The sequence below is a fragment of the Clostridium cavendishii DSM 21758 genome (assembly GCF_900141845.1).
In the GTDB taxonomy this organism is placed as follows: Bacteria; Bacillota; Clostridia; order Clostridiales; family Clostridiaceae; genus Clostridium_AG; species Clostridium_AG cavendishii.
This window is the reverse complement of the sequence record NZ_FQZB01000004.1, coordinates 343,095-400,765: the sequence shown is the minus strand read 5'-3', so window position 1 is coordinate 400,765 and position 57,671 is coordinate 343,095. Positions and strand designations below refer to the sequence as shown.

Below are 57,671 nucleotides of genomic sequence, written 5' to 3'. Positions count from 1 at the left end.
CATTAAATCATATAATAGTGGATTTACAAGAATTAAAACCAGTATCATCTCCTAGGGAAGCAATGAAAGAGGATGCGCCAAAAATTCATCCAGATGGAAATATTTTGGTTCATGAACATTTGGTAAGAGGAAACGCTGATGAAGCTATAAAAAATTCAAAATATGTTGTCACAAATAAGTATAAAGTTCCATTTACTGAACATGCTTATTTAGAACCTGAATCCGCAGTTGCTGTTCCAGATGGAGATGATGGATTGATTGTTTATACTGGAACACAAAGTGTTTATGATGATTTTAGAGAAATAAGTTCATTATTAAATTTGAAAGAAGATAAATTAAGAATTATTTCAAAATATGTAGGTGGAGGTTTTGGCGGTAAAGAAGATATGAGCTGTCAGCATCATACGGCATTGCTTGCATATCTTACTAAAAGACCAGTAAAAATGACTTTAAGAAGACAAGAAAGTATTGTTGTTAGTACTAAAAGACATGCCATGGAAATGGAATTTACAACAGCATGTGATGAAAATGGAAAGCTTACTGCAATGAAAGCTGAAATAATTGCAGACTCAGGAGCTTATGCATCACTTGGAGGACCAGTTCTTCAGAGAGCATGTACTCATGCAGCAGGACCATATAACTATCAAAATATGGTTATTGATGGCATTTCAGTTTATACAAACAATACTCCAGGAGGAGCATTTAGAGGATTTGGAGTAACACAATCAGCTTTTGCAACAGAGTGTAATTTGAATAAACTTGCAGAAATGGTGGGAATAGATCCTTTTGAAATTAGAATGATAAATGCAATAAGACCAGGACAAGTTTTACCCAATGGGCAAATTGCAGATGAAGGTACTGCATTAGTTGAAACTTTAGAAGCTGTTAAAGATGTTTATTATGCTAACAAATATGCAGGAATAGCTTGTGTATTTAAAAATGCAGGGGTTGGAGTTGGAATACCTGATACTGGAAGATGTAAGGTTAAGATAATAGATGGAAAGGTACATATTAGGACATCAGCAGCTTGTATTGGACAAGGGCTAGCAACAGTAGTTGTTCAAATTGTTTCAGAAGTCTTAAAAATATCACCATCAAAAATAGTTTATGAAAAGCCAGATACCAGAATAACTCCGGATTCTGGAACAACAACAGCTTCAAGACAAACTGTATTTACAGGAGAGGCAACAAGAATTGCAGCCTTAAAATTAAAAGAAGCATTAAAAGATAAATCAATAGAAGATCTAGAAGGTGTAGAATTTTTAGGAGAATATCTTGGAGTAACGGATAAAATGGGTAGTGACAAAGAAAATCCTGTAAGTCATGTTGCGTATGGTTTTGCAACACAAGTTGTTATTTTAGATGAAAAAGGTAAGGTTGAAAAAGTAGTGGCAGCCCATGATGTAGGAAGAGCTATTAATCCTAAAAATGTACAAGGACAAATTGAAGGTGGAGTTGTTATGGGATTAGGTTATGGATTAACAGAAAATTACGTAATAGAAGATTCTACACCAAAATCTAAATTCGGAACATTAGGTCTTTTAAGAGCTACTCAAGTACCAGAAATTGAATCTATGATAATAGAAAAAAATACACAAGAATTATCATTTGGAGCAAAAGGTGTTGGCGAAATAACTTGTATACCAACAGCACCAGCAGCGCAAGGCGCTTATTATAAGCTTGATGGGAAGTTTAGAACTGAACTTCCATTAAGGAATACATTTTATAAAAAATAAAATATGAAGAGGAGAAAATTAGAGATGGAAAAAATAATTAATACACAAAAGGCACCAGCAGCAATAGGACCATATTCACAAGGAGTAATAGTTGGAGAATTAGTATATACTTCAGGTCAATTACCATTAAATCCTGAAACAAAAGTTTTAGAAACAGAAATCAAGGCAGCAACTAAACAAAGTTTAGAAAATTGTAAAGCAATATTAGAAGAAGTTGGAGTAAGTATGGATAAAGTATTTAAAACAACTGTATTTGTAAAAGACTTAAATGATTTTGCAGCAGTAAATGAAGTTTACGGAACATATTTTAAGTGTAACCCACCAGCAAGAAGTTGTGTACAAGTAGCTAAATTACCAATGGATGCAGTTGTTGAAATAGAAGTTATTGCAACATTTAAATAAAACATACTAAAAAATAAATATTTGATATGAAGCAATAAATTTTAGTTTATTGTTTCATATCATTATAAAGAGGTTTGGTTTGGAAATAAAGAATGTATTTGTAACAGGAAGAAAAAAGTGTGGAAAGAGCACATTAATAAATAACATTTTAAATGAGTTAAATATAACATATTCAGGATATAGAACTTTACCATATTATATAAATAATGTGCAACAAGGCTTTTATATACATGGATATATTGAAAACGAAAATATATGTAAGCCGATTTCAGTTAAGATACAAGATTATAAAATGGTTCCTATAATAGAAACGTTTGAATTTATAGGAGTAGATATACTGAAAAAAAGCATAGAAGCTTCAAATTCTAAACTTATACTTTTAGATGAAATTGGTTTTTTAGAAAAAGAAGCTTATAAATTTAAAAAAGAAATAATTAGATGTTTAGATAATAATAAATTTGTCCTTGGTGTTCTTAGGAAAATGAATGATGAATTTTTAAACTACATAAAAGGAAGAGAAGATACCTTAGTTATAGATATAGAAAATATAGATTATAAAGATAGAAAAGAAATGTTAAAGAATATAGTTAACATACTAAAAAAGGAGGAAATTAACACATGAAAAGATTGAGAAGGATTTTGTCAGTTATATTAGTAGGTATACTTATAACAACTATTTTTATTGGATGTGGAAAAAATGACAAAACAGCAGATAATACTAATAAAACTATTACAGTCGAAGATCAATTAGGCAGAAAAGTAGAAATTAAAGGTGATGTAAATAAAATTATTTCAAGTTATCCGATTTCAACTTCTTTGCTAATAGCTTTAGGGGTTAAGGACAAGGTTGTAGGGGTTGAGATGAAATCTAATGATAGGGAACTTTATAAGAAGGCAGCAAAAGAATTCACTACTCTTCCAGGAGTTGGTTCAGCAAAAAGTATAAACGTAGAGGAATGTGCAAAATTAAAACCAGATTTAATAATAATTCCTACTAAACTTAAAGAATTTATTCCTAAATTTGAAAAGCTTAATATTAAGGTTATAGCTATAGAGCCAGAAACACTAGATTCATTTTTAGAATGTGTAAAACTTATAGGAAAGGCTGTTAATTCAGAAGCAAAAGCTAATGAAATAGTCAAATACTATGAGGATAATTTAGAAAAGGTAGAAAAGTTAAATAAGGATATTACAAATAAGCCTAATGTGTATTTGGCAGGAAGTAGTAGCGTTTTAAGAACATGTACATCAAAAATGTATCAAGATTATATGATAAAAGCATCAGGTGGAAATAATGTAACTTCGAATCTTAATGATGGGTATTGGGCAGATATATCAGCTGAACAATTGATTTCCTATAATCCAGATATTATCTATATAGTACAGTATGCTAAATATAGTGTAGAAGACATACTTAAAGATTCGAGATTAAAAGATGTAAAGGCAATTAAAAATAAAAAAGTTTTTATGATTCCATCAGTTATAGAACCTTGGGATTATCCTACGCCATCTTCAATTTTAGGGATTCTTTGGATGACAAATAATATTAATTCAGAAAAATATACAAAAGATGAATTTGAAAAGGCATCAAAAGATTTTTATAAGAAATTTTTTGACTTAGAAGTAAGTAATAAGGAAATCGGAATATGAAATTAAGATATGCTACAGTAATAAGTAGTTCTATTTTGGTGATGCTAGCAGTTATATCTTTATTAATTGGTAGATATAATATTAAGCCAATAGAAATAATAAATACTATTTTTTCTGGAAAAACTGATTCATTAGAATTTAATTTGCTTTGGAATATAAGATTTCCAAGGATAATACTAGTTTTAATAAGTGGTGCAGCATTAGCATTATCTGGTATGGTTTTTCAAAGTATATTTCAGAATCCTATAGTATCGCCAGATGTGCTTGGAGTAAGTTCTGGAGCTTCACTAGGAGCTGCTATTGCAATAGTTTTCTTTTCTTTTTCACCAATAACAATTCAAATAATGTCATTTGTTTTTGGTATAGGTGCTGTGGTTTTTTCATTAATTTTATCTAAAAAGATGAGAAGTAATAGGGTACTAGCTCTTGTTATAGCAGGTATTGTAACTGGAGCTGTATCCTCCTCCTTTTTAATGATTATAAAGTATTTGGCAGATCCATACAAAGAATTACCGTCAATAGATTTCTGGCTTATGGGCGGATTTCATAATAGTTCGTGGAACAATGTACTTTATGTATCAATATTAACAGCTATATCAACAATAATATTATTTTTATTAAGATGGAAATTAAAGGTTCTTACAATGGGTGATGAACAAGCAAAGCTATTAGGAATAAATATTAAAATTGTTAGAGTAATAGCTATATTTGCAGCAACTCTTTTAGTATCAGCAGTTGTTTCTGTTGCTGGAATTATAAGCTGGATAGGATTGCTAGCTCCTCATATAGTTAAATTCTATGCTAAGGATGATATATCAAAAGTAATGGGACTAACTATGATTATTGGAGCAATTATAATGGTTTTAGCAGATACAGTGGCGAGAAGTGTAACATCAACAGAAATTCCAATAAGTATATTAACCTCCTTAGTAGGTGCACCATTTTTAGTATATATTATTAATCGAAAGGAAAATCTTGTTAGATGAAAGGTGATCTAGAAATAAGAAATTTAAATGTTAATTATTTAGATAAAATAGTATTAAAAAATATTAATCTCTTTCTTAATAAAGGAGAAGTAACTATTCTTTTAGGTTTAAATGGATCAGGGAAGACAACACTTATAAAATCTATGATTGGACTTGTGAAAACTATAAGTGGGGAAGTGATTTATGATAATAAAAATATACTAGAAATCTCCAATAAAGAAAGAGGTAAGTTGGTATCATATATTCCCCAAAATCTGCACACAACCCAAAATTATAGTGTGGAGGATGTTATTGTTATGGGAGTTACACCTTATCTTGGAGTATTTGATATGCCAAGTAAGGAACATTATAAATTGGTTAATGAAGTGCTTAATAAGCTTAATATAGAGCATCTAAAGAATAAATATATAAGTGAACTAAGCGGAGGAGAGAGAAGATTAGTTTACTTAGCACGAGTATTTGTTCAAAATTCTAATATTATACTTTTAGATGAACCAAATACATTTTTAGATTATGTAAAACAACATGATTTTTTTACATTCATTAGTAACTTGATTAGAGAAAATAATTTAATAAATTTAATTACAGTACATGATATTAATTTAGCGTTAAGATACGCAGATAAAATAGTAATATTAAATGATAATGAAATAGTAGATTTTATTGATTGTAAAATTGAAGGATATGAGAAAAAATTCGTAGTTATAATGGAAAAAATATATAATAGAAAGTTTGAGATTTCATATACAAAGTTTGGTCCATTTATAGTGTGCTAGGACTTATATATTATAGCAATTTAGAAACTAGGTGAAGGTGAGAATATGAAAATCTTTATGTTTAATAATGAAGAAATAAGGAAAACCAAATTATTAATAGAGGCACTAAAAATAGATGTTAATACAAAGATGATAATCTCATTTGTAGGAGGCGGAGGTAAAACAAGCTTAATATATGAATTAGGTAATGAATTAAGTAAATTAGGAAAAAAGGTTATTGTAACTACTACTACACATATGTTTATGCCTAAAAGTAATGTAGTACTTTCAGGAAAAAAGAAAGATATTATAGATTTATTACATAGTGAAAATATGATTACAGTTGGAATGTTATATGATGAAAAGGATATAAATTCTAAAACAATTAAGGTGAATAATGAAAAAACAGTACATTGCACTGAAGAAGAAGAATTGAAAAAATTAAGTGAATTACCAAAAGAAACGTTTATAAGTCTTATAGAATTAGCTGATTTCATACTAGTTGAAGCTGATGGAGCAAAAAGATTGCCATTAAAGGTACCAGCTGAACATGAACCAGTAATATTAGAAGGAAGTAACCTAGTTGTAGGGGTATGTGGTATTGATTCAGTAGGAAAAAGCATTAATGAGACATGCCATAGAGCAAATTTAGTTTCAAAATTTTTAGATACAAATGGTCAACATATTATTAATGAAGGGGATATTGCAAAGATATTATTAAGTGAAAATGGACAAAAAAAGAACGTAAAGTGTGATTATAAGGTAATTGTAAATAAAGTAGATAATACAAAAAAGTTTAAAATAGGTAAAAATATTTTTTGCGAATTTTCTAAATTAGGAGTAAATGAATTAATATTAACAACGTTTAGAGATAATATATAAGGTTTAAAAGTAGATATAAATGTTGAAATTTAAAATTCACATTTATATTAATGTACTTGTTAAACGCAGGATAGTATTAAATTTAATTTCTAGAAAGCATAGTGCAATTTATATATTAAAAATTTAAATAGGGTGGGATTGAGAATGGTATTAATAAAAGGTGCTGGAGATTTGGCTACAGGCGTCGCTCATAGGTTGAAAAGATGTGGATTTACTATAGTTATGACAGAAATCTCAAAACCAACTACAGTGAGGAGAACAGTGGCTTTTTCACAAGCTGTTTATGATAAGGAAATAGAAGTTGAAGGAATTAAAGCAGTATTAGCTTCTAAAAAAGAGGATATCAGTAGAATTATTAATGAGGGAAATATCCCCATTATAGTAGATGAAAAAGCTGAAATTGTAAGGGAGATTAAACCGGATATAGTAATAGATGCTATAATAGCGAAGCAAAATTTGGGTACTCATATTGATGAGGCAAGAATTGTAATTGCACTTGGTCCAGGATTTACAGCAGGTATTGATTGTCATTGTGTTATTGAAACAAAAAGAGGACATTATTTAGGAAAGACAATATATAGTGGAGGTGCTATACCTAATACTGGTATACCTGGTGATATTGGAGGACATACTACAGAACGAATAATTAGGGCTACAAAAGATGGAAAAATATTACCTATATCTAGAATAGGGGATTATGTACAGAAAGGTGATATTGTAGCTTATGTTGATGAAACACCAATTTTTGCAGAAATAAATGGTATAGTGCGAGGAATGCTCCAAAAAGATATTTATGTATTTAAAGGAATGAAAAGTGGAGATATTGATCCAAGATGTGAAAGAGATAATTGTTTCACAATTTCAGATAAAGCTAGGTCTATTGGAGGTGGTGTTTTAGAAGCGATTTTATATTTAAATAATAGATAAGTTTTAATAAAGCTTATTTATCAAATTAAAGTTGTTTTAAAATAATTAAACAAAATAATAATTTTGTTAGGAGGGCTAATAAGTGAATAAGATAATTGATGCAAAAGGAAAGAACTGTCCTATACCTGTGATAATGGCAAAGAAAGAAATTGATAGTGAAAATAATAATTTTCTGATTGAAGTTGATAATAAAATTGCTGTACAAAATCTTAAAAAGCTAGCTAATAGTCAAGGTTTTACGATAGATTTAAAAGAAGATAACAGTGTATTTAAAGTTCATTTTTCAAAGAATTGTGAGGATGAAACTAACGAATGTGAAGCATGTAATGAAATATTAGATGGATTAGAAGAGGATAAAAAAAATTTAGGAACATGGTCAATATTTATTGGAAAAGATACCATAGGTTCAGGAAATGAAAAACTTGGAAAGATGCTTATGAAAATGTATTTTTACACGATTTTAGAATCTGATGAACTACCAAAATCAGTTTTATTTATGAATGATGGAGTAAAAGTTCCTACATTAAATGACCAGGCAGTAGAGCATTTAAAAGATTTGCAGGAAAAAGGTGTGGAAATATTAATATGTGGAACATGTCTTAATTTTTATGGACTTGAAGAAGAGTTGAATGTGGGGAAAGTAAGTAATATGTATGATATAGCAGATGCTATGAAAGAAGCAACAAAAGTTATTACGCTATAAAAAATAGATATATTATATTTGAAGTTAGTATAAGGCATATTCAAATAATAGACTAATCTACTCGTCTATTTCGTGTCATATGCCTAAAAAAACATTTAAGGAGGATATGTTAATGCTAAAAGACATAAGACTTACTAGTTTAACTAAGACTTCAGGATGTGCTGCAAAAATAGCTCCAGGTGTTCTCCATAATGCCTTAAATAGTTTACCTAAATTTGAGGATTTTAATTTGCTTGTTGGATTTGATACTAATGATGATGCATGTGTATATAAAATTAACGATAATACAGTAATAATTCAAACAGTAGATTTTTTTCCACCTATGGTAGACGATCCATATACTTTTGGTCAGATTGCAGCAGCAAATGCTCTTAGTGATATTTATGCTATGGGAGGGAATCCTAAGTTAGCTATGAATTTACTTTGTTTTCCTTCTTGTTTAGATACATCTATTATGCATGATATACTTGCTGGTGGATATGACAAAGTTAAGGAGGCTGGTGCAGTAATTGCTGGTGGACATACTATAGCAGATCCAATTCCTAAATATGGACTGTCTGTAAGTGGATTTGCACATCCAAATGAAATCCTTTCAAATAGTAATGCAAAAACTGGAGATATACTTGTACTTACAAAACCATTGGGTACTGGAATAATGAATACTGCAGCCAAAGCGGAATTATTAAGTGAAGCCAAAATAAAAGAAGTTATATCTGTTATGACTACATTAAATAAATATGCTAAAGAATGTGTTAGTGGGCTTGAAGTTCATTCATGTACTGATATAACAGGTTTTAGTTTAATTGGACATAGCTATGAAATGGCAAGCGGTAGTAACAAAACAATAGAGATTTTTAGTGATTCTGTACCTGTTATAGATGGGGCTATGGAATATGCTAAAATGGGGATTATACCTGAAGGAATGTATAATAATCTTGATTATTTAAAAGATAAATTTACTTTAAAGTCAAATATACCACAGGAGCTTCAAGATGTGTTAATAGACCCTCAAACATCAGGTGGGTTATTACTTTCAATTCCAGAAAAAAATGTTAAAGAGTTTCTGACAAGAATAGAAGACTTTACTTCATATGCAAAAATTATTGGACAGGTTCTTGATAAAGGTGAAAAACCTATAATAATTAAGTGATTATGAATGATTAGCTTATACAAAAAATATTAATTAATAATTCAAGTGATTATGTAGGTGTAATTGATATATCTACTATTTGATATAAAAGAATTAAATAAAAAATAATGAAAGGAATTGTACAAGCGTAAGCAATATTAAGGAAGTTCCTACTCATTGTATTCGTATGAGTGAGTTCGAATTGACCAAATTAAAATTTGAAGTCTTACTTAAAGAAATAATAGATTATATTAGTTTATTTCATGAATTTAGGAGACTATGTACAATATTAAGAATTTAAAGTAATGAAGATAAATTTAATTTTACTAGCATCAGGAAATAGTAATAGATTTAAAAGTAATAAATTATTAGCCAAAGTTAATAGTAAACCAATGTATATGAATGTGGTAGAAAAGGTATTAGCGCTGAATTTCAACAAAATAATTTTAGTTACTCAATATGAAGAAATTAGATTATCCCTATGTAGGCAAAATATTGAAGTTGTTATGAATGCCAATAGTGAACTTGGAATATCTCATTCTATTAAGCTTGGAATGCAAACTGACAAGGAAGCAGATGCCTATATGTTTATGGTATGTGACCAACCATTTATATCATTAATGAGTATAGAAACTCTAATTAATAGATTTGAAAAAAGTAATAAAGGGATGGCTTGTGTTGAACATAAAGGTAATCTTGGGAATCCCACTATATTTTCGAAAAAATATAGAGATGAATTAATGAACTTAGAAGGTGATATTGGTGGAAAGGCCGTTATGAGAAAGCATCTTTATGACTTAGAAAGGGTTTCTATTTCTAATGAAGTAGAGATGATGGACATTGATACTAGAGAAGAATTGGATAATTTATCTCATGTATATATGTTCTAATTAATATTCTACATAAAAAACAAATTTATTAAGAAATAATAACAACTAAACATTTTTAGTTAAAAATAGCTAATTAGAATCATATATACTATTTAATTTGATTCTATAAGTTCCATAAAAGACTTAATAATATGAAACTCCTACTCATTTACATTCGTATGAGTAAGTTTAAATAACTAAATTAAAATTTAGATTTTCACTTATGATAAATTATGAGTGAAAGTAAATTTAATTTTTTGAATAATCTTTATTGAAACTTATATATATAATAACAAAAGTATAAGATGAATTTAAGTTCATTTATATAAAGGTATAAAAAATAGATATACGGAGGTGAGGTAATATGAAAAGGAATTTTTATAGGAATCTTTTTGATATATTAAATTTAAATGGTGAGGCATTTGTAGTAACTGTTATCAAAGGAGCATATAACGGAAGTAGCGTAATAGGACAAAAGTTATTAAAAAGCAAAGAAAAAATATTTATAGAAAATGAAAATATTAAAGATTTTTGGGATAGAAATTTAAGTAATGTTGATTTTACTAAAGGTACATATATATTAGCGTTAGAAAATGAAATAGAATTATTTATAGAACATATTATAGGACAACTTGACTTGGTTATATGTGGAGGTGGACACATTGCATTGCCTTTATGTAAAATGGCCAAGATGATAGGATTTAATATTACTATAATTGACGATAGAGAAGGTTTTGTTAATAAAAATAGGTTTCCTATGGCTGATAATATTCTATGCAAAAATTTTGATGAAGCATTTAGGGAAATAAAATTTAATAGAAATATATATTTTGTTTTAGTTACAAAAGGTCATAAAGATGATAAAAAGTGTTTAGAAATAATACTTAAAAATGATTTTCATTATGTTGGAATGCTTGGAAGTAAGGGAAAGATAGCTTATGTAATAAATAGTATGTTAGAAAATGGATATACCAAGGAAGATGTCGATAAAGTACATACACCAATTGGTCTTGAGATAGGTGCTAACACTCCAGCAGAAATAGCTATAAGTATTTTAGGTGAGATTATTAAAGTTAAAAATGAAAGTCCTATTATTAACATAGAAAATGATATTTTTGATGGAATATTAGAAAGAGATGAGCCTAAGATTTTAGCAACAATAATAGAAAAGCACGGTTCAGGTCCTAGGGGGGTTGGAACTAAGATGCTTATAAATAAAAATAAAAGTTTTATTGGAACTGTTGGTGGTGGGAAAGTAGAAAATGCAGTATATGAAAAGGCATTAGAACTTATTGAAAGCAAAAAATCTATTTTAAAACAATATGATTTATCAAACTCTGTATCTGCAAAACTTGGCATGGCTTGTGGAGGATCTATAAAAGTTTTATTTGAGTTTATTGAATAAACTCAAAAATAGTAATGGGAGTGTTAAGCATAGTTCCTATTACTATTTTTTATATTAAGCTTTAGTTTTATATATTTTTACCTTTATTAAACTTATTTAAATCTATAATAATTTTATTATATAATAAAAATAAAATGCAAAAGTATATTTACATTAAATGTAATAAAAGGTAAAATAAAGATATGATTATTGTATAGTAAAAGGGGTGAATTCCTTGCATGATATACTTAAAGACAAAAAGAAATTAACGGTTGCAATAATAATTATAATAATTATATTTTTAATATTTTTTATAATCAATAAAATTATGGTTAAAAAACTTGATAACCAAATCGTACCCAAGCCAGTGAGTTGTGAAGAAGGTGAGGGGAAATTTATACTTACGAAAAATACTTCAATTTATGTAAAAGGAAATACTGAAGAAGAAACGGAAGAAATATATAAAATAGCAGAGTTTTTAAAGGGAAAACTAAAGCCTTCAACAGGATTTGATTTTAATATTATTAAATCGGATAAAGTTTTGGAAGGAAATATATATTTAACTACTATTGGAGGAGAAAAGGATCAAGGAAATGAAGGGTATCAAATATCTACTACAAGTAAAAATGTTAACTTAATAGCGTATAAGGCAGAAGGGATTGCAAGAGGAGTTCAGAGTTTGAGACAGTTATTTCCGGCAGAGATAGAAAAAAATTATCTAGTTACTAATATAGAATGGACGCTTCCTGTTTCAGTGATAAAGGATAAACCAGAATATAGTTATAGAGGTTTAATGATTGATGTAGCAAGACACTTTATTTCATTAGAAGATATAAAGCGTCAAATAGATCTAGCTGCTGAATATAAAATAAATAAACTTCATTTACATCTTACTGATGATCAAGGATGGCGTTTGGAAATAAAAAAATGGCCAGAGTTAACAACCATAGGAGGAAGTACTCAAGTAGGTGGGGGAGAAGGAGGATATTATACACAAGAAGAATTTAAAGGTTTAGTTAAATATGCAGCTGAAAGATATGTAGAAATAATTCCTGAAATTGAGATGCCTGGACATACTAATGCAGCCTTAGCGTCGTATGATTTTCTAAATGAAGATGGTAAAAGCAAAGAAGTATATACTGGAATTGATGTAGGTTTCAGCACTTTTAAGTGTCACGATGAAAAGACATATGAATTTATTGATGATGTAATAAAAGAGGTTTCGGATATATCACCTTCAAAATATATTCATATTGGGGGTGATGAACCTAAAAATGCGTTGGAAGATGATTATTATTACTTTGTAGGTAGAGTAAATAAAATAGTTGAGAAGTACGGAAAAACAGCAATTGGCTGGGACCCATGTGACAAATCTTCTGATATAAGTAAAGATTTTGTGTTACAAAATTGGTCTAACAAAAATATTGTAGCTAAAGATAAAGGAATGAAAATGATAGTTTCAGTTGCTAAGAAATGTTATTTAGATATGAAATATGATACTTCAACTCCATATGGTTTGATTTGGGCAGGATATATTCCAGTAGATAAGGCTTATAAATGGGATCCTACTGATTATGCTCCTAAAGATTTAATTTGGGGAATAGAAGCTCCTTTGTGGACAGAAACAATTACTAATTCTAAATTTATGGATTATATGATATATCCAAGGTTATTAGGGCATGCTGAAATAGGATGGACTACAAAAGAAAAAAGAAATTGGAATGAATATAAATACAGATTAAAAGTTCAATACGAAAGAATGAAGAATAAAGGTATAAATTATTATAATTAATTATATTTATGATAATTCTAAAGGAATATAAACCTATAAAAATATGACTCCTTTCAAGCTACAAAAGAGGCTGCTTGAAAGGAGATTTTTTATTGTTTTTGCTATGAATGAAGCATATTCTTGATTACTTCATTATATATAGAAAATACTATATTGCTTACGAAAGTGGATAGTTCTTCGGGAGTTTCTTTCATATCTGTTTTAACCCACTTTTCAACAATACCAATCTGAGCCGAAGAGGCAATAGCAGCTAGAAATTTAAAATGTATATTATTAGTAGAAGCATATTTAGGTGATAAATTCTCAAATAATTTATTTTCAATAAAATTTTTAAGTTTCATTTGAAAATTTAAATCTCCATTAGGGCCTAATAGAATTTTCATAAAATTAGCATTCTCTTTTATATATCTATACATAGAAGTGAAAAAGGATAATAAGACTTTTTTATTAGATGGTAGTATAAAATTTTCAGGAAGTTCTTTTAAAATATTATCAATGATCTCAGCAAGTTCATTTAAAATAGAATTTTCTTTTTGTTCTAATAAATCGTATTTATCTTTATAATGAAGATAAAAGGTTCCTCTATTAATATCTAGTTTTTCTGTTAAGTCCTTAATGCTTATTTTATTAAAATCTTTTTCAGCCATTAAAGTTACCAAAGTTTCTTCTAATAGCCTTTTAGTTTTTTCGCTTTTTTTATTCATAAAACTTCCTCCAAAGGTATAGAATAATGAACATATAATAGGCAAGTGTTGATTAATGAACACTTGAGTTTAAGATGATTATTGTTAAAGTGTATAAATTTATTATACTGAAGTTAAGAGGAGATAAGCAATATTAATATAAATTAGGAGTAGAAAATCAAAGTATAAATGGTGAAACTTTAAAATGCTCTTTGATAACAAGAACATATAATTAGAAATGGTTCACAAATAAGTGTAATAAGAAATAGGATATTGAGTAGGCATAGAAATAAGAAAAAAAGGGAGGAATAGTATGAAAGTTTTAATTGCACCTATGGCAGCAATGGTAGAAACAAGTGGTCCTTTTTCACGAGTAGTTGCATTATGTTATGAATTAATTGAGAGACAGCATGAAGTTGCATTTTGTGCAGCAGAAGATATTAACTATAGAAAAATAGAAAATATAAAAAACTATTATTCTCCGATTCCATCAATTTTAGGGATGCCAATGGTAATTGGAAAAACAATGTTTAAAATAGGTCAGCTATCTGGAATACAGCACAAAAAAACAGTTAATAGTTTTGAAGAAGTACTTCATTTTCTTGGAGCCATTAATGAGAAACACTTTTATAAAGATGTATCTTATATAAGAAAAGCAATACAAGACTTTAAACCAGATGTAGTATATTCGGAGTTTAGAATTGCTGCAATTGTTGCTGCAAAGTTAGAAAATATTAAAGTTATTACAGGGTTTAGTTATCCTGCGCAAAAGTCTTTTGCATCTAACCCTGAATATAGTAAAGGTGTTAAAAATTTTATACGAGAAAATAAGCTTCCAGAGATCGAATCAGTTCTTGATATATTTAATTGGGCGGATTTAAAGATAGTTGCAAGTTCATATGAATTAGAACCTATAAATGATAAAAATATAGTTTTCACGGGGCCATTTTCTATACCTAATATAAAGAAAACAAATTTCCAGAGAAATAAAATTATAGTATATATGGGGAATGGAACAATTAATCCCAAAATAGTCATAGATAATTTAATAAAATCATTTGAAAAAACTGATTATCAAATATATATTGCAACTTATCAAGTAAAGCCATATAAGAAAAATAACATTACTGTTGATAAGAGATTTGATTTTAGTAAACTAATGCCAGAAGCTATAGCATATATAAATCATGGGGGACAAAATAGCATTATGACAGGGTTGGTATATGGAGTGCCGCAAATTATATATCCAGGTAATGTATTTGAAAGAAAATATAATGCAGCTTCAATAGTTAATTTGGGAGCTGGTATTTTATTAGAAACAAATGATTTTAATACTGAAACAATTATGGAAATAATTAAAGAGTTTAAAGAAAATCATATATATATAAATAATGCTAAAAAAGCATCAGATCAGTTATTAAGTCTTGGAGGAACAAAAAAAGTAGTTCAGGCTATGGAATATATAATCCAACTGAAAAAAAATTAAGGTGTACAAAATTCTAATAAAACTCTTAAGTTTTATTTGAAAATTCAAATCTCCATTAAGTCCTAGTATAACAATAATAAAATCAGAATGTTCTCCTATATATTTATAAATACAAGTAAAAACAGATACTTAGTTTTATCATTTTTTTATTCATAAAACGTCCTCCAAAAGTGTACAATAATGAACAGATAATAGTCAAGTGTTGATTAATAAACACTTGAAGTTAATATGATTATTGTTAAATGTTATAAATTTATTATACTGAGACTAATAGGACGTAAGCAATATTAATAAAATTTAGGAGGAGTAAAATGGGAATAGTGGAAGTTTCAAATGTTACTAAAAAGTATTCTAAGGTAATCATTTTAAATAATATAAGTTTAACGGTTAATGAGGGAGAAATTATAGGGTTAATTGGACCATCGGGTTCTGGTAAAACTACATTGGTAAAATCAATAATGGGAATGGAGAAAATAGAGAATGGAGAGATTTATGTTCTAGGTGAACAAATTCCAAATATTAAAATTTTAAATAGTATGGGGTATATGGCACAATCAGATGCATTATATGAAGAATTAACTGGAAGAGAGAATATAGAGTTTTTTGCTAAGTTATTTAGATTGTCTAAGAAAGAAATAAAAAATAGGGTTGAATATACATCAAAACTTGTTAATCTTGAAGATGATTTATCAAAGAGAGTAAGTAATTATTCAGGTGGTATGAAAAGAAGATTATCTTTAGCAATTGCGTTAGTGCAGGATCCTAAATTACTTATATTAGATGAACCTACTGTTGGGATTGATCCAAAGTTAAGGTTTAGTATTTGGAAAGAATTAAAGACACTGAAAGAACAAGGGAAAACGATAATAATAACAACACATGTTATAGATGAAGCAGAGAAATGTGATAAATTGGTTTTAATAAGAGATGGGGTAATAATAGCAACTGGTAGTGTAGACGAATTGAAAAAGAAATTCAAAGTAAATACTGTAGAAGAAATTTTTATTTTATAATTGGAGGACATAAGTATGATAATAATGGCATTAGTGAAAAGAATAACAATTCAAATTATAAGAGATAAAAGAACGTTAGCACTTATGATGATAGCACCATTGATATTATTAACATTAGTAAACTTTTTATTTACTTCAAATAGTACTAATAAATTTAGGGTAGGTGTATATGAAACTGATAAGGTGTTTAATGAAGTATTAGAAGAAAATGATATTGAAATTATAAAATATAAAGATAAAGAAAATATAAAAGATAAAATAAAGGCTGATTCATTAAAGGCTTTTATAAATACAGATGTTGGCAGAATATCTATAACTTATGAAAATAGTATACCTTCAGATTCAGCTCAAATAAAGGCAAAGGTTCAAGGAGCATTAGCGAAAGTAGAGATGAGTAAATTAAAGGAAGCTGTTCAGAAAATAAATAATAATGTAAAAAAACAAGGCAGTATAGAAATAGAAAATAATTACGTTTATGGGGATGAAAATTTAACTTTTTTTGATACGCTTAGTCCAATCTTAATAGGTTTCTTTGTATTTTTCTTTGTATTTTTAATATCAGGAATATCCTTATTAAAGGAAAGAACTTCAAAAACATTAGAAAAATTATTAGCAACATCTATTAAGAGAAGAGAAATAATTTTAGGATATTTATTAGGCTATGGAATATTTGCTGTTATACAAACAATAATAGTAGTACTATTTTCTATTTATGTATTAAATATAAGAATGGAAGGGAATATTTTATTAGTTATATTAACTAATATCATTATAGCTTTTGTAGCATTGTCTTTAGGAATATTGTTATCTACTTTTGCGAACTCTGAATTTCAAATGATGCAATTCATTCCTATTATAGTTGTTCCTCAAATATTTTTTACGGGATTAATTCCTATAGATACTATGGCTGACTGGCTTCAAAAAGTGGCTCATGTTATGCCTTTATATTATGGTGCTCAAGCATTACAGGGGATAATGATCAAGTCGAATGGAATTAATGATGTAAGCTTTTATTTGGTAATATTACTATTGTTTGCAATAGCTTTATATATACTAAATGTAGTTGGTATGAAGAGATATAGAAAAATATAAAGATTAAAAGATATAAGTAATGAATTCATTATTTATATCTTTTACTTTTTATAGATTATAAAAAGTTTATATTAGTTTTATAAAGAAGCTTAATAAAAAAACGATATATTTACAATTTGTATGAATAATGTTAAAAATCAAATTAACTGTTTAATTAAAATAAAAAATATATAAAAAGTGGATATGCTTAGATTGAATCGCAGTGAAAAAATTTTAAAATTAATAGTGGGAATATTTATAGCTTTAATTATTACACAACCTGGATCAAAGTTAGTTTCTACAAAGGAAATATCTAAAGAAAATGTTAAACTATCTTTACACTTAGCATGGAGTTTTAACTCCATTAAAAAATTTAAATAATTTAAAAGAACTAGATGTATCTGTTAATAAGGTGGTAGATATAAGTCAATTGAAGTATTAATTTTAGATGAGAATAATTTGTAAGATATAGGAAGTATTATACTACGAAATTATTTTCTATCATTCGTTTTAAAAAAGGTAAAGTTAGCTTAACTTTTCCTTGACAGTAAATGTAAAGTTAGTTATACTTATAGTGTAAAGTTTGTTTTACATTTAATTATAATAAAATAAGAAAGAAGGCATAAATATACTCAAAAATGTAAAGTTTACTATACATTAATATTTAAAGGAGGTATTAAATGAAAAATATAATTAAGGATTTAAGAAAACAAAGAAATATAACACAAGAAGAACTTGCCAATATGTGTAAAGTAAGTAGGCAAACAATAATTTCATTAGAGAATGGAAGGTATAATCCTTCTATATTTCTTGCACATAAAATTGCAAGTATATTTAATAGTAGTATTGAAGAAATCTTTATATTTGAGGAGGAGTAATTATGAATTATATGAAAAAAAATTTGTTGGTTAATATAGTTTTTCTTATTTTAGGAGCTGGATTTTTAATTTTTTCATTTTTAGAAAAGGGAAAGAATTCAATAGTTTTTGGTTTGGGATGTTCTTTATTGGCAGTTGGATTACTAAATATAGTTCAGAGTATCATTCTAATGAGAAATCCTAAAAAATGTGATGAAATCGAGCTTTTAAAAAATGAAGAAAGAACAGTATTTTTAAGAGAAAAGAACAATAGTACTGTATATTCAATATTTATTTATATTGAAAGTATAGTAATTATTATTGCTGCATTTCTTGGATATAGAGAGGTTGTTATTGTAGTGTCCTTACTTCTAATCGCTAAATTAGTAGTTTGGATGGTTATTGGGACAATTAATGGTAACCGATATTAATATTAGGTGTATAAAGAATATTTTTTATTTATGAGAAATTAAATATAAATAAGAAAAGCTTAGTGTGCTACCACTAAGCTAATAATATAATAAAAGCAGATAACTTAAGGCGTTATTCTCTTGTTATTTGCTTTTAAAGAAAACTATTTTATACCATTATTTTATTATTTTTAATTAGGTTTGTAAATTGCAATATAGATTAATATATATAATTTGAAGTATTTATAAAAGGAGTATAGTTTAAGTTTTACTATTTATATTAATAATTTCAGTATTTTATTATACAATATAAAAATAAAACTGATATATATTGCAATTTTAAATCTACATTTAATTAAATAAAGTTTTTATAGCTTATTTAAAGGTAATATTAAATTTAATTTGTAGAAATAATATTACAACATATATATAAATTTAAATAAAGGATGATATTGATAATTAAATTCAATAATAATATAATTAAGTTGGGAAAATATATAGATAACTGTGGTATAAAATCATGAGCTTATACTTTATTAAGAACTTTTTGAACTAAATATGGGGAGAATTGAGAATATGAAAAAAGATATTATAGATTCGTATTATGAATATATAGAAGAAGAATTAAATTGTAGAACTTCAGATGAATTATTGGGCAAAAAATATATTATTGGGAATAAATATGGAAAAGGAAATTTTTCAAGACTTAAAATAGAAGAGGGAATAGAACTTACCAAGAGTAAGGTTAATAAAAGTGAGTTATATTTTGATAATAGAGAATATAATGAAAATATTTTAGAGATAGGATATTGTTACAGTGGAGATTCAGAGATAATAACTATGCCACATAATAAGCAATATTTTATGAAAAATGGTTGTGTATTTATTTATAAAGCATTAAATAATGTTGAGCATTTTAAATTTAAATATAATAATTGTAAAACTATATCTATTCATATGAATTTCAATACTATTAAAAATGTAATAAACCCTATATGGGAACAAAAAATTATAGAAGATTGGAATAATAGTATAGATTATATTTTCAAAAATGATATATTGATAATAAAAAAAGCTAACTATAAGATGGAAAAATTAGCGCAAGAGATGGATGAGATTTCAACTGATAATATTATGGGATATATGAGATTAAAACTTAAAACAATAGAATTTTTAGATGCATTTTTTCAAGAATGCTCTAAGAAAAAAGTTTTAAATAATTCTAAATCATATGAAAAAGAGATTGTAATTAAAGCACAAGGCATAATAAATAGAAATATTCAGAAATCTATACATATAAAAACTATAGCAGAGGATTTAAATATAAGTGAATATAAATTACAGGAAGCCTTTAAAAATATTTTAGGAGATACAGTTTATGAATATATAAAGAAAACAAGAATTGAAAAGGCTAAAATATTACTTAAAAATACAGACATGTCAGTCTTAGAGATTGTAAATGAAATAGGGTATGAGAATCCAAGTAAATTCTCTAGTTTATTTAAAAGATATAATAATATAACACCATTAAAATATAGAAAAACAAATAAGGATAAGTAAATAGAAATGCTTTAAAAATAGAAATTTTTAATTTTTGGAGCATTTCTATTTTTTTGGAGTAGAAAATGAAAATGATTATCATTTATAATTGTTGTGAACTTAGAAAGAATTTTTTTATAAAACAAAGATACGAAACTTTTAATTCTACAAAATATAATATTAGTGATTTGCAAAGAATTAGTAAGGAGGAAAGAAGATGGAGCAAAAGTCAAATTTGAAATTTCTTTTAGAGGTTTCTGGGAAAGAAAAATTTAAATTATATATTTCAGCAATTTTCAGTGTAATAAGTTCATTACTTGGGATAATTCCATATATTTTAATGTATAACATAATAATAGAATTATTTAATGATTCAGTGGATTATAATAAAATCAAATCTATGGCTATAGTTGTAGGAATAATTGTTGTTCTTAGGATGGCTATATTTTTATTATCGGGTGTATTTTCTCACATAGCGGCATTTACGATACTTTATGAGCTTAGGATGAAAGCAATAAATCATATTTCAAAACTTAATATGGGATTTTTTACAGGACATACTATAGGGGAGATGAAAAAGACTATAAATGAAGATATAGAAAAATTAGAAAGTTTTATAGCTCACCAAATTCCAGATTTAGCGGCAGCAGTAGTAACTCCTATTGTAGTTTTAGGTTATCTTTTATATTTAAAATGGCAATTAGCTTTAGTCCTATTTATTCCTATAGTGATAGGTGTATTGATTCAAACAGCTATGTTTAAAAATTTAGGTAAAAGGATGGTTAAGTATCATTCTTTAATAGAAAAGTTAAATTCAACTATTATTCAATATATAAATGGAATTAATGTAATGAAAGCATTTAACTTAACAGCTAAATCTTTTAAGAATTATAAAGATATAACTGAAGAGTATACTGACTTTTGGGTTGATGTAACAATGAAGATGTCTCCTGCTTATGCGGTATTTTTAGTACTTATAGATTCAGGACTTTTATTTATGATTCCAGTAGGTGGAGTAATGTTTTTAAATGGTAGCATAAACGTATCTACCTATATAATATTTTTGATTTTGAGTTCAATTTTTCTTAATTCATTTAAGCAATTATTGGAGTTTGGGGAAACTTTTTCAATGCTTTTAGAAGGTGCTGGAAAGGTGAAAAATATTCTTAATAATGAAGTTCAAAAAGATGGCAATAAAATTTTAGAAAAAAATATTAAAGGTGGAATAGAGTTTGAAAATATTAGCTTTAAATATGATAAAAATGAACTTATAAAAAATCTATCTCTTAGTATAAAACCTAAAAATGTAGTAGCATTAGTAGGACCGTCCGGCTCAGGAAAAACTACAATTGGTCAATTAGTGGGAAGGTTTTGGGATGTTGATGATGGACGTATTACTATTGATGGAATGGACATAAAAGATATGAAAATGGAAGAGCTTATGAATACTGTATCATTTGTATTTCAGGATGTTTTTATGCTTCAAGATACTATTTTAGAGAATATAAAAATGGGCACTAATAAAACCATGGAAGAAGTAATGGATGCAAGCAAAAAAGCTCAAATACACGACTTTATAATGAGTTTACCAGAGGGGTATAACACTTCACTTGGAGAAACTGGAATAAAGCTTAGTGGTGGTGAAAAACAAAGAATTTCTATTGCAAGAGCTATATTAAAAAATAGTCCTATAATAATACTTGATGAAGTAACTTCTTATTCTGATGTAGAAAATGAAAGTAAAATACAAGAAGCACTTAGAAATTTGTTAAAAGATAAAACTGCAATAATAATAGCTCATAGATTGTATACTATAAAAAATGCAGATAAGATTGTTGTTTTAAATGAGGGAAAAATAGTAGAGCAAGGAACACATAAATATCTAATGAAAAAGAGAGGATTATATAGACATTTATGGGATATGTATGATTATGAAATTTTAGAGGAGGGAGCTGTATAATATGATAAAAAATATTAAAAAATTGCTAGGCGAAAGAAGTAAAAAACTTAGAAAACCTATAGCATTATTAGTAACTGATACTATATTTAATATGTTTTCTTATGCTATGTTGTATTTTGTATTATTAGATTTAATAAATTATCAGCTTACTTTTTCTAAAATTAAAACTTATACAATAATAATGATAATAGCTTTTATTTTTAGAGCTATATTTAATTCTATAGGTTATACAGGAATACAAGCTAATGGTGCACGAGCTATTGAAAGTATGAGAGTATCATTAGGAGATCATATAAGAAATATAAACTTAGGTTTTTTTAATAAAAATAGTATAGGAAGCTTGTCAAATATAATGACAAATGATTTAAAAGATTTTGAACAAGTAATAACTCATACTACTAGTGATATAATAAAGACAATTTTTCTTACTTTGTATTTATTAGCTATAACATTTTTAATAGATACTCAATTAGCTATTATTCAAGTTTTAGCAGTAATGCTTGCTATGCCTATTATAATTATAGGTGGTAAAAAGGTTACAGCTGCAGGTGAAGATAAAAAAAGAGTCATGAATGAAGTTATATCCAGAATGGTAGAATATCTTAATGGTATACAAGTGTTTAAATCCTATAATTTAGTAGGAGAAAAGTTTGAAAGGTTAGAAAAATCTTTCAAAGATTTTAGAAGAGAAAGTATAAGAACAGAAGTATCAATAGTACCTTTTGTATTAGTATTTCAGATAATTGTTGATTTAAGTTTTCCAATATTATTACTTATAGCTACAACAAAGTTTGGTGGAGGAACTATTGACAAAAGGGAATTTTTAACATTTATTATAATAAATTTAGCACTTACAAATATTTTAAGAGCTTTTGGGTCTCAGTATGGAATGCTTAGATACCTTAAGTTATCAACAGAAAAATTAATTAAAATTCATAATCAATCAGAAATGGGATATAAATATGAAAATGTAGATTTTGATAATTATGATATTAGTTTCGAAGATGTAAGTTTTGAATATGAAAAAGGAGAAACTATTATAAATAATATAAGTTTCAAAGCTAAAGAAGGAACTATGACAGCTTTAGTAGGTCCATCAGGATCAGGGAAAAGTACTATTATAAGTTTGATATCTAGGTTTTGGGATGTAAATAAAGGGAAAATAAAAATAGGCGGAAGAAATATAAAACATATAAATCCAGATTATATATTAAAAAATATAAGTATGGTGTTTCAAGATGTATATCTTTTAAATGATAGTATATATAACAATATAAAATTAGGAAATCAAGAGGCGACGACAGAGCAAATAATAGAAGCAGCAAGGATTGCAAATTGTCATGAATTTATAGAAAAATTAGAAAATAAATATGATACTATAGTTGGAGAAGGGGGCTCTACATTATCAGGTGGAGAGAAACAAAGAATATCAATAGCTAGAGCTATATTAAAGAATGCCCCTATAATTCTTTTAGATGAGGCAACAGCTTCTCTTGATGCAGATAATGAACTAGAAATTAGAAAAGCAATCAAAAAACTTACTTTAAATAAAACAGTAATTGTAATAGCACATAGACTTAATACAATAAAAGATGCAGATCAAATAATAGTGTTAAATAATGGTAAGATAGAAGAGAATGGTACACATAATGAATTAATTAAAAATAAAAAGAGATATTATAATATGTATAATGAGATGGAAAATGCTAAGAAGTGGGCTATATAAGTTAGGATAATAAAATTTTAATATAATAATAGATTAATTTTTAGGTATAAGAATAGGCAAATATGTCTATTCTTAATTTTTGTATTAAATAAAAACTGATCTTTTTGAGTATTTCGGATATATTACCAAAGTAGCTATACATATAATATATAATGTTAAAGGTTTAAAAGGGGGTTGATTTAATGAACAATTTAATTTTTGCATTTGGGGTAACTCTTTTTGCTGGCTTGTGTACAGGTATTGGAAGTTTATTGGCCTTTTTTACAAAAAAGACTAATACTAAATTTTTATCTATAAGTTTAGGATTTTCTGCTGGAGTTATGATTTATGTATCAATGGTTGAGATATTTTTTGAAGCAAAGAATCTTATAGTAGGAGAGTTAGGAGCTATAAGGGGATCTTGGGTAACAGTAATTGGCTTCTTTTTTGGCATATTTTTTATTGCTTTAATTGATACTTTTATCCCGGAGTGTGAAAGTTCACATGAAATATATAAGTTTAAAGATATAAAATCAAATAATAAAAAAATTGATGGAAATCTTTTAAGATTAGGGTTATTTACTGCATTAGCAATCGTTATACATAATTTCCCTGAAGGTATTGTTACATTTCTTACAGCAATGCAAGAGCCCAATATTGCGATACCTATTGTTATTGCAATAGCAATTCACAACATTCCAGAGGGGATAGCAGTATCAGTACCAATTTATTATGCAACTGGAAGTAGAAGAAAGGCATTTAGATATTCCATATTATCTGGACTATCTGAACCTATAGGGGGAGTTGTTGGTTATTTAATATTAAGGCCGTTTATAAATAATTTGATTTTTGGTATGATTTTTGCAGCTGTAGCAGGAATAATGGTGTTTATATCATTAGATGAATTACTTCCTTCTGCACAGAAATATGGTGAACACTATCTTTCTATATATGGATTGGTAGCAGGAATGATTGTAATGGCAATAAGTTTATTATTATTTATTTAAGTTTACACATGATTTTTGGATAAGAATATTTAGATTAAATAAATTTTTTGAATTGAAATTTTTATATTCTAAGAAAGAAAATAATTAATAAATGCAATTTGAAATTTTAATAGATAAATCAAAAGAGTATAAGAAATTATTAATTCAATAATAAATGATAATGACAATCAATATCTAATATGCTATATTATATATAACTTAGTAAATATAATATAGCATAGCATATTTTAATGAGGAGTTTTCTAATATGAGTCAATATGAGTACAAGCTAAATAATAAGAAAAGTAATGGTGTATCTATCTGTCAAGCATTTAATGAGGCATATAATTCAGAGAGTAGAGAGTTTAATTATATTGTTCCAAACGAAATAGGTATTGGTGAGATTAAAAGAATAAATTGTTCTAAAGGTGTTAAAATTATTGATTATAAATTAAATTTTATAGAGCCTATTGAAATATTTGGAGTTTCTAGAACACCCCATATTGATATGATTTTTTGTTTAGGTGATGATATAAATTGGGAAATAGCAGGAACAACTGAAGAGTTTAAACTTTTTTCTGATCAAACTTATATAGGAACAAGTTGTGAAACAAGAAAAAATACTATTTATCCTGCAAAAACAAATCTACATTTAGTTGAGATTAAAATACCCTTATTAAAGGTAAATGATATTATCGAGAGTACTTACATTAGTAATGATTTAAATTATAAATCATTAGAACATAAGATTTATGGTAAATATAAGATAACATCATCAATTCAAGTAATACTTCAGCAAATATTCACATGTCCTTATGAAAACATTATTAAGAACATATTTATAGAAGGAAAGATATTAGAACTTGTAGCTATATATTTAAATGAGGCTATTTATCAAAAAGAAAAGATACCTGGAAAGATAAGTTTGTCAACAGAAGATTTGGAGTCTATCTATAAGGCGAAAACAATATTAGATTGTGATATATCACAAAACATATCTATAAGCTCTATTTCAAAATGTGTATATTTAAATGAATACAAACTTAAAAAGGGGTTTAAAGAGGTTTATGGCGCACCTATACATACTTATGTTATAAATAAAAGATTAGAAACAGCTAAGACCTTACTAGAAAAAGATACATTAACAGTTAGCGAGGTTTCTTTGAAAGTTGGGTATTCAAATATGAGTCATTTTGCAGCTGCATTTAGAAAAAAATATGGTGTGAATCCTAAGGAATATATAAATGACATAAGAGAATAAAAAATTATAAAGTAGATTTATATAAAGCTTATATGAAAAGATGAAGTTTTATATAAATCTTTTTTTGTATATAAAATCACATATTATTATTTTTATGTAATTATGTTTTTTATACTAATTTGAGCGAATACAATACCATTTTTGGCAGAGATGAAAGGTTAAGATATTTTATAATGCTTGTATAAGATTAACTTAAGAAAGAGGTGGATTTTGTGAATGCTAAGAAAAGAGGTATTCCAAGACTTTTAGAAATTGCAGGAGAAAAAAGAGCTTTGCTTATAGGTTCATCTATTTTTTCTGCTATAAGCGCTATATTAATGTTAGTACCATATATTGCAGTGTATTTCATAATTGCAGAACTTTTGAAAAATGCTTCTAATTTAAATGAAATAAATGCTTCATATATGATAAAGTGGGGGATTAGAGCTCTGATAGGATTAATAGGTGGAATTGGTTTTATTTATATTTCCGGAATTATGTCCCATGCTGCGGCATATCGTATTTTATATAGATTACGTGTAAAACTTTCAGAACATATAGGTAAATTACCATTAGGATATTTAAGTAATACTTCCACAGGCGTTATTAAAAAAACATTCGATCAAAATGTAGCTAAAATAGAAACTTTCGTGGCACATCAATTGCCTGATATGGTAAATGTATTAATCACAGCAATAGCTATTTTAATACTTATGATAACATTAAATCCAGTACTTACAATTGCGGCTATGATACCACCTATTTTAGGATTTTATATACAAATGAAAAAGCGTAGCGGAAAAGCTGCTGAAGAGAGTGCTAAGAGTTATTATGATGCACTTGATAAAATTAGTACATCTACAACAGAGTATGTTAGAGGTATTCCAGTTGTAAAAGTATTTGGAAGGACGGTACATTCATTTCATAAATTTTATGATGATATGATTTCTTATAGAGATTATTGTGTAAAATATACAGACAATTTTCAAAACACATATATATCAGCAAAAGTTTTATTAAATTCAACACTTATTATGATTTTACCAGCTAGTATTTTATTGTTTGATAATAAAGGAACAGATTTAAACTTAACAAAGACTATTTTGTTTTTTATAATTCTTGCTCCAGCTATGATATCACCTATGTCGAAGTTTATGGGATTTGCATCAACTCTAGGAGATATTTCAGAAGGAGTATCAAGAATTGATAATATATTTAAGCAAACACCAATTAAAGAAGCAAATAACCCAAAAATTCCAAAATCATATGATATAGAATTTAAAAATGTTACTTTTTCATATAATGTAGAAAATGAATCTACAAGAAAAAATGCACTTACTAATATTAGTTTTAAAGCAGAACAAGGAGAAATTACTGCACTTGTAGGCCCATCAGGATCAGGAAAATCAACTGTTGCAAATCTGATACCTAGATTTTGGGATATTGAAAAAGGGAATATATATATAGGTGGAGTAGATATTCGAAATATTAATACTAAAGATCTTATGAATTTAGTATCCTTTGTTTTTCAGGAAACATTTCTGTTTAATGATACTATCTTTGAAAATATTCGGTTGGGTAGACCATCAGCTACTAAAGAAGAGGTTTATAGAGCTTCGAAAGCTGCTCAATGTCATAATTTTATAAAAGACTTAGAGAATGGTTATAAAACTATTGTAGGAGAATCGGGGTTACATCTTTCAGGAGGAGAAAAACAAAGAATTTGTGTAGCAAGAGCAATTCTTAAAAACACTCCGATTCTTGTTCTGGATGAAGCAACAGCTTTTGCAGATCCAGAGAATGAGTATAATATGCAACTTGCTTTACGTGAGTTAGTAAAAAATAAAACAGTTATTATGATTGCCCATCGTCTTACAACTATTCAAGACTCAAATCAAATTATTGTCATGAATAAAGGAAAAATAGTAGAGAGTGGAAATCATAACGAATTACTTGATAATAATGGATTGTATAAAAAATTATGGGATGCATATACTATGGCTGCAAATTGGGGCATTTCTAAAGGAGGAAAATAAAAGATGAAGATTCTTTATAATATCACAGGGGGTAAACCTAATAAGCTTATAAAACCTATAATATATACAATAATAGCTAATATTGTATATATGTTACCATTTGGATTTGCAGTATTTACAGTAGGTATTTTAGCTGAACCTTTTATTAATCCTAATATAACTCTTAATACAACAAAACTTTGGGCAGTATTTATAGGTCTTATAATTTCAATGATAATTATGTTTTTAATTGAAATTCCAGCTTATAGGCATTCTTATAGAGATGCATATATGACAGCGGCAGAGGGGAGGGCTGAACTTGCAGAGCATTTACGTAAATTACCTATTGGCTATATTACTGGACAAGATTTAGGCAATTTAAGTAATATGATGATGTCTGATTTTACTATGATAGAACACGGAATGTCTCATGTGGTGCCAAGTCTTATTGGTTCATTAGTTATCCCAATCATTGCATTTATAAGTCTTTCATTTATAGATTTACGAATGTCCTTTGCTATGTTTTGTGCAATGCCATTTACATTAATTATTATTGTATTAACATCAAAACTTCAAAAAACATTTGGACAAAAATTAAATGCTGCAAATGTAAATGCATCAAATAGATTACAAGAATATTTAGAAGGTATTCGTATTATAAAATCTTGTAATATGATAGGAGATAAGGCTAATAATTTAGATAATGCTTTCAAAGATTTAATGAAAGAAAGTATAAGAATGGAAGGATTACTACAATCTATTATACTTACTATAACGCCATTATTGAGATCTGGGCTTACAGTAATGATTTATGTAGGAATTTATCTTCTAATAGGAGGGAAAATGTCTATTGTGACCTTTTCTATATTTTTGATAATTGGAACTAGAATATTTGATCCGTTATCAGAAGCTATTACAAACTTTGCAGTATTACGATATGGTGCTCAATCAGGAGAACGTATTATAAAATTTATGAATGAAGAAGTTATGATTGGAGAGGAAACTTCTCCAAAAAATAATGATATTTTATTTGAAAATGTATCCTTTGCATATGATAATAAACAAGTATTAAAAAATATATCTACAAATATTAATGCAAAGACACTTACTGCATTAGTAGGAAAGTCTGGTAGTGGAAAAAGTACAATTTTAAAACTTGCAGCACGTTTTTATGATCCAGTTGAAGGTCGTATACTTATTGGAGGCAAAGATATAAAAAATATAGAACCAGAAGAACTTTTCAAGAAAATATCTATGGTTTTTCAAGATGTATATTTATTTCAGGATACTATTAGAAATAATATAGGTTTTGGACGAGTAGATGCGACTCAGGCCGAAATAGAAGAGGTTTCAAAAAAAGCATGTTGTCATGATTTTATAATGGCATTACCTAAAGGATATGATACTCCAGTTGGAGAAGGTGGATGTACTTTATCTGGAGGTGAGAAACAGAGGATTTCAATTGCAAGAGCAATGCTTAAAAATGCTCCAATTGTTCTATTAGACGAAGCAACAGCATCTCTAGACCCTGAAAATGAAGTTGATGTTCAAAAAGCAATTAATGAACTAGTAAAAGATAGAACAGTTATTGTAATAGCACATAGATTAAAGACTATTCAAAAAGCTGACAACATAATAGTTTTAGATAAAGGTGAAATTGTAGAAGAAGGAAATCATGAAGAATTAATAAGATCTAATGGTGTATATTTTAAATTATGGAATTTACAGCAAAAATATAATGATTTAAAGTTATTATAATTTAAATCATATAATTAATTATAATATAAGGAAAGAATGCTCCAAATAAGAAATATTATATTTTTTATTTGGGGTATTTTTCAGCTTATGGAGTAGAAAATGATAATTATTATCAATTATAATGAAATCAAGGAAGGATAAAGCTTATAAAATTACAATAGAAGGTGAGGTATATTAATGAATAAAAATAGAGAGGAATTACTTCAAAAAGATCCTAAAGAATTGATGATTAAATTATGTACTCCAGCGATTATAGGAATGGTAGTAATAGGATTATATTCTTTTATGGATGGAGTATTTGCAGGACAATTAATTGGTAAAAACGCTATGGCAGCTGTAGCAGTTGCATATCCAATTACATTTTTAAATAGTGCTATAGCAACTTTAATAGGAATTGGATCTTCATCTATTTTATCAAGAGCTATAGGGAAAAATGATCAGGAAACTATAAATAAAATTATGGGGAATTTATTATGTTTGGTACTGATTTTTTCTACTATTATTACAGTTTTAGGCATTGTATTTGCAAGAGAAATTTTAATGATAACTGGTGCAGAAGGAGAGATTTTAGAATTGGCAGTAAGATATCTTCGTGTTATTTTTATTGGTTCAATTTTTGTTAATTTTGCTCAAAGTGCAAATATGGTAATGCGTGGAGAAGGAATTATGAAAAAAGCTATGACTTTCATGATGATAGGGGCTATTCTAAATATAATATTAGATCCTATTTTTATATTAGCTTTTGGAGAATATGGAATTGAAGGGGCAGCAATAGCTACAATAATAGCTCAAATTACACAGGCTATTATTACAATGTTTTATTTTGTGAAAAAAAGTAAAAATGTTAGATTTCATAAAGTAAAGATTGAGAAAACTCTTCTTCCAGAAATATTTTCGGTAGGTTTATCTGCAATGATGATGCAGGTTATGAGCATGATACAACAAACATTAATGTATAGGATGGCATCAAAGTATGGAGGAAGTAATCAATTAATATTAATAGGAGCAGCATTAAGAATTCAAGCTCTTTCATTTATTCCTCTTTGGGGAATGAGTCAAGGGTTACAACCAGTGGTTGGAACAAATTATGGAGCAAAATTATTTACAAGAGTAAAAAAGTGTACTAATACTTTTATAATAGGATCTACTGTTCTGGCATGTTTATTTTGGATACCAATTGAGATTTTCCCTAATCAGGTTTTATCTTTATTAATAACTGATTCGTCAGTAGTCAATGAAGGAATAAGTAATTTTAGAATAATGTATAGTGCATTTCCATTAATGGGTATATTTATTATGGCAGTTACATTTTTTCAATCAATAGGTAATGCTAAAAATGCTGGTATAATAGTTTCCTTGAGACAATTACTATTGTTTGTGCCAGCAGTTATAATACTACCTGCTTTTATAGGAATCAATGGAGTGTGGTTTGTTAATCCTTTAATAGATGTAATGGTGTTTATTGTAATATTTGTATTAATTAAAAAAGAGTATAAGAAAATGGAAGAATTAACTCTAATAAATAAGGCATTATAAAAATTAATAGAATTTATATAATAAAGAATCTTATTTTGTGAAATATCATGAAATAAGATTCTTTTTTACATTATAAGGAATAAAAATAATGATTATTATTTTCAATTAGTATTCACAAAATGCTAATTTAATGATATTATAATATTAAGTTAGGTATACCTAAAAATAAAATTTGGTTAATATAAGGAGTATATTATGACTGAAAATAAAGAAGATTACTTAAAGATTATATACGAGCTTGGAGGAGCATATAAACAGATAAATAATAAAGATATATGTTTAGCTTTAGGGGTTTCAGCGCCTTCTGTTAGTGAAATGATAAAGAAACTCTTAGATGAAGGATATATTGAATATACACCTTATAAAGGAATAAAACTTACTGAGTATGCAGCAGATGAGGCTGTAAAAATAATAAGAAGACATAGGCTTTGGGAAGTGTTCTTATTAGAACATTTAGGGTATAGTTGGGATGAGGTACATGAGGAGGCTGAAAGACTTGAACATGTAACAAGTTCAATACTTGAAGAACGATTAGATAAATACTTAAAGTATCCTAAAATATGTCCGCACGGAAGTCCTATTCCATCTAAAGATATAAGCTCTAAAAGTTATAGAAAATTAGATTCATTATCTGTTGAAGAAAGTACTGTGATAAGAAGAATACTTGATGAAACTGAACTTTTAAAATATGTAGTACACTTAGGTTTAAATATTGGAGATACAGTAAAAATAATAGATTTAGCTCCATATAATGGGCCTATAACACTAAGAAATGGTGATAAGGACATAATTATAGGTAGAGAGGCGGCAAATAAAATTTATGTAGATTAGGAGTGATAAAAATGAAGAGAATAATATCTAGAATAGCTCTTATAATTCTTTGTATAGCAATGTCAATTATCATAAATGCTTGAAATATTGAATATCGTTTTTATAAATGCAAAAAATCCATTCCATAGTATTAAAATATATTGGGAATGGATTAATTTATATTTCTGATTATGTTGAAATTTTACAATTTTTTTTGAATTCTTTTGGAAGTAATCCAGTTTGTTTACGAAATAATTCTGAGAATCTACTAGCATTTTTATAACCTACTATATTAGCTACTTGATTTATAGGCAAATCCGTATTTAGAAATATATGTTCTGCTTGGCTTATTCTTTTATTTTGTATGTATTCTGTAATCGTACATTTAAAAACTGCTTTAAATGTATATTTTAATTTAGTTGTCCCCATACAAGCAATTCTAGAAAGCTCGTCTAAATTTATAGTATAAGAATAATGATCGTTAATATAGGAAGCAACAGTTCTTATACTGTTTATATCATCATCTGATATTTTTTTACGAATCTTTGGGGTATTCATATTTTTTGATTTATCAACTATTAAAGAAATTGCTTCTGCAACCTTACTTTCATAAAATAGTTTAGCTGACATGCCAGTTCCATTATATGTTTTTATTTGTTTTAATAAAGTAACTAATTCAGGAAAATCAGAAGCACCATCAATACTTAAAAAGGCTGAACATGGATCGTTATATTCACCATTATATTTTTTTTGTAAATAATCTTTATAATATTCAGGCATGATTTCAATTCCTATAGACTTAACAGGAATATGTTTATGAAATAAAGCTTGATATAAAGAGTTATTTCCAATAAAACCTTTTATGAAACCACAAGAAATTCTATTATAAGGTTTAAATTCTTCCCCAGAACCTGATTCGTAATAACTAATACTTAAATATTTAGGGATTTTATATTCAAAAAATAAGTCATTAGAAAGAACAAAATCATGAATTGAGATAGAAAATAAATTTTTATAAGCATATACCCAGTAATTTCCATAACCTTTTTCAGGAGGAAGTGAATATGTAAGACCCTCAGTATTAAATTTTGTACATGTTTTATCTAAATAGAAACCATGCTTAATTAAACAAGGTTCATGTAATGTATTTAAAATATTATTCATTCATATACTCCTTATAAAATGTTTTAATATTGAATAAATGAAAATAATTATCAATATCATTATAACTCTAAAATAATTAACATTCAAGGAAATAAATAAAATATTAGATACTATGATTGGACAAATATATGCTTCGATTAGACAAAGATAAGAAATTTTATTGAAAAGACATTTAAATTAATGTAGCATAACATTGGGTTAGCTCATGCTAACTTTAAAGATAAAGGAGGTGAAAAAGTTGAAATATGTAACAGAATTTAAAGCATTAAAACCTGATCCAAGAGCACTTATATTTCAAGTGATTATTATATCTATTTTAAATTTTTTAATAAATCGTCCTATAGAACTATTACTTTTATTTGTTATAATGGACATTTTAATGTTGTGGCATAGAATGTTCAAAACAGCTATTAAATTTACAATTACTTACCTTCTATTATATATATCTAATCTCGTTTTAGTATATTTAAAGATTCCTCTTATAACAATGATGTTTACAACATTAATATTTTTATGTTTTAGATTATTTCCAGTTTATATTGCATGTGTAATACTAATAAGAAAAGTTCATATGGATGAATTATTATTTTCTTTAGAAGCAATGTATATTCCAAAAGCAATGGTTTTACCACTAGCTGTAGTTTATCGTTATATTCCTACTATTAAAGATGAGGTGGCAAAGGTAAGAGAAGGTTTGAAAATGAGAGGATTAAATACTTCTTTTATAGGAGTTTTGTTTCATCCCATGAATGCAGTTGAGAATTTTATAATACCATTATTAATTAGGAGTGGGAAAATATCGGAAGAATTGTCAGCAGCATCGTTATGTAAAGGTCTTGATACAGAGCATACGAGAACATCATATACGGATGTAAAATTCCAAACTGTTGATACTTTTTATTGCCTAATGTGTCTTGTCATTTCGGCTATATTAATAATAATTCATGATAAAAATATTTTTGCTTAAATAGATAGAGGGGGTGTTTCTGTTGGAGAATAATAGCTTAAAAGAAAATAGAGATGATGAAGTCATAGTGAAATTTGAAAATGTAAATTTTACTTATAAAAATAGTGCAAAAAAAAGTTTAGTAGACTTTAATTTAAAGATAAAAAAAGGAGAAATTATTGTACTTACAGGGGAAAGTGGCTGTGGTAAAACTACAGTAAATAGGTGTATAAATGGTTTAGTACCAGAGTTTTATGATGGAAATTTAGAAGGAAGGGTTACCGTATGCGGTATGGACATTACTAAAGTTTCACTTAGAGAAATCTCAAGAGGTGTAGGCTCTGTTTTTCAAGATCCAAGATCACAATTTTTTACATTGCATGTAAAAACAGAAATTCCATTTCCTTGTGAAAATTATGGACTAGATAGAGAAGAAATACAAAATAGAGTAAGAAGTTCAATAGAAGATTTGAAACTTGAATCTATCTTAGATAGATCAATTTTAAATTTATCTAGTGGAGAAAAGCAGAAATTAGCAGTTGCATCTGTATATGCATTAAAACCTAAAATATATGTTTTGGATGAACCATCAGCTAATCTTGATGGAAAAGGAACAAGACAGCTTTTTGAGGTTTTAAAAATACTAAAAGATAGAGGACATACAATAATTATTTCCGAACATAAATTGTATTATCTTAAAGATTTAGTAGATAGAGTAGTTATAATGAAAAAAGGAAAGATAGAGAGAATAGTTGAAGGAAAAACTTTTGTAAAGAAACCAAGTCAATGGTTTGAAAAAATAGGGCTTAGACAAGTTGAATTAGAAACGCTATTAATTCCCGAAGTTTCAAAAAATATTATAGATAAAGAAAATACGCAAGTGCTTAAAGTTGATAATCTTGCTTTTGGTTATAATATAGGGAAAAAATTATGGTCTAATGTATCTTTTGAAGCTAGTGAAGGAGATATTATAGGGATTATAGGGAAAAACGGAGTGGGAAAAAGTTCACTTGCTAGAGTATTAATGGGACTTGAAAAGCAAAGAAATGGAAAGGTATATATATATGAAAAGTGGGCAAGTAAAAAAACGCGTAATAAAAATTCTTTTTATGTAATGCAGGATGTAGACTATCAGTTATTTGCCCCTAGTGTATTAGAAGAAATGCTAATTGGAAAGAAAGTTAATGAAGAAAGAGTAAAAAAAGCAGAGGAATATCTTAAATTATTTAACTTAGACGATTATAAAGAAGTTCATCCAGCGTCTCTTTCGGGTGGGCAAAAACAACGATTAGCAATTGCAATTGCTTGTATGCAAGATAGTAAATTCTTATTTTTAGACGAGCCTACAAGTGGGTTGGATGCAAAGAATATGAAAATAGTTAGCAATATATTAAAAGACCTTGCAAATGAAGGTCGTTGTATTTTTGTAATTACACATGATTATGAGTTTGCATTAAATACATTTAATAGGTTATTGTGGTTTGATGATAAAGGAAATTTTAATAGTCTGCCGTTTCATAAATATTCAAATGAATTACTTTATTCAAAAATTGTATAATAAAAGGAGAAAAGATAATGTCTAATAAAAAAAATAAAAGTGATAATGTAAGAAAGCTTATAACAATAGGGGTATTTAATGCTTTACTTATTGTGGTGTTTTTTGGGTTAGCCTTTACTATAGGATTATTTCCACCAATTTTAGTTGTAATTCCTATAATTATATCGCTTGTTGGTGGAATAATATTTATGCTTATGATTGCAAAGGCTGAAATGCCAGGAATATTTATTATAAGTAGTGCACTTTTAGGATTAACTCTTTTAACTATGGCACCTGGTGGCGTAATGGGAATTTGTATATTTGTTATGGGAATAATAGGAGAAATCATATTTACTATTATGGGAAGAAAAAAATTCATATCAGCAGCTACAGGCTTTGCTTGCTATATGCTTGGATTCGCACTTGGGGAATATATTCCTTTTGTTTTTATGAAGGAAGCATATATTGCTCAAGAATCAGCAAAGGGGTCAGAATCTCTACAAATACTTAAAACATGTCTAGGAATGGTTGATTTTAATACAATGATTTTATTAAGTGTTTTAACAATTATAGCTTCATACTTAGGGAGTTTATGGGGGAAAAAACTTCTTCATAAACATTTTGAAAAAGCAGGAATTGTATAAATATAAAATTGTGATATACTTGAAATTTCTTATTTGTAACTGATATACTATTAGGATATTCTATGTTAGTTTATGGAGGTAAGTATGTACGAATCTGGAGAAAATTATTTAGAGACAATTTTAATACTAAAAAAAGAAATAGGAAGTGTAAGAGCTATTGATATAGCAAAAAAGCTTAATTTCAGTAAACCAAGTGTTAGTCGTGCATTAGGAATTTTAAGAGAAGAAAAATATATAGATATAGATTCTAATGGATATATATTATTTACAGATATAGGTGCAGAAAAAGCAGAAGCCATATATGAACGTCATAAAATACTTACTAAATTTTTAGTGAAAACAGCAAGTATATCTGAAAAAGTAGCAGAGGAAGATGCTTGTAAAATTGAACATATAATAAGTGATGAAACTTTTAAAGGAATTAAAAAATTTATAGAGAAATAATATGTTTTTTTAATACAAAAAGTTCTAAAAGTTATATATAGCTTTTAGAACTTTTTACATATAAGAAAGTAATGTGATTTTATTAATAACAAATAAAAACTTTGCAGTAATTAAATTTATTGGAAATAATAAATTGATAAATCAGATATGATTCGTCCAAATGGAGTATACAGATTAATTAATGTTTGTATAAAATTTATTCAAGTTATAGTATAATATTACAATGATAATAAAAAAATATTATTAATTAATTTATAAATTACAAAGGAGGATTTTAATTTATGGAAAAGAGACAATATGTATGTCCTAAATGTGGAAATCAGCACTATGAATCAGATCAATTTCAAGCAACAGGAGGTAACTTTGCAAAATTATTTGATATACAAAATAAAAAGTTTGTAACAGTTAGTTGCACACAATGTGGTTATACTGAACTGTATAAAGCTCAAACAAGTGCTGGCTGGAACGTATTAGATTTTTTACTTGGTTAGAATAAAGGCATTTATGATTTTAAATAAGATTTTAGTATATTAAAATTTTAAAAACCGGTGAAATGTTAAGCTATATAAACCATTAATATGATTTTATTAAAAAGTATATAATGTAATAAAAAGTATATAATGTAATAAAAAGTATATAATGTAATAAAAAGTATATAATGTAATAAAAAGTGTATAGGTGTTATTATAAATTATTAAAAATAAACAAAAGCTTGTAGGTTTTAAGCATATAACTTAAAATTTACAAGCTTTTTAATTATTTATTTTACGCTTGTGATCTATAGTTTTTAGGGGAATTGCCTGTATTTTTTTTGAAGACTTCACTAAAGTATGATGAATTAGAAAAACCAACAATAGAAGCTATTTCTCTAATTGAATAGTTTGTAGTTGATAATAGATTCTTTGCTTCTTCAATACGTTTATTAATTAAATAGTTTATAGGGGAAATACCAACTTGTTTAGTAAAACTATGAACTAAATGATATTTATTTATATGAGTAAGCTGTACTAATAAATCTAGTGTGATGTTTTGAGAGTAGTGGGAATCAATATAATTTTTTACTTTCATACATTCTAAGCTTAATTTATTAGTAGATTCTTCTTTTACTTTAGGATTGTTATTATCTCCTCTAAGAATAGTTATTATTAACAATATTAATATACTTTTATAAGCAACTTCATAGTTATAATCTTTTTTACTTATTTCATCAATTAAAGAATTTAAATAGCCTAATATAACAGTTTTGTCTACATATTTTATAATCCTATATTGCGGTTTGTTTTTTTCATTTTGGTAACCACTTTTATCTTCTGGAAAGGAAAGTACTAGATTGTCCACTCCTAGGACGATATATTCTAGGGGTTCATTTACGAAAGTTGATTTTTCAGTATGAAGGCAATTGGGATTAATAATTATTAAATCTCCCTCTGATACGTTTACATTATTATCTTCTAGCTGAAAACTACCTTTTCCACTTGTTATAAAGAATATTTCAGTAAATGGATGAAAGTGAGCAGTACTATGCCAGTCATTCTCGAATTTTGATTTACATATGTATAGTAGTTCATAATTGACATTTATAATATCTTTAGTATCTACCATATACATTGTGTTACTCATTTTGAAATTAACCTCCTTTTGTTAATAAATTACAATATATGATATATTATAACATAGAAAAATATTAAAATATATTGCTATACTCAGCAATTATGTTATAAAAAATGGCAATTATATTGTTGTGTAAAAGATTACAAGGGTTGTATAATTTAAATATAAATACAAGTAAATTGCTTTTATAGAGTGAAATTGTTAAAAAGGAGTTTATGCAATGAATAAAAAAAGATCATCAAAAAAATTATTTATTATCTGGTCAGTCTTACCAGCATTTATATTATTCTTTATTTTCATGGTTATCCCAACAATAAATGTATTTTGGATGTCTTTATTTAAGTGGGGAGGGTTAACTAATAAAAAAACTTTTGTAGGTTTTGAAAATTTTAAAATATTATTTAAAGATCTTAATTTTATAAAATCATTTCAAAACACATTGTTATTATTAGTAATAGTAACAATAATAACTATGGTACTCGCTGTAGTTTCTGCAGCAATTTTATCTCGAGAAAATATAAAATTTAAAAATTTTTTTAGAGTTATATTTTACTTACCTAATATCCTTTCAGTAGTTGTAATATCTGCAATTTTTTCAGCAATATTAGATCCTAAGCAAGGAATCTTAAATTCCACATTGAAACTTTTAAACCTTGAATCATTAACTAAAATGTGGTTAGGAGATCAAAAGGTAGTTATATGGTGTATAGTATTTGCTATGATATGGCAAGCTGTAGGTTATTATATGGTAATGTACATGGCAAGTATGTGTAGTATTCCAGAGCATTTATATGAAGCGGCGGATTTGGAGGGAGCATCGAAAATAAAACAATTTTTTGAGATAACATTGCCTTTAATATGGAATGTTGTTAGAACTACTTTAACCTTTTTTATAATAAGTACAATAAATTTAAGTTTTCTATTTGTAAAGGTTATGACTGGTGGAGGTCCAGATGGAAGCTCAGAAGTGTTCTTAAGTTATATGTACAAGCAGGCGTATTCTAATTCATCATATGGATATGGTATGTCTATTGGAGTAATTATATTTATATTCTCATTTGTATTATCACTAATAATAAGCAAGATAACTAAAAGAGATATTATAGAATTTTAGGGAGGGAATATGATGATTAAGAAGATGTCAGCTGATAAATTATATAAGTTTTTTATATATTTATGTTTAAGTATATTTGCAATAAGTATAATAGTTCCTCTGGGGTGGTCTATTCTAGCAGCATTTAAGCATAAATCGGAGTTTTATGGTAATCCATGGGCGCTACCCAAAGGGATGTATCTTGAGAATTTTAGAAAAGCTTTTGTGGACGCACATATGGGGGAGTATTTTATTAATTCTATAGTAGTAACGGCATTAGCATTAATTATACTTTTAGTTGTAGCAATACCAGCAGCTTATGTTTTATCAAGGTTTGAATTTAAAAGTAAACGAGTTTTAGATACATTATTTTCAGCAGGTTTATTTATAAATGTTAACTATATAGTAGTACCAATATTTTTATTAGTATTAGATGGAGAAAAAGCAATAAAACAAATTTTTTCTCTTCCGGCAACTATGACTTTGTTTTTAGACAGTAGAATAGTTTTAAGTTTAATTTATGCATCGACCGCATTACCTTTTACTATCTATTTATTAACAAGCTATTTGAAGTCTTTACCAAAGGCTTACGAAGAAGCAGCTTATATAGATGGATGTACTTATTTGAAAACCTTAACCAATGTTATTATTCCAATGGCTAGGCCAAGCATCATAACAGTAATATTATTTAATTTTTTAGCTTTTTGGAATGAATATATAATTGCATTAACTTTATTGCCAAATAAATCTAAAACGTTACCATTAGGGTTGATAAATTTAATGCAAGTACAAAAGACAGCTACAGATTATGGCGCAATGTATGCAGGTTTAGTAATTGTTATGATACCAACAATAATACTTTATATTTTAGTGCAGAAAAAATTAACAGAAGGAATGACAATAGGAGGTATGAAGGAATGATAAAAGATAATTTAAAACATGGACGAGTAACTATACCAACAGATAACGACTTTATAAAAGAAACTATGGAAATAGTTGAGAAGTTAGGAGCTGATGCTATAAGAGATTGTGATGGGTTTAAGTTACCGAAGGAAATAAAGGGAGCTGCTGAAAAAATATATTCTACGTATTTTGTAGCTCGTGGTGATAATGAATGGGCTAATGCAAATATTAAAGAATTACAACAAACTTATTTAATGACAAATCATATTCTCGCAACAAAGGATTCACTTACAATAAAGATAATGGAAGGGTATTTTGATCAACAAGTACAACCTGATTCTTATCATGATGTTAAGGAATTTTGGGAAGTAATTGATAGAACTACAGGAGAAGTAGTGGAAATTGATAAGTGGGATTACAATGAAGAAAATGTAACTGTAACTATAAAAGAAACAAAAAAATGGCATGAATATACTGTATCATTTTTAGCTTACTGCTTATGGGATCCAACGCAAATGTATAATCATATTACAAATAATTGGGGAGACAAACCTCATGAAATGCCTTTTGATGCTAGAAACGCAAAAACTAATAAATATATTTTTGAAGCTATGCATAAATGGCTTGATGAGCATCCAGAGACAGATGTAATAAGATTTACAACATTCTTCTATCATTTTACTTTAGTATTTAATAATTTAGCTAAAGAAAAGTATGTTGATTGGTTTGGATATAGTTCTAGTGTAAGTGCAGAAGCTTTAAGGGAATTTGAAAAGGAAAAAGGCTATAAGTTAAGACCAGAGCATTTAATAGATAATGGATATTATAATAGTACTTTTAGAGTTCCAACTAAAGAGTATTTAGATTATATAGATTTTCAGCAACAGTTTGTTTCTAAGAATGTAAAAAAATTAGTGGATATAACACACGAACATGGAAGAGAAGCAATGATGTTTTTAGGTGATAATTGGATTGGAACAGAGCCTTATGGCAAGTATTTTGAAAATATAGGATTAGATGCAGTAGTTGGATCTGTAGGTAACGGTACTACTTTAAGAATGATTTCAGAAATACCAGGTGTTAAATACACAGAAGGAAGATTTTTACCATATTTCTTTCCTGATACATTTTATGAAGGAAATGATCCTACAATAGAAGCTAGAGATAATTGGATCACAGCTCGTAGAGCAATCATGAGGAAACCAGTAGATAGAATAGGCTATGGTGGATATTTATCACTTGCATATAAGTTTCCTAAGTTTGTTGAATATATATCGCGTGTATGTGATGAATTTAGATTGATTTATAATAATATAAATGGAAATAAACCATATTGTGGGTTAAAGGTAGCTGTATTAAATTGCTGGGGTAAATTAAGAAGCTGGCAAACTCATATGGTAGCACATGCTTTATGGTATAAGCAAATATATACTTATCTTGGAGTAAATGAGGCTTTAAGTGGTATGAGTGTAGATGTAAGCTTTATAAGCTTTGATGATATAAAAAACAATGGAATATCAAGCGATATAGATGTAATTATTAATGCAGGGGATGCAGGTACAGCTTTTAGTGGTGGCGAAAAATGGTTAGATATAGAGCTTATAACTAAAATAAAGGAATGGATATATAATGGTGGAGGATTTATAGGTGTTGGAGAACCTTCAGCAGTATTAAATGGAGGACACTTTTTCCAATTATCAGATGCTTTAGGAGTAGATAAAGAATTAGGTTTTTCATTAAGTACAGATAAATATTTTAAGACCAAATTAGATAATCATTTTATAACTGATGATATAACTGAGTCTATTGATTTTGGAGAAAGTCAAAAAAATGTATACGCATTAAAAGAAAGTACAGAGATTATTAGTTATAAAGATGGAAATCTATTAATGAGTGCAAATAGCTATGGAAAAGGTAGAAGTGTTTATATTGCGGGGTTACCATACTCACCTCAAAATAGTCGTATATTATTAAGAAGTTGCTATTATGCAGCTAATAAGGAATCACAATTAAAGAAATGGTATGCTGACAATATAAATTGTGAAGTATCAGCATATTTAGAATCTAAAAAATATGCTGTCATAAATAACTCAAATGAAAATCAAGAGACTATAGTTTATGATGGAAATGGTATAGGAGAAAAAATGTTTTTAGCTCCAGCTGAAATAAGATGGATAGAAATATAGATTATAGGAGGATGCTTTAATGAGCAAGAAGTTTATATATATAATTTTATTTCTTTTGTTTATTGGACTTGTTGTAAAGGGAAATTATGTTAGGGGCTATAATGGCTTACTTATAATGATGATTGGAACAGCTGGAATATTATCGGAGTTATATATGTATAACAGAAAGTACAGATAGCAATATAACTGTATAAACTAGCAATTATATTGTAGAAAAATCGTTTACAAAGCAATAAAATTAAAATATAGAAATTAATAATTTCAGGGGATCTAGGGAGGATATAATTATGAGAAAAGGGAAATTAGCTTTTATATTAAGTGCAGTTATGATTACTTCTATGTTTGCAGGATGTAGTGGAGACACAAAGAAGGATGAGGCTAAGGATAAGGGAAAAACTCTTAAAATTGCAGCCTTCGAAGGTGGTTATGGAAAAGTTTACTGGGAAAAATTAAAAGAGAATTTTGAAAAGACTCATAAAGGTGTTACAGTTGAGCTAACAGTCTCTTCAAATCTTGAAGAAAAAATAAGGCCTCAAATACAATCTGGAAATATACCAGACTTTGTATATTTAGCAACTAATAGAAAGGATGCATTAACAGAAACATTTATAAAGGAACAATCTTTACAAGATTTAACTGAAGTTTTAGAAAAAGATGTTCCAGGTGAAAAAGTAAAGGTAAAGGATAAGATTTTACCAGGTTTTTTAAAGACTTCCGCAACTAATCCTTATTCAGATGGAAAAACATATTTAGCTCCACTATTCTATAGTCCAACAGGATTGTTCTATAATAAAACATTATTTAAAGAAAAAGGTTATGAACTTCCAAAAACTTGGGATCAAATGTTTGCTTTAGGAGATAAGGCTAAAAAAGATGGAACTGCATTACTTGCATATTCTACAGCTGGATATTTTGATACAACACTTGGATCAATGCTAGCAGCATCAGGTGGGGTTGATACTTTTCAAGGAGCAATGAGCTATAAGGAAGGATTCTGGAAGACTTCTGAATCTAAAACTGTTTTAGATACAATAGGAAAAATGAAAAACTATTTAGAACCAACAGTTGTGCCAAATGCAAATTCACAAGGATTTAAAAATAACCAACAATTAGTTTTAGATAATAAAGCATTATTTATACCAAATGGAACCTGGTTACCAGATGAAATGAAGGATGCTCCAAGAGCTAATGGCTTTGAATGGGGATTCATGGCATACCCATCATTTAAAGATGGTGGAGACAGATATTCTTATAACTTCTTAGAACAAATGTATATTCCAAAGGATGCAGCTAATAAAGAATTAGCAGAAGATTTTATGGCTTATATGTATAGTGATGAAGCAGTTGCTATAATTGCAGAAAATGCAAAAGCTGTTGTTCCAGTTAAAGGATCAATAGATATAGCAAAGAAGTACTTATCTCCTTTACAAATAGAAATGTTAAGTGTTTATGATAATGGAGCATTGCCAATAATGGGTAATTTTGTTGCTACAACTCCAGTAGAAGGTGTTAATTTTAATGATATTTATACAGGAACAATTGATTCAGTAATGACTGGAAATAAAACAGTGGCAGATTGGCAAAATGCTTTAGATGATGCAAGTAATAAATTAAGAGTAGCAATAATTAAAAAATAGACATTAAAAATTGTAGGGGATGTTAGAAAATTAGGCATCCCCTTTTTAAAAACCTAAATATAGTGTAAAATTACTAAAAGTTATAAAAAATTTATTTAGGATGTGATATAAATGTACTTTCTAGGAGTAGATGGTGGAGGAACTAAAACTAGATATGTTTTAATAAATGAGGAATTTGAGAGATTAGTAGATATAGAAAAAGGGACAATTCATATTCATCAAATAGGAGTAGAAGAATTAAAAGAACAAATAAAAAAATCTATTGATGAAATTTGCAAAAAAGTTAATATAAGAATAAATGAATTAACATATATTTTTTTAGCAGTGCCAGGTTATGGTGAGAGCATAGAAGATAAAAAAATAATAGATAAAGTGATAGAAGAAATATTAATTGAAGTACCATACACAGTAGATAATGATTCAGTTGCAGGGTGGGCCGCAGGTACAGGGTGTAAAGAAGGTATAAATATAGTATCAGGAACAGGGAGTATAGCATTTGGTAAGAATAAGCTAGGAAAATCGGCTAGAGTAGGCGGATGGGGACCTATAATAGGAGATGATGGAAGTGCTCATGCTATAGCTTTAAAGGTTATAAACGAATATACAAAACAAAAAGACGGAAGAAAACCTAGAACCCAATTAGTTGAAGTTCTAGAAAGAGAGATGAAAATAAATTGTTATTATGGAATTGTAGATTTAATATTCAATGAATACAAACAATCAAGGACTGAGATTGCTAAATTTTCTAAGATAGGTTCATTGGCAGCAAATGAAGGTTGCACAGCTTGCAAAGAAATATTTAAAGATGCAGCCTATGAATTGTTTTTACACATAGATACATTAGCAAAAGAACTTGATTTTGAAGAAGAGTTTATAGTTTCTTATACAGGAGGAGTTTTTAACACAGGTGAGCTTGTTTTAAATCCATTAAAGGAATTTATAAGCGCGAGTAAGTTAAATTGTAAAATTCAAGAACCTGAACTAGATCCATGGAATGGTGCAGCGCTTATGGCGTATTTACTATCAGGAAGAACTATACCAAAGAACTATAAATTTAGATGAATCATATAAAAGAAAATAGTAGACCAATACACCATGTATTTTAGGTCTATTATTTTTGAAATTAATCTAATATATACTGACTATTTTAGAAGAATTAAAGGGTGGATTGATATTATGAGTGGCATTTATAAGGAAATAAATAATCTTATAGAGTATGGATTAAGGAACGAGTTATTAGAAATAGAGGATGTAATATATACTCGCAATAAAATATTAGAAATACTAAAACTATATGATTTCAAAGATGAAAACAAAGAAATCGATGAAAAACCATTAGAGGATATATTAAACAATATACTTAGATGGTCTGTCAAAAATAGATTAATAGAAGATAATATAACAGAAAAAGACTTATTAGATACAAGACTTATGGGTGCATTAATGCCGAGGCCTTCTGAGATTATAAAAGACTTTTATAAAAAGTATAATAAGGAACCTGAATTAGCTATGGATTATTATTATAATTTAAGCACTGCTTCAAATTATATACGACTTGATAGAATCAAAAAAGATCTTAAATGGAAAACTCAAACGGAATATGGAAGTATTGATATTACAATAAATATGTCAAAACCAGAAAAGGATCCAAAAGAAATAGCAAAAGCAGTAAATACCCCTCAAAGTGCATATCCAAGGTGTGTATTATGTAAGGAATGTGAAGGGTATGAAGGAAGATTTAATTACCCATCTAGAAGTAATCATAGAATTATTCCTTTAGAACTTAATAATGAGCAATGGTTCTTGCAGTATTCACCATATCTTTATTTCAATCAGCATTTAATAATACTAAATTCAAATCATACTTCAATGAAAATAAATAGAGACACTTTTGTAAAACTTTTAGAATTTGTAAGTAAGTTTAAAGATTATTTTATAGGTTCTAATGCAGACCTACCGATAGTTGGAGGTTCTATATTATCTCATGATCATTATCAAGGCGGTTTATATAAATTTCCGATAGAAGAGGCTAGTATAGAAGAAACATATATTATAGAAGAGTTTAAAGAAGTAGAAGTACAAAGATTAAAATGGCCTTTAACTGTTATGAGATTAATAAGTAGTAATAAGGAGGAATTAATAAACCTTTCAGATAAAATTTTAAAGGTATGGAGCGGCTATTCAGATGAAGATATAGATATAAGTGCTTATACAGGAGATGTTCCTCATAACACTATAACGCCTATAGCAAGATTTAAAAATAATAAGTATGAGATTGATTTAGTTCTTAGGAATAATCGATGTACTAAGGAATATCCTTTGGGAATTTTTCATCCACACGAAAATTTACATCATATAAAGAAAGAAAATATAGGTTTAATTGAAGTTATGGGATTAGCTGTACTACCAGCAAGATTAACATCAGAGATAAAAGCAATGAAAAAGTACTTGTTATCTAATGAATATTCTAAAAAAATAGAAAGTCATAAAATGTGGTTAGATGCTATTTTGAAAAAAAGAGGAGTCATAGCTATAGAAGCAGTAGATGATATTATTAAAGAAGAAATAGGGTTAGTATTTAAAGATGTATTAATTGATTGTGGTGTATTTAAACTTGATGGAAAAGGAGCGCAAGCATTTAACAGATTTATGGAATTTCTAAATAATAGTCAATAAAATTTAATGAATTAATTATTCTGATTTTATGGGGGGATTTATTATGAATAAATCTATGAGTAAAAAGATTACGTGTATTGTTGCAGTGATAATGTTAGTAAGTCAAATACCACAGTATGCATTAGCTAGTGATATAACTACATCAAATGTTAAACAAGAATATACTAGTAGTGTAACTGAAAAAACATATATTCAAAACTATGATGATTATGCAGGTTTAACATGGACAAGACTTATTGGGGGAGGAAGCATTAGCAAAGATTCATATAGTAAACCAAATACATTTAAGGTTCAGGGTAAGGTTGAGGGGACTGACTTAAAGGCAGATGCTACTGTTAGTGTAAAGGGTGAGGCTATAACTTATAATAATGATTTTGAAACAGATGCTACTAAAGGAGATTATAAAATAACAAAAAGTACAGGAACTATAGTAGTTAAGGATGGAAATATTAAAATACCGATGAATGGAGTATCCACAGCTGTAGATATGAAGTGTCCTAATGTAAAGGATTTTACTTATGAAACTGATTTTACAGTAAATAGTGATCAAGGAAGAATAGGATTATTATTTAGATATTTTTCAGAAACAGAATGGGGTGCTATCTGTTATGATGCTGGATCATGGATTTGGAAAAATGGAGCAGGACAATATGGTAGTTTTCCATGTTCTTTTAAACTAGAGAAAGATGTTAAGTATAAAATCAAAGTAAAAGTGGAAGATAACAACGTAGAATTATTTATAAATAATGAATCAAAAGGAAGAACATCTATAACTAATTTACCAACTAAGGCTGGAAAAATAGGTTTAAGTGGGTGGTATGGAAATAAAGTTGTAACCTTAGATAATGTTAAGGTTCAAGAACTAGCTCCAATAGCACCACCAGAGATAAAAGAAGAATTGGTAAGCATTAAATCAGACAAAATGGATGTTGTCGTAGATAAAAATTTTCCTAGAGTAGTAAGTTATACATGGAAAGAGGATAAAAAGGTACTTGCTGGAGAAAAAGAACAATTATATGTAATTGAAGTTAATGGCGAAAAATATATTCCACAAGTAACAGCAACTGTAAAGGATAATTTTATAGAATATAAATTAAATATTAAAGAATTAAATATGGCTATTACATTAAAAATTGTTATTAATGATAATAAGCTAAGAATGGAAGTAACTGATGTCAAAGAAAACAATGTTAAATTACAATATTTAAACTTTCCATCTCAAAGTTTGGCTGCAGTAACAAATAGAGAAAAGGGAAGTATTGCATCTGTTGTGACTACAGGAGATTGGAACAATATAATTGAAGAATTTAAATCAGTAGATGAAACAGAAGTAGGAGCAAAAGGAAAAACCTATGCCTTTTTAAATAATAATGATTTTGCTGTAACAATAAATAATAATACCATTGAAGGTGGGAATAGAGCAGTAGTAACTACTGAAAATAGGCAAGATGAACAAGGAATATATAAGAAAACAGGAATAGCAAGTGGAACTTGGACTTATAGAGAAGTTCTAAAGGATAAAACTGATTTAGGAAGTAATTTATATCAAAAAGAATTACCTTGGTTAGAGTTATTAATTGCTAGAGATGAAAATAAGGATAATAATGTGTCTTGGCAGGATGCAGCTATATTATATAGAGAAAATATGAAAATACCCGTAGGTGGAGAAGATATAAAAAATAGTTTATCTTATATAGACTTTAATATTGCATATACACAAAATCCTTTTTTAAGAGGCTTAGATACTATAAAGAAACTATATAACTATACTGATAAGTTTGGACAATTAGTATTAGAAAAAGGGTATCAAGCTGAAGGTCATGATGATTCACATCCAGACTATGGTGGGCATATAGGAATAAGACAAGGTGGTAAAAAAGATTTTAATAAGCTTATAGAGGAAGGAAAAAAATATAACGCTAAAGTAGGTGTGCATATAAATGCTACAGAATATATGTTAGATGCTTTTGAAACACCAAAAGGTATAGTGAACAAAAATGCACCTGGTTGGGGATGGTTAGATCAGGCTTACTATGTAGATCAAAGAGCAGATATAACTACTGGAGAATTATTTAGAAGACTAGATCTTCTAAAAAATGATGCACCAAATTTATCTTGGGTATATGTAGATGTATATACCGGAAATGGATGGAATGCTTATGAGTTAGCGAGTAAAGTAAATTCATTAGGTTATGGTTTAGCTACAGAAATGAATGGACCTCTTGAACAACAAGTTCCATGGACTCATTGGGGTGGTGATCCTGTATATCCTAATAAAGGTAATGCAAGTAAGATTATGAGATTTATAAAAAATGATACTCATGATATATTCTTATCAGATCCTCTTTTAAAAGGAAATAAGCATTTATTAGCTGGAGGATGGGGAACCAAACATTGTATAGAAGGTGAATACGGTATAGATGAATTTTATAATCAGGTATTACCAACAAAGTATATGCAACATTTTAAAATAATGACAATGGATGATAATGAAATTACATTTGAAAATAATTTAAGGGCAGTAAGAGAAGGAAAGAATATTAATTACTATAAAGATGGTAGATTAGTTGCCACTACTCCAGAGAATTCTATAAATGAAAAAGGTGTAGGCAAAACTAATTTGTTTTTACCATGGGACCCAGTTAAGGAAGATGAAAAAATATATCATTGGAATCCGCTTGGGACAAGCTCTATGTGGGAATTACCAATTAAGTGGTCTGGAGTTAACAAGGTATACCTATATGAATTGTCGGATCTAGGGAGAACATTTGTAAAAGAAGTTCCAGTTTACAATAATAAGGTTAAGTTAGATGTTAAAAAGAATACACCATATTTAATATTAAAATCATTTGAAAAAGTAGAAAGAATAAATAATTGGGGAGATGGAGCTCAAATAAAAGATCCAGGTTTTGACTCACAATCATGGGATTTTTGGAAGAAGACTTCAAACTTTGGAGACATTAATCATATAAATGTTTACAATGAATGTATTCAGGAGAGAAATGGTAATGATTTAATAAAGGTTAGTGGTAATAATGGTGCAGATGCTACGATTTCACAAGATATTAGAGGATTAGAGTCTGGTAAAACTTATTCAGTTTCTGCATGGGTAAAAAATGATAATAATAGAAAGGTTACTTTAGAACTAGAATGTGATGGAAAGAAAGTTAGCAACGTTATAACAAGAAAAGCAAAGGTAAGGCAAGGTGAAGCTGTTAAATGGTATAACGATACCTTTGAAAGAATGAATGTTGAGTTTACAGTACCAAAGGAAGTTAATAAAGCAAATATATCTATAAAAATAGATAAAGGAGATAAAAATTCAGTTGTTTTTGTAGATGATTTTAGGATTTGTGAAATACAAGCAAAAAATAATAAAGAGGATTATGTATTCTATGAGGATTTTGAAAATGCAGATGAAGGAATAGGAGCATTTTATTTAGCACCAGGCTTAGGACAATCAAATAGATCTCATTTAGCTGAAAAAGATTCAAATGGTAGACAAATTATGAGCTATGTTTTAGATGGTAAATTCTCGTTAAAAACAAATCAACAACCAGAAGAACAAGGTGAAATGCTAATAACAGAAGAATCTAGATTTAAATTAGAACGCAATAAAGAGTATGAATTAGGTTTCTTATATTCATTAAAGGATGCATCACCTAATTATTCGATTACAATTAAGTCAGCATCAAAAGGAGAACTTATAAAAATACCACTTGAAGCTACAGGAGATAAAGCAGGTAATATAATAAAGAAGTTTAAAACTGGAGATTGCAATGATTATTATCTATCTATAGATAAAGGGGACGGGTTTAGTGAATTAATACTAGATAATATTTATGTTAAAGAAGTAGAAAATAAAAATAAATAATAAACACAAAGAGGTAGGCTATCGCCTATCTCTTATTTTTCAGGAAAATTGATTTGAAATTAAATATGAAATTTTTGTAAAAGTAGTTGATAAAAAGTATTTAGTGTGTTAATCTAATACATGTAGTTTTTAAAACTATATATTTTAGTTTTTTAAACGAAAATGATATTTGTAGGAGAGATAATATGATAAAAATTGTTTCTGATTCATCAACACTTTATTCAGCTATGGAGGCTAGAGCAAATAATATTGAAGTTGCTACGCTTTCAGTTACAATAAATAATTCTACTTATAAGGAATATGAAGAAATAAATACAGAAGAGTTTATAGATATTATTAATGAGGGACATATACCAACATCTTCTCAGCCAGCAATTGGAGAAGTATTAGAGATATATAATAAATATTCAGATTATGAGATAATTAATATAGCTATGGCAGATGGTCTTTCAGGTACTTATAATTCAGCTTATATGGCTAAGGAAATGGCTGAGAACAAAGATAAAATTAGTGTTATTAACTCTAAAACACTTTGTGGTCCACATAGATATTTAGTAGATTTAGCTGTTAAACTTGTAGAGAGTGGAAAACAAAAGGAAGAAATAATAAATATTATAGAAGAACTTATTAAAACATCAGAGTCATTTTTAATTCCAAATGATTTTGATTATTTAGTTAGAGGTGGAAGAATTTCTACTTTAGCTGGGAAAATAGGAATTTTAATAAAACTAGTACCTGTAGTAAAAATTTCAGAGGATGGTAAAAGACTAATAAAGTTTACAACAAAAAGAACCTTTTCTAAGGCTGTTGCAAAAATATGTGAAGCTTTATTAGAAGCAGGAGTGGATAATACCTATAATATATATGTTTCACATGCTTGTAATGAAGAGTTGGCAATTTTAGCAAAAAATATTATACTAGAAAATATAAAAGATTCAAAAATAGAAATTAAAAAGTTAGGACCGGTATTTACTACTCAAGGAGGTCCTAGATGTATTTCAATACAAACAATAAAAAAGCATAATATGTTAGGATAATAAACTGGTTTAGGAGGAAAAATGTGCGGATTTTTAAATGAAAAAGATGTAGAAAGGCTTTTAGAATTTCATTGCCCAAGATTTAATGAATTACCAAAAGTTCAATTATATAAGGATCAAGTTATATTATATATAGAGAAAATATTAAATAATATAAATCTTAATTCACAAGAAAAGTTGTTAACACCAACTATGCTTAATAACTATGTAAAGCAAAAAATTGTAGCACCACCTAAGGATAAAAAATATAATGAAAAGCATTTAGCTTATTTAATAATAGTTTGTATTTTAAAACAAGTATATAGCTTAACTGAAATATGCGAACTTATTAAAATTCAAATAGAAACGTATTCCATAGAAGTGGCTTATGATTATTTTTGTATAGAGTTAGAAAAAGGCTTAGAGGCTGTTTTTACAACAAGGGATTTTTCAGCTCCTAGTTCAGCTACACATATAACATATGCAAGTGAAGTATTAAGATCTACAGTAATATCTTTTGTACATAAGATATTTATTCAAAAATGTCTTATTAAACAAAAGATGTTAAATGAAGAATAAAATATATAATAGTTTTCTCCTCTAATTTCCAGTATATATTAAATATAAATGGTTAAGATAATATCATAAGGTGCTTAACAGTTGAGTCAAGATTTATATATGCTTCTTAAAAAAGGTGTATATAAGTCGGTCAAAGATTATTTATGGGTTAAAGACTTTAGAAACCTTTAGCTTATACTTAGTCGGAGAGAAGATTTTATATTGTTAGGAAAAGCTTTTATTTAGTCGATTAATTTGATTAAATAAAGGTTCCAACTTATGATATAAGGTCGAACTAAGATTATATAAAGTGTTGATAAAAAGTGGTTATATATAGCCGAAAGGTTATATATAGTTATATAAATATTTTATATAGTCGAGCAACCCATCTTCATAAGTAAAGAATTGCTAATTAATAGTCGAAAGATTATTATTTGGTATCCTCTTTTTATCAAAATTATTGATAAGGTTTATTTATGTTGGTGCGAGCGAAGATTATTAAGTGCTTTATCTAAAATGAAACAGCAACTCAATTTATTATAATGATAAATTGATTGCTGTTTTTTTATTTTAATAGATACTTCGTAATGTGCTTTTGATAAAGTAATTTCAAAATTACTTATAAGGTAGATTAATTATTACTATTTAATTCAATGTAGAATTTTAATTGCAATATATATAGAAATTTTTACACCTAATTATATAGAAATATTCAATTTATAATAAATATTTAAGGAATTTAATTTTTATAGAGGAGACCCTTTTAATATTAAGATATTCTTAAGAAGTTCTTTAAATTTTTTTATATATTATCATGTATTATATAAGTATAGGGAAAAGAGATAAATGAAGAAGAGACGAGTATATTACAAAAGTGTAAGAAAAAAATACAATACTGTAATTCAGCTGTAATGGTGATTTAAAAGCTTACATTCTATAATTAGTATATAAAATAAATAAAAAAATGGAGGAAACAAAAATGAAATTAAGAAAGATTTTAGACAAACTTTTTTTAATAAAAGATGATAGTGATATTATAGAAGAGGTTAAAAATTCTTTAGATGAAAAGGAATATGGTAAAGAGGTAGCAGATTTGATATTAAATATAAATATTAATTCATTTAATTTTTAATATTACTAAGGAGAATAGATATATGCTTAACCTTAATAGTAAAATAGTCTCATACCTGTTATTTTAAAAGATAGGAATGAGGCTATTTTTATGTACATTGGGAATTAATAAATGTTATAATTTATATAATGTGGAAATTGTAATAGATATAAAGAATAAGGTAGAAGTTAGTTAAAAATATAAGGATAGGAGAAATTTAAAATGATAGATAAAAATAATAAATCATGTTTAAAAGAATCAAAGCGTGAGTATGAATTAAATTTTAAAAAGGAAATAGAACATTTTATAATTTATTATACAGATAGTGATAAAACATGTATAGAAGATGTATGTAATGTTCTTGAAAGTAGCTATGATAGGATAACAACCCACTTAAAAAAGAAGCTAGATGATAAATTAATTATAGAAATTCATTCAGATTTTAATGAACTTCATAATGCATTAGGTTTTCCGAATGCACCTGATTGGATAAGAGGAGGTGTTGGGAAGAGTAAAATAATAATAGCATCTCCATTAAATCCACCACCTGGTTCAAATTTTGATAATGTTGTAAATACAGCTGTTCATGAGTTTGTTCATATAATAGTAAATGGATTAAATGGTAATACTCCTAGATGGTTAAATGAAGGAATTGCCTGTTATGAAGCAAAGGATAATAATGAAAGCTGGATAATTGAAACTGTTAGGGGTGGTCTTAGAAGTAATATAGTTCCTACTTTTAAAGATTTAGATACAGGGGAAGATTTTGAAGAATTTTTTAAAGTTAATGGTTACCAGTATTCATATACAATAGTAGAAGCAATAGTTGAAATGTTTGGTTATGACAAATTATGTAGTTTGATTAAAGCACCAAATGATTTTGTTAACAGTATTGGTATAACGGAGAATGAATTACAAAGTCAATGGATTAAGTATCTTGAAAAAAATTATGTATAAATATAAAACTTTATAATTATTAATTATATTCAAAGAATCTAATATAAAATGAAAATTATACTTATAAATTTTAGTTAGGATAATCAATTCATTTAATTTACATAATAAAGGTGATTAAAGGATTTAAGGTGAAAATTCATTAAATTATAGATAGAATAATAAATTAAAAAATTTGTTGAAAAATAGTTGATTGTTACAATTGAAAACCTTTTCTGAGAGTGGTATTATTGAGGCATAAATTTGTAAAGGAGGAATTATTTTGTTAAAGAAAAGTTTATTTAAAAAATGTTCTTCGACGGTTTTAGTATTGGCCTTAATTGCAACTCAAGTTCCTACAATGGCATTTGCAACTACAAAAGTTTATGAAAAGGAATCTATTAGCAAAGCTACATTAGCTGTACCTAATGCAAATTACCCTGATTATTCAAAGGTTAATGTTGGACAGGGAAAAGAGTGGGGACAGCATGTTTTTGCTCCATATGTAGATTCAACAAATTGGCCACCTGTAAAGTTATCGGAAGTTGCACAGCAAACAGGAGTAAAATACTTCAATTTAGGTTTTATTGTTGCTAAAAATTCATTACCTTCATGGGGGACTTATTATGCGGCAGAAGAAGGAGCAGGAGAAGGTGTTATAAACCAAGAGATAAAAAAGTTAAGAGATATGGGCGGAGATGTTATGGTTTCATTTGGAGGACAAGCTAATACTCCTTTACATGTAGCAATAACAGATGTAAATATATTAAAAGAGCAATATAAAAGATTTATTGATGCTTACGGATTAACTAATATTGATTTTGATATAGAGGGAGATGCAGTATCAAATAGAGAAGCAACTGCTAGGAATACAGATGCATTAGTAAAATTACAACAAGAATATAAGGCAGTTGGAAAAAAATTAAATGTATGGTTTACACTACCTGTACTACCTACAGGACTAACTGATGATGGAGTTTTTGTGGTTCAAGATGCTGTCAAAAAAGGATTGGAGTTTGAGGGAGTAAATGTAATGACTATGGATTATGGAGATGATGTTGCTCCAAATCCAGATGGACAGATGGGCAAATATGCTATTGATTCGATGAATTCCTTATTTACTCAAATTAAAAATGTTTATTCAGAAAATAAAATTCAAAAGAGTGATGAGTCTATATGGACAATGATAGGAACAACTCCAATGATAGGAGTAAATGATATAAGAACAGAGGTATTTAGACAAACTGATGCAACTAGAATGTTAAACTTTGCTTTAGAGAAAAAGATAGGATATATAGGCTTTTGGTCAGTTAATAGAGATCAACCAGGTCCTATAGGAGAACTTTCAGATTTCAATACAGGATTAGATCAAAAGCCATATGAATTTTGCACAATATTAAATGATTTTATGAAGATAAACACCAGTAAACCCATAGATCCCCCTAGTGAAGATAAGGTACCACCAACTTCACCATCAAATTTAGTATCTAAAAATATAACTAATAAATCAGTAGAGATATCCTGGGATGCTGCTACTGATAATGTAGGGGTAACAGGGTATGAGGTTTATAGAGATAATTTAAAAATAGCAACGGTTACCACTAATAGTTACAGTGACAATTCATTAAAAGCAGCCACAAATTATAATTATTATGTAGTGGCTTTAGATAAGGCAGGAAATAAATCTCAAAAGAGTACTACATTAACTATAAAAACTCTTTCAGATACTACTCCCCCAGTATCTAGTGAATGGCGAGTAGGAAATAGTTATAAGGTTGGAGATAAAGTTACTTATTCAGGTAAGACTTATACTTGTTTACAACCACATACAGCATTAGTAGGTTGGGAGCCTTCGAATGTTCCATCACTTTGGATGTTAGTTTAATATAAAATAAGGTTAAAAGGTTACTTCAAAACGAAGTAACCTTTTATATATTAATCATTCTAGATATTAGTACTTTTGAGAAAAAATGCGATGTATTTACTAATTGTTTATATTAGATTTAATAAACGAACTATGGTTGTTAATGAAAAACATATAACAATTCCTGTAATTGTGGGAACAAGAAATGAAATTAAGGTCCATTTTAGGCTTTGTGTCTCTTTTCTTATGGTTAAACATGTTGTAGCACAAGGCCAATGCATTAATGAGAATAACATTACACATACAGCAGTTAGCCATGTCCAACCATTTGAGACTAAAAGGTTTTTTAACTGTTCTAAACTATCAAGTTCTACAAGACTACCTTTAGACATATAGCTCATAATTATTATTGGTATAACTATTTCATTTGCAGGAAAGCCTAAAATAAATGCCATTAAAATATATCCATCTAATCCAATAAGAGTTGCAAAAGGATTTAAAAAGTTAGCACAATGAGTTAAAATACTTAAATTATCTATATGGATGTTAGACATTAACCATATAACTAGTCCTGCTGGTGCTGCAACTATCATTGCACGACCAAGTACAAATAGAGTTCTATCAAAGATAGACCTTATTATAATTTTACCTATTTGAGGTTTTCTATAAGGTGGTAATTCTAAGGTAAATGTAGATGGTATACCTTTTAATATAGTTTTTGATAGAATTTTGGATATTATTAATGTCATTAAGACACCTAATACAATTACTCCAGTAAGAATTAAGGTGGATACTACAGATTTAAAAGGTCCTACAATTATACCTGTAAAGAACATAGAGATAATAGCTATAAGAGTAGGAAATCTACCATTACATGGAACAAAGTTGTTAGTTATTATTGCGATAAGTCTTTCTCGTGGAGAATCTATTATTCTACAGCCTACTATTCCAGCAGCATTACATCCAAAGCCCATACACATTGTCAATGCTTGTTTTCCACAAGCACACGCTTTTTTAAAATAATTATCTAGATTAAAAGCTATTCTAGGTAGGTAGCCAAGGTCTTCCAATAATGTGAAAAGGGGAAAGAATATAGCCATAGGAGGTAACATAACCGAGATTACCCAAGCAAGTGTTTTATAAATTCCATCGATTAATAAGCTATGTACCCAAAGTGGTGTACCAAGCCA

50 protein-coding genes (2 of these 50 cut by a window edge) are annotated in these 57,671 nt (G+C 27.7%); 46 read left to right on the top strand and 4 right to left on the bottom strand.

Annotation, left to right across the window (positions count from 1 at the left end; genetic code table 11):
* The 13 genes from xdh to BUB01_RS03650 all read left to right on the top strand — a co-directional run.
* Window positions 1–1,736 carry the 3' portion of a selenium-dependent xanthine dehydrogenase gene (gene xdh / locus BUB01_RS03710; RefSeq protein WP_072985334.1) on the top strand. It extends 817 nt beyond the left edge of the window, so 1,736 of the gene's 2,553 nt are visible here — the last part of the coding sequence; its start codon lies off the left edge, out of view; the stop codon is at window positions 1,734–1,736.
* Window positions 1,737–1,760: 24 nt separating this feature from the next.
* A complete protein-coding gene (locus BUB01_RS03705) occupies window positions 1,761–2,138 on the top strand; it encodes a RidA family protein (RefSeq protein WP_072985333.1) in 378 nt (125 codons plus the stop codon).
* Window positions 2,139–2,217: 79 nt separating this feature from the next.
* Window positions 2,218–2,760, top strand: coding sequence for a nucleoside-triphosphatase (locus BUB01_RS03700; protein ID WP_242958358.1), 543 nt, complete (start codon window positions 2,218–2,220; stop codon window positions 2,758–2,760).
* Window positions 2,757–3,788, top strand: a complete 1,032-nt coding sequence (locus tag BUB01_RS03695) for an ABC transporter substrate-binding protein (protein ID WP_072985332.1) — start codon at window positions 2,757–2,759, stop codon at window positions 3,786–3,788. Before BUB01_RS03700 ends, BUB01_RS03695 begins: the two co-directional genes overlap by 4 nt.
* Window positions 3,785–4,774, top strand: coding sequence for a FecCD family ABC transporter permease (locus BUB01_RS03690; RefSeq protein ID WP_072985331.1), 990 nt, complete (start codon window positions 3,785–3,787; stop codon window positions 4,772–4,774). The genes BUB01_RS03695 and BUB01_RS03690 overlap by 4 nt, the downstream gene beginning before the upstream one ends.
* Complete coding sequence (locus BUB01_RS03685; RefSeq protein WP_072985330.1) at window positions 4,771–5,550, top strand: ABC transporter ATP-binding protein; 780 nt, start codon at window positions 4,771–4,773, stop codon at window positions 5,548–5,550. Before BUB01_RS03690 ends, BUB01_RS03685 begins: the two co-directional genes overlap by 4 nt.
* Before the next feature lie 45 nt (window positions 5,551–5,595).
* Window positions 5,596–6,411 (top strand): selenium cofactor biosynthesis protein YqeC, encoded by an 816-nt coding sequence (yqeC, locus tag BUB01_RS03680; RefSeq protein WP_072985329.1) that lies wholly within the window; start codon window positions 5,596–5,598, stop codon window positions 6,409–6,411.
* 144 nt (window positions 6,412–6,555) lie between these two features.
* Entirely contained in the window at window positions 6,556–7,338 is a 783-nt protein-coding gene (yqeB, locus tag BUB01_RS03675; protein WP_072985328.1) for a selenium-dependent molybdenum cofactor biosynthesis protein YqeB, read from the top strand.
* Between the two features lie 82 nt (window positions 7,339–7,420).
* Window positions 7,421–8,041, top strand: coding sequence for a sulfurtransferase-like selenium metabolism protein YedF (gene yedF, locus BUB01_RS03670; protein ID WP_072985327.1), 621 nt, complete (start codon window positions 7,421–7,423; stop codon window positions 8,039–8,041).
* Between the two features lie 112 nt (window positions 8,042–8,153).
* The gene (gene selD, locus BUB01_RS03665; protein ID WP_072985326.1) at window positions 8,154–9,191 is read left to right on the top strand and encodes a selenide, water dikinase SelD; all 1,038 of its coding nucleotides are present in this window, start codon (window positions 8,154–8,156) and stop codon (window positions 9,189–9,191) included.
* A 284-nt stretch (window positions 9,192–9,475) separates the two neighbouring features.
* Entirely contained in the window at window positions 9,476–10,060 is a 585-nt protein-coding gene (locus BUB01_RS03660; RefSeq protein ID WP_072985325.1) for a nucleotidyltransferase family protein, read from the top strand.
* Window positions 10,061–10,403: 343 nt separating this feature from the next.
* Window positions 10,404–11,444 (top strand): XdhC family protein, encoded by a 1,041-nt coding sequence (locus BUB01_RS03655; RefSeq protein ID WP_072985324.1) that lies wholly within the window; start codon window positions 10,404–10,406, stop codon window positions 11,442–11,444.
* A 214-nt stretch (window positions 11,445–11,658) separates the two neighbouring features.
* Window positions 11,659–13,215 (top strand): beta-N-acetylhexosaminidase, encoded by a 1,557-nt coding sequence (locus BUB01_RS03650; RefSeq protein WP_423231119.1) that lies wholly within the window; start codon window positions 11,659–11,661, stop codon window positions 13,213–13,215.
* A 101-nt stretch (window positions 13,216–13,316) separates the two neighbouring features.
* On the opposite strand, the gene BUB01_RS03645 is transcribed toward BUB01_RS03650, so the two are convergent.
* Window positions 13,317–13,919, bottom strand: a complete 603-nt coding sequence (locus BUB01_RS03645; protein ID WP_072985322.1) for a TetR/AcrR family transcriptional regulator — start codon at window positions 13,917–13,919, stop codon at window positions 13,317–13,319.
* A gap of 292 nt (window positions 13,920–14,211) precedes the next feature.
* On the opposite strand from BUB01_RS03645, the gene BUB01_RS03640 reads away from it, so the two are divergent.
* The 15 genes from BUB01_RS03640 (at window position 14,212) to BUB01_RS03570 (ending at window position 32,305) form a co-directional block, all read left to right on the top strand.
* Window positions 14,212–15,384, top strand: coding sequence for a glycosyltransferase (locus BUB01_RS03640; RefSeq protein WP_072985321.1), 1,173 nt, complete (start codon window positions 14,212–14,214; stop codon window positions 15,382–15,384).
* 311 nt (window positions 15,385–15,695) lie between these two features.
* Entirely contained in the window at window positions 15,696–16,397 is a 702-nt protein-coding gene (locus BUB01_RS03630; RefSeq protein ID WP_072985320.1) for an ABC transporter ATP-binding protein, read from the top strand.
* A 15-nt stretch (window positions 16,398–16,412) separates the two neighbouring features.
* Window positions 16,413–17,489, top strand: a complete 1,077-nt coding sequence (locus BUB01_RS03625) for an ABC transporter permease (RefSeq protein ID WP_072985319.1) — start codon at window positions 16,413–16,415, stop codon at window positions 17,487–17,489.
* A 659-nt stretch (window positions 17,490–18,148) separates the two neighbouring features.
* Window positions 18,149–18,346: a helix-turn-helix transcriptional regulator gene (locus BUB01_RS03620; RefSeq protein ID WP_072985318.1), complete on the top strand. Its 198-nt coding sequence runs from the start codon at window positions 18,149–18,151 to the stop codon at window positions 18,344–18,346.
* A 2-nt stretch (window positions 18,347–18,348) separates the two neighbouring features.
* A complete protein-coding gene (locus BUB01_RS03615) occupies window positions 18,349–18,756 on the top strand; it encodes a hypothetical protein (RefSeq protein ID WP_072985317.1) in 408 nt (135 codons plus the stop codon).
* A gap of 555 nt (window positions 18,757–19,311) precedes the next feature.
* Entirely contained in the window at window positions 19,312–20,295 is a 984-nt protein-coding gene (locus BUB01_RS03610; RefSeq protein ID WP_242958357.1) for a helix-turn-helix domain-containing protein, read from the top strand.
* A 65-nt stretch (window positions 20,296–20,360) separates the two neighbouring features.
* A complete protein-coding gene (locus BUB01_RS23070; protein WP_159433201.1) occupies window positions 20,361–20,513 on the top strand; it encodes a hypothetical protein in 153 nt (50 codons plus the stop codon).
* Window positions 20,492–22,234 (top strand): ABC transporter ATP-binding protein, encoded by a 1,743-nt coding sequence (locus BUB01_RS03605; protein WP_072985315.1) that lies wholly within the window; start codon window positions 20,492–20,494, stop codon window positions 22,232–22,234. Before BUB01_RS23070 ends, BUB01_RS03605 begins: the two co-directional genes overlap by 22 nt.
* A 1-nt stretch (window position 22,235) precedes the next feature.
* Window positions 22,236–23,960 (top strand): ABC transporter ATP-binding protein, encoded by a 1,725-nt coding sequence (locus BUB01_RS03600; RefSeq protein ID WP_072985314.1) that lies wholly within the window; start codon window positions 22,236–22,238, stop codon window positions 23,958–23,960.
* Window positions 23,961–24,142: 182 nt separating this feature from the next.
* Complete coding sequence (zupT, locus tag BUB01_RS03595) at window positions 24,143–24,946, top strand: zinc transporter ZupT (protein ID WP_072985313.1); 804 nt, start codon at window positions 24,143–24,145, stop codon at window positions 24,944–24,946.
* Window positions 24,947–25,193: 247 nt separating this feature from the next.
* Window positions 25,194–26,186, top strand: coding sequence for an AraC family transcriptional regulator (locus BUB01_RS03590; protein WP_072985312.1), 993 nt, complete (start codon window positions 25,194–25,196; stop codon window positions 26,184–26,186).
* 212 nt (window positions 26,187–26,398) lie between these two features.
* Entirely contained in the window at window positions 26,399–28,201 is a 1,803-nt protein-coding gene (locus BUB01_RS03585) for an ABC transporter ATP-binding protein (protein WP_072985311.1), read from the top strand.
* A gap of 3 nt (window positions 28,202–28,204) precedes the next feature.
* Window positions 28,205–29,938, top strand: a complete 1,734-nt coding sequence (locus BUB01_RS03580) for an ABC transporter ATP-binding protein (RefSeq protein ID WP_072985310.1) — start codon at window positions 28,205–28,207, stop codon at window positions 29,936–29,938.
* Window positions 29,939–30,115: 177 nt separating this feature from the next.
* Window positions 30,116–31,474 (top strand): MATE family efflux transporter, encoded by a 1,359-nt coding sequence (locus BUB01_RS03575; RefSeq protein ID WP_072985309.1) that lies wholly within the window; start codon window positions 30,116–30,118, stop codon window positions 31,472–31,474.
* Between the two features lie 195 nt (window positions 31,475–31,669).
* Window positions 31,670–32,305, top strand: coding sequence for a metal-dependent transcriptional regulator (locus BUB01_RS03570; RefSeq protein WP_072985308.1), 636 nt, complete (start codon window positions 31,670–31,672; stop codon window positions 32,303–32,305).
* A 168-nt stretch (window positions 32,306–32,473) separates the two neighbouring features.
* Here the strand turns inward: BUB01_RS03570 and BUB01_RS03565 are convergent, their stop codons facing one another.
* Window positions 32,474–33,448: a helix-turn-helix domain-containing protein gene (locus BUB01_RS03565; protein WP_072985307.1), complete on the bottom strand. Its 975-nt coding sequence runs from the start codon at window positions 33,446–33,448 to the stop codon at window positions 32,474–32,476.
* A gap of 238 nt (window positions 33,449–33,686) precedes the next feature.
* On the opposite strand from BUB01_RS03565, the gene BUB01_RS03560 reads away from it, so the two are divergent.
* The 5 genes from BUB01_RS03560 to BUB01_RS03540 all read left to right on the top strand — a co-directional run bounded on the left by BUB01_RS03560 (window position 33,687) and on the right by BUB01_RS03540 (window position 37,510).
* The gene (locus BUB01_RS03560; protein ID WP_159433200.1) at window positions 33,687–34,415 is read left to right on the top strand and encodes an energy-coupling factor transporter transmembrane component T; all 729 of its coding nucleotides are present in this window, start codon (window positions 33,687–33,689) and stop codon (window positions 34,413–34,415) included.
* A gap of 22 nt (window positions 34,416–34,437) precedes the next feature.
* Window positions 34,438–35,952 (top strand): ABC transporter ATP-binding protein, encoded by a 1,515-nt coding sequence (locus BUB01_RS03555; RefSeq protein WP_084108278.1) that lies wholly within the window; start codon window positions 34,438–34,440, stop codon window positions 35,950–35,952.
* A 17-nt stretch (window positions 35,953–35,969) separates the two neighbouring features.
* Window positions 35,970–36,575 (top strand): MptD family putative ECF transporter S component, encoded by a 606-nt coding sequence (locus BUB01_RS03550; RefSeq protein WP_143152443.1) that lies wholly within the window; start codon window positions 35,970–35,972, stop codon window positions 36,573–36,575.
* Between the two features lie 84 nt (window positions 36,576–36,659).
* Window positions 36,660–37,019, top strand: coding sequence for a metal-dependent transcriptional regulator (locus tag BUB01_RS03545; RefSeq protein WP_072985304.1), 360 nt, complete (start codon window positions 36,660–36,662; stop codon window positions 37,017–37,019).
* Window positions 37,020–37,300: 281 nt separating this feature from the next.
* On the top strand, window positions 37,301–37,510 hold the full coding sequence (locus BUB01_RS03540) for a zinc ribbon domain-containing protein (protein ID WP_072985303.1): 210 nt from the start codon (window positions 37,301–37,303) through the stop codon (window positions 37,508–37,510).
* A 274-nt stretch (window positions 37,511–37,784) separates the two neighbouring features.
* On the opposite strand, the gene BUB01_RS03535 is transcribed toward BUB01_RS03540, so the two are convergent.
* Window positions 37,785–38,639, bottom strand: coding sequence for an AraC family transcriptional regulator (locus tag BUB01_RS03535; RefSeq protein ID WP_072985302.1), 855 nt, complete (start codon window positions 38,637–38,639; stop codon window positions 37,785–37,787).
* A gap of 211 nt (window positions 38,640–38,850) precedes the next feature.
* Here BUB01_RS03535 and BUB01_RS03530 point away from each other — a divergent pair, with 211 nt between their 5' ends.
* The 13 genes from BUB01_RS03530 to BUB01_RS03480 all read left to right on the top strand — a co-directional run bounded on the left by BUB01_RS03530 (window position 38,851) and on the right by BUB01_RS03480 (window position 56,502).
* On the top strand, window positions 38,851–39,744 hold the full coding sequence (locus BUB01_RS03530; protein WP_072985301.1) for a carbohydrate ABC transporter permease: 894 nt from the start codon (window positions 38,851–38,853) through the stop codon (window positions 39,742–39,744).
* Window positions 39,745–39,753: 9 nt separating this feature from the next.
* Window positions 39,754–40,644 (top strand): carbohydrate ABC transporter permease, encoded by an 891-nt coding sequence (locus BUB01_RS03525; protein WP_200802833.1) that lies wholly within the window; start codon window positions 39,754–39,756, stop codon window positions 40,642–40,644.
* On the top strand, window positions 40,641–42,812 hold the full coding sequence (gnpA, locus tag BUB01_RS03520) for a 1,3-beta-galactosyl-N-acetylhexosamine phosphorylase (protein WP_072985299.1): 2,172 nt from the start codon (window positions 40,641–40,643) through the stop codon (window positions 42,810–42,812). The genes BUB01_RS03525 and gnpA overlap by 4 nt, the downstream gene beginning before the upstream one ends.
* Before the next feature lie 19 nt (window positions 42,813–42,831).
* Window positions 42,832–42,990 carry a DUF6903 family protein gene (locus tag BUB01_RS23430; protein ID WP_200802832.1) on the top strand — a complete coding sequence of 53 codons (159 nt, stop codon included), beginning with the start codon at window positions 42,832–42,834 and terminating at the stop codon, window positions 42,988–42,990.
* 109 nt (window positions 42,991–43,099) lie between these two features.
* Entirely contained in the window at window positions 43,100–44,449 is a 1,350-nt protein-coding gene (locus BUB01_RS03515) for a carbohydrate ABC transporter substrate-binding protein (RefSeq protein WP_072985298.1), read from the top strand.
* 111 nt (window positions 44,450–44,560) lie between these two features.
* A complete protein-coding gene (locus BUB01_RS03510) occupies window positions 44,561–45,511 on the top strand; it encodes an N-acetylglucosamine kinase (RefSeq protein WP_072985297.1) in 951 nt (316 codons plus the stop codon).
* Window positions 45,512–45,625: 114 nt separating this feature from the next.
* The gene (gene galT, locus BUB01_RS03505) at window positions 45,626–47,125 is read left to right on the top strand and encodes a UDP-glucose--hexose-1-phosphate uridylyltransferase (RefSeq protein ID WP_072985296.1); all 1,500 of its coding nucleotides are present in this window, start codon (window positions 45,626–45,628) and stop codon (window positions 47,123–47,125) included.
* Between the two features lie 43 nt (window positions 47,126–47,168).
* Entirely contained in the window at window positions 47,169–50,999 is a 3,831-nt protein-coding gene (locus BUB01_RS03500) for an endo-alpha-N-acetylgalactosaminidase family protein (protein WP_072985295.1), read from the top strand.
* 185 nt (window positions 51,000–51,184) lie between these two features.
* Window positions 51,185–52,036 carry a DegV family protein gene (locus BUB01_RS03495; RefSeq protein WP_072985294.1) on the top strand — a complete coding sequence of 284 codons (852 nt, stop codon included), beginning with the start codon at window positions 51,185–51,187 and terminating at the stop codon, window positions 52,034–52,036.
* Between the two features lie 21 nt (window positions 52,037–52,057).
* A complete protein-coding gene (locus BUB01_RS03490) occupies window positions 52,058–52,594 on the top strand; it encodes a DUF1836 domain-containing protein (RefSeq protein ID WP_072985293.1) in 537 nt (178 codons plus the stop codon).
* 958 nt (window positions 52,595–53,552) lie between these two features.
* On the top strand, window positions 53,553–53,705 hold the full coding sequence (locus tag BUB01_RS23065; RefSeq protein ID WP_159433199.1) for a hypothetical protein: 153 nt from the start codon (window positions 53,553–53,555) through the stop codon (window positions 53,703–53,705).
* A 201-nt stretch (window positions 53,706–53,906) separates the two neighbouring features.
* Entirely contained in the window at window positions 53,907–54,641 is a 735-nt protein-coding gene (locus tag BUB01_RS03485) for a peptidase MA family metallohydrolase (RefSeq protein ID WP_072985292.1), read from the top strand.
* A gap of 259 nt (window positions 54,642–54,900) precedes the next feature.
* Window positions 54,901–56,502, top strand: a complete 1,602-nt coding sequence (locus BUB01_RS03480; protein ID WP_072985291.1) for a carbohydrate-binding protein — start codon at window positions 54,901–54,903, stop codon at window positions 56,500–56,502.
* A 107-nt stretch (window positions 56,503–56,609) separates the two neighbouring features.
* Here BUB01_RS03480 and feoB read toward each other — a convergent pair whose 3' ends face one another.
* A protein-coding gene (feoB, locus tag BUB01_RS03475) for a ferrous iron transport protein B (RefSeq protein WP_072985290.1) crosses the window boundary here: on the bottom strand, window positions 56,610–57,671 show its end. Its footprint extends 1,089 nt past the window's final position; 1,062 of the gene's 2,151 nt are visible here — the last part of the coding sequence; its start codon lies off the right edge, out of view; the stop codon is at window positions 56,610–56,612.

Bases quoted from the DNA above. Each gene is read 5' to 3' on its own strand.
- BUB01_RS03690 (WP_072985331.1), top strand. From the start codon at position 3,785: ATGAAATTAAGATATGCTACAGTAATAAGTAGTTCTATTTTGGTGATG.
- BUB01_RS03500 (WP_072985295.1), top strand. From the start codon at position 47,169: ATGAATAAATCTATGAGTAAAAAGATTACGTGTATTGTTGCAGTGATA.
- BUB01_RS03600 (WP_072985314.1), top strand. From the start codon at position 22,236: ATGATAAAAAATATTAAAAAATTGCTAGGCGAAAGAAGTAAAAAACTT.
- BUB01_RS03655 (WP_072985324.1), top strand. From the start codon at position 10,404: ATGAAAAGGAATTTTTATAGGAATCTTTTTGATATATTAAATTTAAAT.
- BUB01_RS03685 (WP_072985330.1), top strand. From the start codon at position 4,771: ATGAAAGGTGATCTAGAAATAAGAAATTTAAATGTTAATTATTTAGAT.
- BUB01_RS03575 (WP_072985309.1), top strand. From the start codon at position 30,116: ATGAATAAAAATAGAGAGGAATTACTTCAAAAAGATCCTAAAGAATTG.
- BUB01_RS03605 (WP_072985315.1), top strand. From the start codon at position 20,492: ATGGAGCAAAAGTCAAATTTGAAATTTCTTTTAGAGGTTTCTGGGAAA.
- BUB01_RS03645 (WP_072985322.1), bottom strand. From the start codon at position 13,919: ATGAATAAAAAAAGCGAAAAAACTAAAAGGCTATTAGAAGAAACTTTG.
- selD (WP_072985326.1), top strand. From the start codon at position 8,154: ATGCTAAAAGACATAAGACTTACTAGTTTAACTAAGACTTCAGGATGT.
- BUB01_RS03615 (WP_072985317.1), top strand. From the start codon at position 18,349: ATGAATTATATGAAAAAAAATTTGTTGGTTAATATAGTTTTTCTTATT.
- BUB01_RS03620 (WP_072985318.1), top strand. From the start codon at position 18,149: ATGAAAAATATAATTAAGGATTTAAGAAAACAAAGAAATATAACACAA.
- BUB01_RS03705 (WP_072985333.1), top strand. From the start codon at position 1,761: ATGGAAAAAATAATTAATACACAAAAGGCACCAGCAGCAATAGGACCA.
- BUB01_RS03570 (WP_072985308.1), top strand. From the start codon at position 31,670: ATGACTGAAAATAAAGAAGATTACTTAAAGATTATATACGAGCTTGGA.
- BUB01_RS03625 (WP_072985319.1), top strand. From the start codon at position 16,413: ATGATAATAATGGCATTAGTGAAAAGAATAACAATTCAAATTATAAGA.
- BUB01_RS03535 (WP_072985302.1), bottom strand. From the start codon at position 38,639: ATGAGTAACACAATGTATATGGTAGATACTAAAGATATTATAAATGTC.
- BUB01_RS03510 (WP_072985297.1), top strand. From the start codon at position 44,561: ATGTACTTTCTAGGAGTAGATGGTGGAGGAACTAAAACTAGATATGTT.
- BUB01_RS03660 (WP_072985325.1), top strand. From the start codon at position 9,476: ATGAAGATAAATTTAATTTTACTAGCATCAGGAAATAGTAATAGATTT.
- BUB01_RS03550 (WP_143152443.1), top strand. From the start codon at position 35,970: ATGTCTAATAAAAAAAATAAAAGTGATAATGTAAGAAAGCTTATAACA.
- BUB01_RS23070 (WP_159433201.1), top strand. From the start codon at position 20,361: ATGAAAATGATTATCATTTATAATTGTTGTGAACTTAGAAAGAATTTT.
- BUB01_RS03540 (WP_072985303.1), top strand. From the start codon at position 37,301: ATGGAAAAGAGACAATATGTATGTCCTAAATGTGGAAATCAGCACTAT.
- BUB01_RS03515 (WP_072985298.1), top strand. From the start codon at position 43,100: ATGAGAAAAGGGAAATTAGCTTTTATATTAAGTGCAGTTATGATTACT.
- BUB01_RS03530 (WP_072985301.1), top strand. From the start codon at position 38,851: ATGAATAAAAAAAGATCATCAAAAAAATTATTTATTATCTGGTCAGTC.
- yqeB (WP_072985328.1), top strand. From the start codon at position 6,556: ATGGTATTAATAAAAGGTGCTGGAGATTTGGCTACAGGCGTCGCTCAT.
- gnpA (WP_072985299.1), top strand. From the start codon at position 40,641: ATGATAAAAGATAATTTAAAACATGGACGAGTAACTATACCAACAGAT.
- zupT (WP_072985313.1), top strand. From the start codon at position 24,143: ATGAACAATTTAATTTTTGCATTTGGGGTAACTCTTTTTGCTGGCTTG.
- galT (WP_072985296.1), top strand. From the start codon at position 45,626: ATGAGTGGCATTTATAAGGAAATAAATAATCTTATAGAGTATGGATTA.
- BUB01_RS23430 (WP_200802832.1), top strand. From the start codon at position 42,832: ATGAGCAAGAAGTTTATATATATAATTTTATTTCTTTTGTTTATTGGA.
- BUB01_RS03640 (WP_072985321.1), top strand. From the start codon at position 14,212: ATGAAAGTTTTAATTGCACCTATGGCAGCAATGGTAGAAACAAGTGGT.
- BUB01_RS03485 (WP_072985292.1), top strand. From the start codon at position 53,907: ATGATAGATAAAAATAATAAATCATGTTTAAAAGAATCAAAGCGTGAG.
- BUB01_RS03525 (WP_200802833.1), top strand. From the start codon at position 39,754: ATGATGATTAAGAAGATGTCAGCTGATAAATTATATAAGTTTTTTATA.
- BUB01_RS03490 (WP_072985293.1), top strand. From the start codon at position 52,058: ATGTGCGGATTTTTAAATGAAAAAGATGTAGAAAGGCTTTTAGAATTT.
- BUB01_RS03580 (WP_072985310.1), top strand. From the start codon at position 28,205: ATGAAGATTCTTTATAATATCACAGGGGGTAAACCTAATAAGCTTATA.
- BUB01_RS03695 (WP_072985332.1), top strand. From the start codon at position 2,757: ATGAAAAGATTGAGAAGGATTTTGTCAGTTATATTAGTAGGTATACTT.
- BUB01_RS03545 (WP_072985304.1), top strand. From the start codon at position 36,660: ATGTACGAATCTGGAGAAAATTATTTAGAGACAATTTTAATACTAAAA.
- yqeC (WP_072985329.1), top strand. From the start codon at position 5,596: ATGAAAATCTTTATGTTTAATAATGAAGAAATAAGGAAAACCAAATTA.
- BUB01_RS03610 (WP_242958357.1), top strand. From the start codon at position 19,312: ATGAAAAAAGATATTATAGATTCGTATTATGAATATATAGAAGAAGAA.
- BUB01_RS03565 (WP_072985307.1), bottom strand. From the start codon at position 33,448: ATGAATAATATTTTAAATACATTACATGAACCTTGTTTAATTAAGCAT.
- BUB01_RS03495 (WP_072985294.1), top strand. From the start codon at position 51,185: ATGATAAAAATTGTTTCTGATTCATCAACACTTTATTCAGCTATGGAG.
- BUB01_RS23065 (WP_159433199.1), top strand. From the start codon at position 53,553: ATGAAATTAAGAAAGATTTTAGACAAACTTTTTTTAATAAAAGATGAT.
- BUB01_RS03630 (WP_072985320.1), top strand. From the start codon at position 15,696: ATGGGAATAGTGGAAGTTTCAAATGTTACTAAAAAGTATTCTAAGGTA.
- BUB01_RS03590 (WP_072985312.1), top strand. From the start codon at position 25,194: ATGAGTCAATATGAGTACAAGCTAAATAATAAGAAAAGTAATGGTGTA.